Source organism: Nocardiopsis deserti (assembly GCF_008638355.1).
GTDB lineage: Bacteria > Actinomycetota > Actinomycetes > Streptosporangiales > Streptosporangiaceae > Nocardiopsis > Nocardiopsis alborubida.
Genome location: NZ_VWVS01000018.1, coordinates 1 through 57,671, shown reverse-complemented (window position 1 = coordinate 57,671; position 57,671 = coordinate 1). Strand labels below are relative to the sequence as shown.

At 72.1% G+C, this 57,671-nt stretch carries 44 protein-coding genes, 2 tRNA genes and 1 pseudogene (1 of these 47 running past the window's edge); 32 read left to right on the top strand and 15 right to left on the bottom strand.

Features of this window, described 5'->3' with window-relative positions; genetic code table 11:
* A protein-coding gene (locus FYW99_RS24165) for a serine/threonine-protein kinase (RefSeq protein WP_150254327.1) crosses the window boundary here: on the bottom strand, window positions 1–1,459 show its 5' portion. 842 nt of this gene lie to the left of the window's left edge; 1,459 of the gene's 2,301 nt are visible here — the first part of the coding sequence; it begins with the start codon at window positions 1,457–1,459; the stop codon falls past the left edge of the window.
* Between the two features lie 543 nt (window positions 1,460–2,002).
* Between FYW99_RS24165 and FYW99_RS24160 the strand changes: the two genes are divergently transcribed.
* Window positions 2,003–2,293 (top strand): DUF6504 family protein, encoded by a 291-nt coding sequence (locus FYW99_RS24160; RefSeq protein ID WP_150254326.1) that lies wholly within the window; start codon window positions 2,003–2,005, stop codon window positions 2,291–2,293.
* A gap of 268 nt (window positions 2,294–2,561) precedes the next feature.
* Here the strand turns inward: FYW99_RS24160 and FYW99_RS24155 are convergent, their stop codons facing one another.
* Window positions 2,562–3,137, bottom strand: a complete 576-nt coding sequence (locus tag FYW99_RS24155) for a GNAT family N-acetyltransferase (protein ID WP_150254325.1) — start codon at window positions 3,135–3,137, stop codon at window positions 2,562–2,564.
* Between the two features lie 178 nt (window positions 3,138–3,315).
* Window positions 3,316–4,419, bottom strand: a complete 1,104-nt coding sequence (locus FYW99_RS24150) for a peptidoglycan recognition protein family protein (protein ID WP_150254324.1) — start codon at window positions 4,417–4,419, stop codon at window positions 3,316–3,318.
* A gap of 168 nt (window positions 4,420–4,587) precedes the next feature.
* On the opposite strand from FYW99_RS24150, the gene cobC reads away from it, so the two are divergent.
* The 8 genes from cobC (at window position 4,588) to ettA (ending at window position 19,712) form a co-directional block, all read left to right on the top strand.
* Complete coding sequence (cobC, locus tag FYW99_RS24145; RefSeq protein WP_150254323.1) at window positions 4,588–5,646, top strand: Rv2231c family pyridoxal phosphate-dependent protein CobC; 1,059 nt, start codon at window positions 4,588–4,590, stop codon at window positions 5,644–5,646.
* A gap of 235 nt (window positions 5,647–5,881) precedes the next feature.
* Window positions 5,882–8,701, top strand: a complete 2,820-nt coding sequence (gene cobT, locus FYW99_RS24140) for a nicotinate-nucleotide--dimethylbenzimidazole phosphoribosyltransferase (protein WP_150254322.1) — start codon at window positions 5,882–5,884, stop codon at window positions 8,699–8,701.
* A gap of 211 nt (window positions 8,702–8,912) precedes the next feature.
* Window positions 8,913–10,193 carry a uroporphyrinogen-III C-methyltransferase gene (gene cobA / locus FYW99_RS24135; RefSeq protein WP_150254321.1) on the top strand — a complete coding sequence of 427 codons (1,281 nt, stop codon included), beginning with the start codon at window positions 8,913–8,915 and terminating at the stop codon, window positions 10,191–10,193.
* A gap of 70 nt (window positions 10,194–10,263) precedes the next feature.
* Complete coding sequence (locus FYW99_RS24130) at window positions 10,264–12,159, top strand: dynamin family protein (protein WP_150254320.1); 1,896 nt, start codon at window positions 10,264–10,266, stop codon at window positions 12,157–12,159.
* Entirely contained in the window at window positions 12,156–14,600 is a 2,445-nt protein-coding gene (locus FYW99_RS24125; protein WP_150254319.1) for a GTPase, read from the top strand. Before FYW99_RS24130 ends, FYW99_RS24125 begins: the two co-directional genes overlap by 4 nt.
* Before the next feature lie 562 nt (window positions 14,601–15,162).
* Entirely contained in the window at window positions 15,163–16,539 is a 1,377-nt protein-coding gene (locus FYW99_RS24120; RefSeq protein ID WP_150254318.1) for a GGDEF domain-containing protein, read from the top strand.
* 85 nt (window positions 16,540–16,624) lie between these two features.
* Window positions 16,625–17,845 (top strand): DUF4192 domain-containing protein, encoded by a 1,221-nt coding sequence (locus tag FYW99_RS24115; RefSeq protein WP_150254317.1) that lies wholly within the window; start codon window positions 16,625–16,627, stop codon window positions 17,843–17,845.
* A gap of 202 nt (window positions 17,846–18,047) precedes the next feature.
* Window positions 18,048–19,712, top strand: coding sequence for an energy-dependent translational throttle protein EttA (gene ettA / locus FYW99_RS24110; RefSeq protein WP_150254316.1), 1,665 nt, complete (start codon window positions 18,048–18,050; stop codon window positions 19,710–19,712).
* 837 nt (window positions 19,713–20,549) lie between these two features.
* Here the strand turns inward: ettA and FYW99_RS24105 are convergent.
* The gene (locus tag FYW99_RS24105) at window positions 20,550–21,917 is read right to left on the bottom strand and encodes an MFS transporter (protein ID WP_223839487.1); all 1,368 of its coding nucleotides are present in this window, start codon (window positions 21,915–21,917) and stop codon (window positions 20,550–20,552) included.
* Between the two features lie 236 nt (window positions 21,918–22,153).
* Here FYW99_RS24105 and FYW99_RS24100 point away from each other — a divergent pair, with 236 nt between their 5' ends.
* A complete protein-coding gene (locus FYW99_RS24100) occupies window positions 22,154–23,101 on the top strand; it encodes a LysR family transcriptional regulator (RefSeq protein WP_190394786.1) in 948 nt (315 codons plus the stop codon).
* 325 nt (window positions 23,102–23,426) lie between these two features.
* Here FYW99_RS24100 and FYW99_RS33110 read toward each other — a convergent pair whose 3' ends face one another.
* Complete coding sequence (locus FYW99_RS33110; RefSeq protein ID WP_150254314.1) at window positions 23,427–24,380, bottom strand: IS701 family transposase; 954 nt, start codon at window positions 24,378–24,380, stop codon at window positions 23,427–23,429.
* A gap of 126 nt (window positions 24,381–24,506) precedes the next feature.
* Entirely contained in the window at window positions 24,507–24,887 is a 381-nt protein-coding gene (locus FYW99_RS24090) for a hypothetical protein (RefSeq protein WP_150254313.1), read from the bottom strand.
* A gap of 113 nt (window positions 24,888–25,000) precedes the next feature.
* Between FYW99_RS24090 and FYW99_RS33105 the strand changes: the two are divergent.
* From FYW99_RS33105 to FYW99_RS24080, 3 genes and pseudogenes are all read left to right on the top strand, one after another.
* Window positions 25,001–25,297, top strand: a pseudogene (locus FYW99_RS33105) (hypothetical protein); the annotation flags it as partial.
* 16 nt (window positions 25,298–25,313) lie between these two features.
* On the top strand, window positions 25,314–25,514 hold the full coding sequence (locus FYW99_RS24085) for a hypothetical protein (RefSeq protein ID WP_150254312.1): 201 nt from the start codon (window positions 25,314–25,316) through the stop codon (window positions 25,512–25,514).
* A gap of 77 nt (window positions 25,515–25,591) precedes the next feature.
* Window positions 25,592–26,113 carry a globin gene (locus tag FYW99_RS24080; RefSeq protein ID WP_223839462.1) on the top strand — a complete coding sequence of 174 codons (522 nt, stop codon included), beginning with the start codon at window positions 25,592–25,594 and terminating at the stop codon, window positions 26,111–26,113.
* A 58-nt stretch (window positions 26,114–26,171) separates the two neighbouring features.
* Here FYW99_RS24080 and FYW99_RS24075 read toward each other — a convergent pair whose 3' ends face one another.
* Together FYW99_RS24075 and FYW99_RS24070 are read right to left on the bottom strand one after the other, a co-directional pair.
* Window positions 26,172–26,615 (bottom strand): acyl-CoA thioesterase, encoded by a 444-nt coding sequence (locus tag FYW99_RS24075; RefSeq protein WP_150254311.1) that lies wholly within the window; start codon window positions 26,613–26,615, stop codon window positions 26,172–26,174.
* Between the two features lie 135 nt (window positions 26,616–26,750).
* Window positions 26,751–28,844, bottom strand: a complete 2,094-nt coding sequence (locus tag FYW99_RS24070; protein ID WP_150254310.1) for a prolyl oligopeptidase family serine peptidase — start codon at window positions 28,842–28,844, stop codon at window positions 26,751–26,753.
* A gap of 378 nt (window positions 28,845–29,222) precedes the next feature.
* Between FYW99_RS24070 and FYW99_RS24065 the strand changes: the two genes are divergently transcribed.
* Complete coding sequence (locus tag FYW99_RS24065; protein WP_017566033.1) at window positions 29,223–29,723, top strand: HNH endonuclease; 501 nt, start codon at window positions 29,223–29,225, stop codon at window positions 29,721–29,723.
* Window positions 29,724–29,816: 93 nt separating this feature from the next.
* Entirely contained in the window at window positions 29,817–30,020 is a 204-nt protein-coding gene (locus FYW99_RS24060; protein WP_097635453.1) for an FmdB family zinc ribbon protein, read from the top strand.
* A 46-nt stretch (window positions 30,021–30,066) separates the two neighbouring features.
* Here the strand turns inward: FYW99_RS24060 and ilvD are convergent, their stop codons facing one another.
* Both ilvD and FYW99_RS24050 read right to left on the bottom strand, forming a co-directional pair.
* Window positions 30,067–31,929 carry a dihydroxy-acid dehydratase gene (gene ilvD / locus FYW99_RS24055; RefSeq protein ID WP_150254309.1) on the bottom strand — a complete coding sequence of 621 codons (1,863 nt, stop codon included), beginning with the start codon at window positions 31,927–31,929 and terminating at the stop codon, window positions 30,067–30,069.
* A 241-nt stretch (window positions 31,930–32,170) separates the two neighbouring features.
* Window positions 32,171–32,956, bottom strand: a complete 786-nt coding sequence (locus FYW99_RS24050; protein WP_150254405.1) for a nuclease-related domain-containing protein — start codon at window positions 32,954–32,956, stop codon at window positions 32,171–32,173.
* Between the two features lie 209 nt (window positions 32,957–33,165).
* Here FYW99_RS24050 and FYW99_RS24045 point away from each other — a divergent pair, with 209 nt between their 5' ends.
* On the top strand, window positions 33,166–34,605 hold the full coding sequence (locus FYW99_RS24045) for an amidase (RefSeq protein ID WP_150254308.1): 1,440 nt from the start codon (window positions 33,166–33,168) through the stop codon (window positions 34,603–34,605).
* 120 nt (window positions 34,606–34,725) lie between these two features.
* Here FYW99_RS24045 and FYW99_RS24040 read toward each other — a convergent pair whose 3' ends face one another.
* Window positions 34,726–36,048, bottom strand: a complete 1,323-nt coding sequence (locus FYW99_RS24040) for an MFS transporter (protein WP_150254307.1) — start codon at window positions 36,046–36,048, stop codon at window positions 34,726–34,728.
* Window positions 36,049–36,243: 195 nt separating this feature from the next.
* Here FYW99_RS24040 and malQ point away from each other — a divergent pair, with 195 nt between their 5' ends.
* Window positions 36,244–38,277 (top strand): 4-alpha-glucanotransferase, encoded by a 2,034-nt coding sequence (gene malQ, locus FYW99_RS24035; protein WP_150254306.1) that lies wholly within the window; start codon window positions 36,244–36,246, stop codon window positions 38,275–38,277.
* A 293-nt stretch (window positions 38,278–38,570) separates the two neighbouring features.
* On the opposite strand, the gene pepN is transcribed toward malQ, so the two are convergent.
* Window positions 38,571–41,117 carry an aminopeptidase N gene (pepN, locus tag FYW99_RS24030; protein ID WP_150254305.1) on the bottom strand — a complete coding sequence of 849 codons (2,547 nt, stop codon included), beginning with the start codon at window positions 41,115–41,117 and terminating at the stop codon, window positions 38,571–38,573.
* A gap of 213 nt (window positions 41,118–41,330) precedes the next feature.
* On the opposite strand from pepN, the gene FYW99_RS24025 reads away from it, so the two are divergent.
* From FYW99_RS24025 to FYW99_RS23990, 10 genes are all read left to right on the top strand, one after another.
* Window positions 41,331–41,966 carry a mycothiol-dependent nitroreductase Rv2466c family protein gene (locus tag FYW99_RS24025; RefSeq protein ID WP_150254304.1) on the top strand — a complete coding sequence of 212 codons (636 nt, stop codon included), beginning with the start codon at window positions 41,331–41,333 and terminating at the stop codon, window positions 41,964–41,966.
* A 141-nt stretch (window positions 41,967–42,107) separates the two neighbouring features.
* Window positions 42,108–42,263 carry a hypothetical protein gene (locus tag FYW99_RS31925; protein ID WP_168444187.1) on the top strand — a complete coding sequence of 52 codons (156 nt, stop codon included), beginning with the start codon at window positions 42,108–42,110 and terminating at the stop codon, window positions 42,261–42,263.
* A gap of 188 nt (window positions 42,264–42,451) precedes the next feature.
* Window positions 42,452–43,873 (top strand): aldehyde dehydrogenase family protein, encoded by a 1,422-nt coding sequence (locus tag FYW99_RS24020; protein WP_150254303.1) that lies wholly within the window; start codon window positions 42,452–42,454, stop codon window positions 43,871–43,873.
* Window positions 43,874–44,061: 188 nt separating this feature from the next.
* Window positions 44,062–44,211, top strand: a complete 150-nt coding sequence (locus FYW99_RS31920) for a hypothetical protein (RefSeq protein WP_168444188.1) — start codon at window positions 44,062–44,064, stop codon at window positions 44,209–44,211.
* Between the two features lie 85 nt (window positions 44,212–44,296).
* Complete coding sequence (locus FYW99_RS24015; protein ID WP_150254302.1) at window positions 44,297–44,764, top strand: ribose-5-phosphate isomerase; 468 nt, start codon at window positions 44,297–44,299, stop codon at window positions 44,762–44,764.
* Between the two features lie 778 nt (window positions 44,765–45,542).
* Window positions 45,543–46,646, top strand: a complete 1,104-nt coding sequence (locus FYW99_RS24010; protein WP_150254301.1) for a PP2C family protein-serine/threonine phosphatase — start codon at window positions 45,543–45,545, stop codon at window positions 46,644–46,646.
* Window positions 46,647–47,011: 365 nt separating this feature from the next.
* Window positions 47,012–48,355: a magnesium transporter gene (gene mgtE / locus FYW99_RS24005; protein ID WP_150254300.1), complete on the top strand. Its 1,344-nt coding sequence runs from the start codon at window positions 47,012–47,014 to the stop codon at window positions 48,353–48,355.
* A gap of 94 nt (window positions 48,356–48,449) precedes the next feature.
* On the top strand, window positions 48,450–48,692 hold the full coding sequence (locus tag FYW99_RS24000; RefSeq protein ID WP_150254299.1) for an Rv0909 family putative TA system antitoxin: 243 nt from the start codon (window positions 48,450–48,452) through the stop codon (window positions 48,690–48,692).
* 46 nt (window positions 48,693–48,738) lie between these two features.
* Window positions 48,739–49,662 (top strand): M23 family metallopeptidase, encoded by a 924-nt coding sequence (locus FYW99_RS23995; protein WP_150254298.1) that lies wholly within the window; start codon window positions 48,739–48,741, stop codon window positions 49,660–49,662.
* A gap of 143 nt (window positions 49,663–49,805) precedes the next feature.
* Window positions 49,806–50,372 (top strand): (2Fe-2S) ferredoxin domain-containing protein, encoded by a 567-nt coding sequence (locus tag FYW99_RS23990; RefSeq protein ID WP_223839485.1) that lies wholly within the window; start codon window positions 49,806–49,808, stop codon window positions 50,370–50,372.
* 107 nt (window positions 50,373–50,479) lie between these two features.
* Here the strand turns inward: FYW99_RS23990 and FYW99_RS23985 are convergent, their stop codons facing one another.
* The 3 genes from FYW99_RS23985 to FYW99_RS23975 form a co-directional block, all read right to left on the bottom strand.
* Entirely contained in the window at window positions 50,480–52,342 is a 1,863-nt protein-coding gene (locus FYW99_RS23985; RefSeq protein ID WP_150254404.1) for an ABC transporter ATP-binding protein, read from the bottom strand.
* Window positions 52,343–52,513: 171 nt separating this feature from the next.
* Window positions 52,514–53,017, bottom strand: coding sequence for an adenylyltransferase/cytidyltransferase family protein (locus tag FYW99_RS23980; protein ID WP_150254296.1), 504 nt, complete (start codon window positions 53,015–53,017; stop codon window positions 52,514–52,516).
* Between the two features lie 527 nt (window positions 53,018–53,544).
* Window positions 53,545–53,618: transfer RNA gene (locus FYW99_RS23975), tRNA-Gly, on the bottom strand.
* Between the two features lie 117 nt (window positions 53,619–53,735).
* On the opposite strand from FYW99_RS23975, the gene FYW99_RS23970 reads away from it, so the two are divergent.
* From FYW99_RS23970 to FYW99_RS23950, 5 genes are all read left to right on the top strand, one after another.
* Window positions 53,736–53,810, top strand: a tRNA-Pro gene (locus tag FYW99_RS23970).
* Window positions 53,811–54,040: 230 nt separating this feature from the next.
* Window positions 54,041–55,531: a trigger factor gene (gene tig / locus FYW99_RS23965; protein ID WP_150254295.1), complete on the top strand. Its 1,491-nt coding sequence runs from the start codon at window positions 54,041–54,043 to the stop codon at window positions 55,529–55,531.
* 216 nt (window positions 55,532–55,747) lie between these two features.
* Window positions 55,748–56,380, top strand: coding sequence for a ClpP family protease (locus FYW99_RS23960; protein WP_082768643.1), 633 nt, complete (start codon window positions 55,748–55,750; stop codon window positions 56,378–56,380).
* A gap of 48 nt (window positions 56,381–56,428) precedes the next feature.
* Window positions 56,429–57,088 carry an ATP-dependent Clp protease proteolytic subunit gene (locus tag FYW99_RS23955; protein WP_150254294.1) on the top strand — a complete coding sequence of 220 codons (660 nt, stop codon included), beginning with the start codon at window positions 56,429–56,431 and terminating at the stop codon, window positions 57,086–57,088.
* 286 nt (window positions 57,089–57,374) lie between these two features.
* A partial coding sequence (locus FYW99_RS23950; protein ID WP_312038756.1) for a ClpX C4-type zinc finger protein occupies window positions 57,375–57,671 on the top strand: 297 nt, incomplete at its 3' end.

The window sequence follows — 57,671 nt, the reverse complement described above, 5'->3', positions numbered from 1 at the left end:
GGGCACCGCCGGACCTTCCGGGAGGCTGGCCCGCTCCGCCGGGGCCGCCGGGGTTTCCCGGGCCGCCGGAACCGGAGTAGGCGGTGAAGGCGGGCTGGCCCTGCGGCGGAGACGCGTAGCCGCCGTGCGCCTGGTGCGGCGGGGGGAGTTGGCCGCCGGAGTTGGCGTAGTAGCCGGGAACCTGCTGTCCGCGGACCGGGGGCCGGCCCTGGGGCGGGTACCCGTCGTACCCCATGCCCGGCTGGGGACCCGAGGGCGGGACACCCGGGTTGCCGTGCTGCTCCACACGGGCCTGCTGGACCGCGGAAGGCGGCTGTACCGGGTGCTGGACCTGCGTGGGCTGCGCGTACGGGTTGTACTGCGCGGTCTGCCCGTGTGCGGGCGGAGCCTGGAAGGGCTGGCCGCTCTCCGGAGCCGCCGCGCCCCGCTGCGGTCCGCTGTCCGGGTGCTGTGCGCCCGCCTGCCGCGGTCCGCCCGGGGTCTGCTGCGGCTCGCTCGGCGCCTGGTGCGGCGTGGGCCCGCCTGCCCGCGCCCCGGTGTCCTGCGGCGGCTGCCCCTGGACGGGGGAACTGCTCGGCGGGGCCCACGAGGTACTGATCGTGCGCTCCACCTCGGCCTCCTGCGGTTCCTCCTGGCCGGTCAGCCGGGCCAGGAGCTGCTTGGAGGTGGGTCGGTTGGCCGGATTCTTGTCCAGCGCCGCGTTGACCAGGTCGTACAGGTCCGCGTCCAGGCCGTCCAGGCGCGGCGGAGCCGAGGAGATGTTGTGCAGGACGGCGGGCACCGTGGGGGCGTCGAATGGGGCGGTGCCGGTTCCGGCGAAGGCCACCAGGCAGCCCCACGCGAAGATGTCGGCGGCCGCGGTGGCCCGCTGACCCAGGAGCAGCTCCGGGGCCATGTACGAGGGGGTGCCCATGAGCTGGCTGGAGCGGGTGACCGCGTCCGCGGCGTCGTCCAGGGCGCGGGCGATGCCGAAGTCGATGACCTTCGGGCCGACCGGGGAGAGCAGCACGTTCGCGGGTTTGAGGTCGCGGTGGATGATCCCGGACCCGTGGATGGCGGTGAGCGCCGCGGCCACACCCATGGCCAGGCCCTCCAGGGTGCCGCCCGCCATCGAGCCGTCCGCGCGGACCGCCTCGTCCAGGTTCGGGCCCGGCACGTACTCCGAGACGATGAAGAGGGGCTCGCCCTCCAGACGGGCGTCGATCACCCCCGCGGTGGAGAAGCGGGCCACGCGGCGCGCGGCCTCGACCTCGCGGGTGAAGCGCAGCCGGAAGGACTCGTCGTCGGCCAGGTCGGGGTGGATGAGTTTGACTGCGACGGGCCGGTCGGAGGCGTCCCTGGCGAGGTAGACGGTGCCCATGCCGCCCCGGCCGAGACGGCTCACGATGCGGTAGCCGTCGAGTTCGCGCGGGTCCCCCACACGCAGGGGTCTGCCGCTCTGGTGCCCGTTCGACGTCACAGTTGGGGGTCCCTCACATGAATCGTGGAGTTCGCGCTGACAGCGTACCGATGCCGACACGCTGGCGCGTTCTGGATTGGCTGGTCCTTCGGGTCCCGCGGACGCGGGGACCGGGCCCGCGGCGGGGGTGTTCGGGGGCGGCGTGTCAGTCGGGGTGGACGCCTCCGGGCGCGACGCGGTTCCCCGAGGCGTCCCCGGCGAGGTGGGCGGTGCCCGTGCCGCCACGCCCCGGGCGGCCCGGGAGGCGGCGGCCGTCCGGGCCACGGGGGCCTCTGGGACGGAGGGGTCTGCCGCTGTTCGACATCACGGAAAGGGGACCTCACGGTTTCCGGGAGCGAGCCGCCCCGCGTACCGGTCGGCGGCGAACGCGCCGGGTACGGGTATGGCGGCCAGGTGGTCATCCAGGGGGATGCCTCCCGTGCCGAAACAGTTCCCCGAAGGCACCGGTTTTCGCTAGTGTTAGAACACACGTTCGAACACCTGGCCGCGTCTTCCCCACGGGTGGGTGTCCCGGTGGCGTGTGCTGGGACTGACAGGAGGCGGATGATGCTGAGGGGAAGTGTCGTGGGACGGTACTACGGGGCGGAGGTGACCGTCGTCGAGGACGACGGGCGCCCGGCCCGGTTCGTGTGGAACGGCAGGGTGTACGGAGTGCGCAGGATCCTCGAACACTGGGTCACGCTGCGCATGGACTGGACGCCGGCGCGTGAGTCCCAGACGCCCGAACGCAGGCACTGGCGGGTGGAGGCGGGCACGGCCCGGTCCCAGGGGGTGTACGAACTGCGCCACGACACGGCCACCGGCAGGTGGCTGCTCTCCCGCGTGTGGGGGTAGGGCGCGCTCGGGGGCGGTTTCCGGGCCGCTCGCCGCTCCCCCCACCGAACCCCGGCGGTCCTTGCGCACCCCGCGCCGGGTGTCCGCCCGTCTCCCCCTTCACCGACCCCCGGTGACACCGCGCACGCGGCGCATGCTCGGGCGGGGCCTGTCCGGGTGGGCGGCAGCCGCCGGACACGCGCGGGGTTGGTCCCCGGGCCGCTCCGCGACCGCGGCCCGGGGATCGTGCGGCACCGGCCGGGCGCCCGGTGGGGCAGGAGCGCGCCGGTCAGCCCAGGTCGGTGGGGAGCAGGCTGTACACCGCCAGGTCGGTGCGGCCCTCGTGCAGCGGCATCGCGCTGCGTTCGACGCCCTCCAGGCTGAACCCCGACCGCTCCGCGACCCGGCGCGAACCGGTGTTGCCGGTGGCGGCCTTGATCTCCACCCGCTGGAAGCCCTGGTCCAGCGCCCAGCGGGAGACGGCCACGGAGGCCTCCGTCGCGTACCCGAGGCCGCGGCCCCACGGCGAGACCCAGTACCCGACCTCGGTGGTCATCGCCGCCCATACGACACGCACCAGGCCCACCGAGCCCACGAGCCGCTTGGACTTCCTCTCCACCATGGCCCACTGCTGGCCCTCACCGCAGGTGCGCAGGGCGGGGGCGACCTCGCAGCACCACCGCTCGGCCTCCTCCCGGGTGTAGGGCACCCCGGGCAGGGGGAGGGGGAGCCATCGCTGGAGTTCGGCGTCGGTACAGGACGCGTGCACGTCGTCGATGTCGCCCTCGACGAACGGACGCAGCCGCAGGCGCTCGGTCTCCAGGATCACTGACGGCAGTATCGGTCTGTCTTGCGTGGTGGTCACGCCTCTCCCCTCGGGTCGGAGTGCGCTCACGATACGCGCAGTCCCGGAGTAGGGCATCCGGGTTCTCCTCGTGTGCCCGAGGGGAGGGCGGCACCGTCCCGACCTGGGAGTACCCGCCGGTGCGACCGAGGGCCGAGTTGAGGTCCACGGTTGCGGCGGGCGCTCCTGCCGTGGCCGTCTAGGCCAGGCCCGCGATGACGCGCTGGCGGACCGCGCTGTCGAACACCGCGGAGAAGGCGTTGCCCGGGCACTCGGTCTCCAGCCAGTCGCGGTGCCGGGAGATCGCGTCGCCCGGCGTGACCACGCCCGTGCCCGGGTTGACGTACTCGATCTGCCCGGCCGGGTCCACGCCGGTCACCGCGCACAGCACGCGCAGCACGTCGACCAGGGAGTCCTGCGCCGCCCGGGTGGGCAGCTCGTCGGTGAAGTCCCCGAGCAGGCACACGCCCACGTTGCCCTGGTTGAACCCGTAGGCGTGCCCTGCGGTCACCGACTCGGCCCGCCCCGGCCGCGGGATCCCGGAGAGGACCGGCACGCCGTCCTCACCCGAGTGGCGGCCCTCGTAGACCACCCCGTCGGGGTCGATGAGCACGTGGTAGCCGATGTCCCCCCACGCCTGCTGCACCGCGTGCAGGTAGTACACCGCCCGCACGTCCGCCGCGTGGTCCTCCCCGGTCGGCATCGCGGTGTGGTGCACGGTCAGCGCCTGCACGGGGTGGAACTCCGCCTCCCATAGGTTGTTGCCCTGGTCGTCGAAACGCCAGGACTCGTCGGCGCCCCAACCCGCGCGGGTGCGGAACGGGACGCTGGTCCGGCCGCGCAGGGTGCCGGAGGCCCCCGCGGACAGGGACGCCTGTGCGGGGCCGCCGAAACGCAGACCCTCTCCGTCGTGCAGGTTCACGGCGGCGGTCTCCCCCCTCGAACGCACCTCGTACCCGGTGGCGCCCTCGGGTGCGCGCACCAGCGCGGCCGCGACCGGGTCCCGGTCGTCGCGGCCCCCGGTGTGCAGGTGCACCGGATTCCAGGAGCCCAGGCCGTCGGTGGTCTCGAAGCGGACCGCCGCGTGGGCCTCTCCGGGGTCACCGGTGACGGCCACCATGTCGAAGCGCAGGTCGGGGCGGACGAGTCCGGGTGACGCGGAGGGCTCCGCCAGCACGCGGGGGACCGTGCGGTCACCACCGCCACCGTCGGCCAGGGCGGGGCGGGGGGAGGGGAGCGCGGTGCCCAGTGCGGTCAGGCCCGCGGCCGCGGTGGCACCGGCCAGGAGGGTACGCCTTCGCATCGTGTGTCCGTTCTCTCGGATCGGGTGGGGAAGGCCCCGAGGGTGGGAACGCGGACACCCTGGCACAGCACCGTGAGCCGCGCCACTGAAGGCACGTCCGAATATGTGGCCGAGGCACCCCCTGTTATCAGGCAAGGCTGGTGATGCCGTATGGTGCGATGTTTTCCTATGAAGAAAGGAACATACGGGGTGGGGGAGTACATGGACGCGGGCCACGACCTGCGCCACCACGGTGACGCCGAGGTCGGCGGCGGACTGCTCGACCTGGCCGTCAACGTGCGGGGTCGGACGCCGCCCGCCTGGCTGGGGCGTCTCCTCGCCGACTCGCTGGCCAACCTGGGCGCCTACCCCGACCCCTCCCGCGCGCGGGAGGCGGTCGCCCGGCGCCACGGACGGGATGCGGGCGAGGTCCTGCTCACCGCCGGGGCGGCCGAGGCCTTCGTTCTCCTGGCGCGGGTCCTGAGCCCCCGGCGGGCGGTCGTCGTACACCCCCAGTTCACCGAGCCCGAGGCCGCCCTGCGCGCCGCCGGGCACACCGTGGACCGGGTGCTGCTGGAACCGGACTTCACGCTCGACCCCGGACTGGTCCCCGAGGACGCCGACCTGGTCGTGGTGGGCAACCCGACCAACCCGACCTCCGTGCTCCACCCCGGCGCGGTCCTGGCCGGGCTGGCCCGCCCCGGGCGCGTGCTGGTCGTGGACGAGGCCTTCTCCGACTGCGTTCCCGGCGAACCGGAGTCGCTGGCCTCCCGAGGGGAGCTGCCGGGCCTGGTGGTGGTGCGCAGCCTCACCAAGACCTGGTCGCTGGCCGGGCTGCGCGCCGGGTACCTGCTCGCCGCACCCGACCTGGTGGCCCGGCTCTCCGGGGCCCAGCCCCTGTGGTCGGTGTCCACACCCGCCCTGGTCGCGATGGAGGCGTGCTGCACGCCGGAGGCCCTCGCCGAGGCCGACGCCTGGGCGGTGTCCCTGGCCGCCCACCGCGACGACCTCGCCGAGGGCCTGCGGAACCTGGGCCTGCGGGCGGTCCCGGGGGCGCGGGCCTCGTTCCTGCTGGTCACAGACCCTGAGGCGGACCGGTTGCGGACCCGCCTCAGGGAACGGGGGATCGCGGTCCGGCGCGGTGACACCTTTCCCGGCCTCGGACCGGAGTGGCTCCGGGTGGCGGTCCGTGAGCCCGCCGTCCACCGGATCCTGACGGATGCGCTGGGGGAGTTGCTCGCTCGGTGAGGCGCTGCTCCGCGGGCGGCCGTGCGGGCGGGCGGCCGAAGGAGTCAGCGCGCGCCCACGCGGTCTCTGGCACAGTTGGTGGTGACTTGGGAGCCCCGGCGGCCGAGTCGGTACCGGCCGCCCCGGGTTCTGAGGACCCGTGCGATCGGCGCGGAAGCGGCGGACTACGCTTACCGGTCTATGCCGGACAAGGCGGAAACGGGCCCGCCACAACACCCTCTTGCGTGGAGCGATCATGACCAGAGACGACCGCGAGGACGCCCGGCGCGGCGAGGAGGGCGGAGCCGAACCGTCCCGCGGGAAGGGCGGCAGATCCTCCCCCGGAGCCGGCCCCCGCCTCGGCGGCCTGTTCGACGGGCTGCCCGAGAGCGGACGCGGCGCCCGGGCCCAGCCCCAGCGCGGCTCCGCGGGCTCGGCCAATCCGTTCCGGCAGCGGCCGAGGCCCCCTGCACCGGCCGATCCCGGGCCTCGGGCCCCCTCCGCCCCGGCCTCGCCCTACGGCGCGCTTCCCCTGGACGTCCCTCCGGTCCCGCGACCCGGGGCCGAGCCGGCGGTCGAGCCCACGGCGGACGCGCCGCCGCCGAGCGGACCGCCGCACCGGCCCAACGTCATCCCCTTCCGCGGCGGCGAGCGCACCACCGGGGCCGGGGAGGCCAGCCCGGGAGCCGAGCCGCATCCGGTCCCCGAGAGCTTCGAACAGACCGTGCCCTCCGCCGAGTCCGGGCATCCGGCAGGGCCCGGCAGCTCCGCCGACCTGGAGCCTCCCGCCGACGCGGAGCCTTCGATGGCGCTCGCGAACGCGGCGGCGCTGGCGAGGGCTGCGGCGCTCGCGAAGGAGGCGGCGCCCGCACATGAGGCAACGCCCGCACATCCGGCCGCACCCGTGCGCACCACTACGCCCGCGCGCCCGGCGGCGCCCGTGAACACCGCGGTGCCCGCCCGCGCGGCCACACCCGCACATCCGGCCGCACCCGCACACCCTGCGGCGCCCGCGCGCCCCGCCGTACCCATGAACACCGCGGTGCCCGCCCGCCCGGCGGTACCCACACGCCCGGCGGTGCCCGCGCCCGCGCACCCCGCCCGGGCCGTCAGCCCGACCGGGCCCACCGCCGACCGGCAGGAGGCGGAGACCGGGGACACCGGGGCACCGACCACAGACCACGGACGCGCGGACCAGCACTCCGCGACCACCGAGCCGGAGCAGAGCATGCACGCACACGAACCAGCCGCGCCCCTGCCGAGGCCCACCGGGCCTCCGGTCCAGCCCGTCCCCGAGCCCGCGGCGGCGCCCGCCGCCCCGGCCCCCGAGCGGGCCGACAGCGGCTCCGTCCACGCCTACGGCGAGGCCGAACGCGCCGCCGTCTACCGGGCCATTCGCGAACGCCGCGACGTCCGGACGGGCTTCCGGCCGGACCCCGTGCCCCACGACGTACTCATCCGCGTCCTGGAAGCCGCCCACCAGGCCCCCAGCGTCGGCGACTCCCAGCCCTGGGACTTCCTGGTCATCGAGGACCCCGGTCTGCGCGCACGCGTGGGCGACCTCGCCGCGGCCGAGCGCGAGGACCACGCGCACGCACCGCCGGGCGTCCGCGCCCGCGCCTTCGCCGGACTCAAGGCCGAGGCCGTCCTCGACGCGCCCCTGAACATCGCCGTCACCGTGGACCCCACCCGGGGGGGACGGCACGCCCGGGGCCGCCACGCCCGCCCCCTGAGCGCAGACCACGCCGCCGCCCTCGCCGTGGAGAACCTCTGGATCGCCGCGCGCGCCGAGGGCCTGGGCGTGGGCTGGCTCACCTTCGTCGACGAGCACGACGTCGCCCGCGCCCTCGAACTCCCCGTCCACCTGGACGTGGCCGCCTACCTGTGCGTCGGCTACGTGGAGGAGTTCCCCGCGGAGTCCGAGCTCAGCCTCTCCGGCTGGGCCAGGGAGCGCCCCCTGTCCTGGGCGGTGCACCACGACCGCTACGGCCGCCGCGGTCTGCCCGGCCAGGAACCCACGAGCCTGCTGGAGGAGACCATCACCGCCGTCGGAGCGCTGGACACCCGCGCGATGGAGGAGGCCAGAGACCGCCAGGACCGGATGACCAAGCCGCCCGGCTCCCTCGGCTTCCTGGAGGAGGTCTCGGTCCAGCTGGCCGGAATCTCCGGGCAGTGCCCGCCGCCGATTCCCGAACCGGCCGCCGTCGCCGTGTTCGCTGGCGACCACGGCGTGCACGCCCAGGGGGTGACCCCCTGGCCCCAGGAGGTCACCGCCCAGATGGTGCACAACTTCCTGGAGGGCGGCGCCGTCGTCAACGCCTTCGCCGCCCAGGTCGGCGCCGAGGTCACCGTCGTGGACGTCGGTGTGGCCGCGGACCTGCCCAGCGCTCCCGGCCTGCTGGCCCGCAAGGTCGCGCGCGGCACCGCCGACCTCACCCAGGGGCCCGCGCTCACCCGCGAGCAGGCCCTCCAGGCCCTGGAGGGAGGCATCGAGGTCGCCCGCGACCTGGTCTCCGCGGGCAACCGCTGCCTGGTCACCGGTGACATGGGCATCGCCAACACCACCCCGTCCGCCGCCCTGGTGTGCGCCTTCACCGGAGCCGACCCGGCGCACGCCACCGGACGGGGCACCGGCGTGGACGACGCCGTCTACGCCCACAAGGTCGACGTGGTGCGCCGCGCCCTGGCCGCGAACCCCGTCGACCCGGCCGACCCCATCGGCACCCTGGCCGCCCTGGGCGGCCTGGAGCACGCCGCCCTCGCGGGGTTCGTGCTCGGCGGCGCGGCCCTGCGCGTCCCGGTCCTGCTGGACGGGGTCATCGCCGGATCGGCCGCCCTGGCCGCCGCCGCGATCTCCCCGGAGGCCCTCAGCGCCTGCTTCGCCGGTCACCGCTCCAGCGAGCCCGGGCACAGCCTGGCCCTGGAGCACCTGGGGCTGCGCCCCCTGGTCGACCTGGAGATGCGCCTGGGCGAGGGCTCCGGAGCGCTGCTGGCCCTGCCGCTGCTCCAGAGCGCGGCGCGTGTCCTGCGCGACGTCGCCACCTTCGACGACGCGGGCGTCTCCACCGCCCCCTGACCGCGGCCCACGGTCCCCCGCCCGCACCGACCCCCGGTGCGGGCGGGCTCACACCCCCGGCGCGGCACCCGTTTACACACGCGTAATACCTCTTTGACAAGGTAATTTTGGAGCAATCGCCGAACTATCGCCGGCGGCTGGCGGTCCTCCTCCGCCAGCACCCCGCCGTCGTCGCCGGGGACCGGCACGGACGACCGAAGGGGCGCGACACATGACCTATCTCCTTGGTTTGCGCATGCGGGGACGCGATGTCCTCGTCGTCGGAGGGGGCAGGGTCGCCCAGCGCCGCGTCCCCGTGCTCATCGAGGCCGGGGCCCGCGTCACCCTCGTCGCCCCCGAGGCCTCGGCGGCCCTGGAGGACCTCGCCTCGGCAGGACACCTTACCTGGCACCGGCGCCCCTACGCCGCGGGCGACGTCGCGGGACCGGGCGCCCCCGCCTACTGGCTCGTGCACGCCGCCACCGACGACCCCGGTGTCAACGCCGCCGTCGCCGAGGAGGCCGAGAACGCCCGCGTGTGGTGCGTGCGCGCCGACGACCGGCACGCCTCCTCCGCCTGGACCCCCGCCAGCGGCAGTGCGGCCGGGGTCACCGTGGGCGTCGTCGCCTCCGGCGACCCCCGCCGCTCGGCCGGACTGCGCGACGCCGTCGTCGACGGCCTCGCCGACGGCACCCTCGACGCCCGCCGCGGACGCGAGCGCCTGCGCGGCGTCGCACTCGTGGGAGGCGGCCCAGGCGACCCCGGTCTGATCACGGTCCGGGGACAGCAGCTCCTCTCCCAGGCCGACGTGGTGGTGGTCGACCGGCTCGCCCCCACCTCCCTCCTGGACCGCCTGCCCGCCGACGTCGAGATCGTCGACGCCGCCAAGATCCCCTACGGCCGGTCCATGACTCAGGAGGAGATCAACGCGACCCTGGTCGACCGCGCCGGGCGCGGGAAGTTCGTGGTGCGGCTCAAGGGCGGCGACTCCTTCCTCTTCGGCCGCGGCGGCGAGGAGGCCGCCGCCTGCGCCGCCGCGGGGATCCCCGTCATCGCCGTGCCCGGTGTGACTAGCGCGCTCGCCGCCCCGGCCAGCGCGGGCATCCCCGCCACCCACCGCGGCGTGTCCCAGGATCTGCACATCGTCTCCGCGCACGTGCCGCCGGGGGACGAGCGCTCCACGGTCGACTGGGCCGGACTCGCCCGCGCGGGCGGTACCGTCGTCGTCCTCATGGGGGTGGAGCGGATCGAGGCGATCGCCGAGGCCCTCGTCTCCCACGGCAGATCCGCCGACACCCCCGTGGCGGTGGTACAGGAGGCCACACTGCCGGGGCAGCGGACCGTCACCGGTACGCTGGCCACCATCGCCGCCGCGGCCCGATCGGCCGGAGTGCGGCCCCCCGCGGTGGTGATCATCGGAGAAGTGGTCAAAACTGCGCGGGATCTTGACATACTGCACACGGGAAACCAGTTCGAGACCCGTCGACTGGCGACCGGGCGCGATCTCCAGTGAGACCTCCGCCCGCGGCGTACGTCGCTCCGCGGCGGGAACCGTCAGCACCGATGAGGAGGGCACCCCGATCATGACCCGGCCGTCGGCCGCACCGGGGACCAACGGTCCCGGCGCTCCGGACCGGTTCGGAACCGGACCGGCCGCCACCTCCGAACAGCCCGCCCAGGGCTCCGCATCCGCGCGCGAGACGGACGCCGCGGCCGCCGGCGCCCGTCGGGGGCCCACCGTCCCGCTCGCCGCCGGACCGGCCAAGCACCGCGCCCCCCAACCCGACGAGAACCACTTCGAACAGGTCCTGGAAGCACTGCGCAAGCACATCCGGGACCTGGAGTTCGCCGAGGGCCTGCCCAGTGACGAGGAGGGCCGCGCACTCCAGGCGGACGTGCTCGCCCAGCTCTCCGACTACGTCCTGCCCCGGGTCCGCCGCCCCGACATCCCGCTGCTGATCGCGGTCGCCGGATCCACCGGAGCGGGCAAGTCCACCCTGGTCAACAGCCTGGTCGGCGAACAGGTCACCACCACGGGCGTACGCCGCCCCACCACCAACAGCCCCGTCCTGGCCTGCAACCCCGCCGACGTCGACTGGTTCAGCGAGGCCTCCTTCATCCCCTCCCTGCCGCGAGTGCGCCAGCAGGGCCTGGCGATGCCGGGCAAGGACGGCATGCTCGTGCTCGCCGCCACCGAGGCCATGCCCCCGGGCGTGGCCCTGCTCGACACCCCCGACGTCGACTCCGCCGTCGCCGCGCACCACGAGTTCGCGGCCAAGTTCCTCGACGCCGCCGACCTGTGGGTGTTCGTCACCACCAGCAGCCGCTACGCCGACGCGCGCGTGTGGGAGTTCCTCCAGGTCGCCCGCGACCGCGACACCTCCCTGGCCGTCGTGCTCTCCCGGGTGCCGCGCAGGGGCAGGCGACAGCTCCTGGACCACTTCGGCGCGATGCTGGAGGCCAACGGCCTGGGCGCGGCCGCCCGGTTCGCCATCCCCGAGACCGACCAGATCCGGGGCGAGCGCTTCACCTCCAACGTCGCCGACCACATCCGCGACTACCTGGCGGAGGTGGCGGGCGAGGCCGAGCAGCGCGACCGCGTCTCACGGCGCACCTTCATCGGCGTCATCGACAGCTTCCGGACGCGGATACCCGAACTGGCCCGCCAGGTGGAGGCGCAGATCGAGACCGGGCGCACCCTCACCTCCGCCGTCGACGACTCCTACACCGCCGCCCGCGACCGCGTCGACGCCAGCCTGGCCGACGGCTCCCTGCTGCGCGGGTCGCTGCTGGCCCGCTGGCAGGAGGTGGCGGCCGGGGGCGAGCTCACCAGGAGCCTGCGCCCGCGCGGCAGGCGCACGCGCAGGAGCGGCCGCGCCGAGCAGGCCGAGCGCGACCAGAGGGTGAGCGCCCTGGAGCGCGCCGTCCGCGACGGCCTGGAGGCCCTGGTGGTCTCCAGCTGCGAACGTGCCTCCGACGAGGTCGAGCGGAGGTGGCGCGAGGTCCCCGGCGGCGGCGACCTCGCCTCCAAGGCCCTCAACCAGCCCGGCACCGGCCTGCTCCCGCAGCAGATCCGCCAGGAGATCGCAGAGTGGCAGCGCGGCGTCGTTGAGATGACCACCGCCAGCGGCGCCACCAAGCGCTCCGTGGCGCGGTTCGTCACCTTCGACCACGACGTCGTCGCCCTGGTCCTGATCATCGACCTGCTCGGCTACGAGCGGTCCCGCTCCGGAGGCGGCGCCCACGCGGCCGACGCCTCCGGCCCTTCCCCGCAGCGCCTGCTCAAGGGGCTGTTCGGCGCCCAGTCACTGCGTAGCATTGGCGCAGCGGCCCGGGACGACCTGCGCCAGCGCGTCCAAGGGCTGCTCGACCGCGAGCGCGTGCCCTTCGACAGCGCCCTGGCGTCGGCCGCGATCCCGTCCGAGGACACCGCCGTCCAGCTCTACCAGGCCACGTACAACCTTGAGATTGCAAGATGACGACTCAATGGAACCCCGCGCAGGCGCACGGGGAGCCCGGTGCGCACGCCCGTACCGAGGACGAGGACCGCGAGAGCGGGCAGGGCGCGTCCGGCGCCGGTGACGACGGGCGCTCCCGCGGCGACGCGGCGTCCGGGCCCTGGCGCGGATACACCATGCCGGTCCCCGAGCACCCCGACCACGCCGTGTCCGAGGCGGGCACCGAGGATCCCGCCTACGACGGCATCGCGGCATACCCCGACCCCTCGGGAGCCGGGGCCCCGCACAGGGTCGCGCAGAGCGACCAGGGGGCTCCGCGCGGTGCGGACGCGGAGCCGGAGGACCCGGCCCCGTCCTCCACCGCGCAGCGGCGCTCTGGGCGCCACGCGCGGTCCCTCGCCGACAGGGAGCGCGAGGGGGACCGCCGTTCCGCCGAGGACAACCACGAGGACCCCGACGGGCTCGCCGGATGGGTGGGCAGCCTCGCCGAGGCGGCCGACGACACCCGTATCGCAGGGCGCGCCACCGGGGCCCTCCCGGCCGTCGGCCGGCAGCCGCAGGACGGGGACGACGAACGGGTCTCCCCGGCCCGGGACGACTCCCCGGACCCGCGTGCGCACGAGGAGCCCGAGGAGCACGAGGAGCCCGAGGAGCCGGAGGAGCCCGCACCGGCCGGAGCCGACGCCCCGGAGGGGCCCGAACCGCTGCCCCGCCGCGTCCCCGGACCCTCCGCGGTCTCCGGGGCCTTCCGTGCCGTGGGCGCCGACGACGCCGCTGCCGACGACGACGGCGCGGAGGAGGACGAGGAGTACCGTCCCACCACCCACGACACCTGGCACCCCACCCGCTCCACCACCCGGGCCGAGCTGATCGAGCGCCTGGACGCGCTGTCCGCCCTCACCGAACTGGGCCGTGACGACCTGCCCCAGGAACTCGTCGCCCGGTCCACCCAGCTGCTCGACCACGCGGGGGCCCGGCTGCGGTTGTCGGGCGACCACACCGTGGTCGCCCTGGCGGGCGGCACCGGCAGCGGCAAGTCCTCACTGTTCAACGCCCTGTGCGGACTCCAGCTGTCGCAGACCGGCGTCACCCGGCCCACCACCTCCAAGGCGCACGCCTGCGTGTGGGGCCATGAGGGGGCCGACGCCCTCCTGGGCTGGCTCGGCGTCCCGAACCGTTACCGCCACTCGCGGACCAGCGTCCTGGACACGGGCAACTCCGAGCTGACCGGTCTGGTCCTGCTCGACCTGCCCGACCACGACTCGGTCCGCAGCATGCACACCGCCGAGGCCGACCGCCTCATCGGTTCGGTCGACCTGCTGGTGTGGGTGCTCGACCCGCAGAAGTACGCCGACGCCGCGGTGCACCACCGCTACCTGGCCCAGATGGCCGGGCACGGTGCGGTCACCGTCGCCGTCCTCAACCAGGTCGACAAGGTCGAGCCCGACGAGTTGGAGGAACTGCTCACCGACCTGCGCCGCCTGCTGGAGACGGAGTCGGGGGTGCACCCGCGGGTGATCACCACGTCCACGCTCACCGGCCAGGGCATCCGCGACCTGCGCGAGTTCCTCGCCGAGACGGTGCGCGAGCGGCGCGCGCTGGTGGACCGCCTGGCCGCCGACCTGGACCAGGTGATCGAGCCCTTCGGGGAGTTCCACGGCGAGGGCACGGTGCCCGAGGCGGTCCCGGCCCAGGTACGCGCCCGCGTCCAGGAGGGCCTGGCCAACGCGGCCGGTGTGGCGGCGGTCGCCGACGTCACCGAGACCAACGACGTCCGGCGCGGCAGGCGCCAGGTCGGCTGGCCGGTGGCCCGCCGCTCGCTGCGGCTGGGCAAGGACCCGCTCGCCGCGGTCCAGCTGGACTTCCTGCGCCGTGACAGCGGGGGCGGTGTGGGCGGCCCGGTGGACGCGCACGAGGCCGAGTTGGAGACCGCGCTGGGCGAGGCCGCCGACAGCGTCTCGGAGGGGATGCCTCCGCTCTGGCGCCGCCGGATGCGCGCCGTGGCCCGCGGCGCCGTTCCCGAGCTTCCCGCCGAACTCGGGCAGGCGGTGGCCGGGGCGGTCGGCGATCCGGACCGGAGCCCGTCGTGGTGGAAGGCCGCCCGTGCGGCCCAGTACGCGCTGCTCGCGGTCGCGGGCCTGGGCCTGGCCTGGGCCGTCGTGACCCTGTTGAGCTGGATGGGCGGCGGCATCACCGGCCTGGGGATGTTCGACGACCCGGTGTTCGCCGCCTACTCCGGCGTCCTGGTGGTCGCGGCCCTGCTGGTGGGGTGGCTGACCGGGGTGGGCTGCGGGAACCTCGTCGAGGTGGCCGCGGTCCAGCGCCGCGAGGAAGTGGAGAGAACGGCCTCCGCCCGGGTCCGGGAGATCACCGGACTGCGCGTGGTGGAGCCCCTGGAGGCCGAACTGGCCAGGTACCGGGCGTTCCGGGCGGCCTACGAGGTGGCCAGGACGGCGGGCTGACCCCGGGGTCCGGACGGGCGCGGATCGCCCCGGCCGGAGTCCCACCGCGTTTCCGAGGCCGGGGACGGGCGGCACCGCGCCGCCCGTCCCCGGTGATCTTCACTCAGCCGTAACGGGTTCTAGACCCAGACAGTGCCGCTGGACATGTGTGCTCCTTGTAGTGAGTGCCGTGGGATCCCGGACGGCCGGGGTGTCAGGCGGTCGACACCCCGTGCCACACAGTGGCTACCGTGGTAGGCCCCTACGGCAGGATGCCCTAAATCGTCGCTGAGCCCAACCCCACGAAAACCGGGTCCCTCGGCCCCGGGCCGTTACCCACGACGATCACACAATCAGCAATTAAGTTATTACCCAACGTAATGTAAAGTGGGGAGTGTCGCGGGACGGGCGTGCCGCACCGTCGCCGGGCTCCGACACCTCGTTGTCGTAACCGAATGGCACCGTAAGGGAACGCGCGGCGAAACAACCCCGTCGAAGGGAGAACCGTGGGAGGCGGTGGACCCATCAGAGGCGGGTGTAGGAGGCGGACGGTGGAGAGCGATGTGAGGAGGGAGGCGCAACGGTGAGCATCTCTGAGAAGCCGATCGCGCCGGCCGGGCGTCCCGAGGACGAACGTCCGCGCTGGCCGATCCTCCAGCAGCCCCGCGGACTGGCCGTCTACATGGCGCTGCTCGTGTCCGCGACGCTGTTCCTGTTCGGAGGGGCGGTGGCGCTGACTGCCCCCGCGGTCATGGACCTGGTCACCCTGGTCGCGCTGCTGGCGGGCGCCGTGCTCTGCGTGGAGGCGAGCCGTCGCCTCGGCACGCCGGCCGGGATCAACCGGGACTTCCTGGGGGCCTGGTGGTTCCCGGCGGTCCTCCTCCTGCCGCCCCTGTACGCGCTGGTCCTCCCGGTACCCGTCTTCCTGATGCTCCAGTACCGCACGCGCCGGGCCCTGCTCCACCGGCGGGTGTTCAACGCCGCCTCCATCGCTCTCTCCGGGTTCCTGGCCTCGGTGACCTGGCACTCCATCTGGGGCGGCGGCCTCGTCGACGGGCTCGGCGGCACCCCCGGCGCGCACGAGCACCTGATCACGGGACCCGGTGTGCTCGTCGCGGTGCTGTGCTGTGCGGGGTTCACCGTCCTCAACAACCTGCTCGTCGCGGTGGCCGCGCGGATCAGCAGCGGCCCCGGGCACACCCTCCGGCCCATGTGGGACCGCGAGGCCCTCATCGTGGACGCCGTCGAGTTATGTGTCGGCGTCACCGTCGCCATCCTCGCCCACCTGTCGCTGTTCCTGCTGATCATCGCGGTTCCCCCGGTGTTGCTGCTCCAGCGCAGCCTGATGTACCAGCAACTCCAGATGGCCGCGCGGACCGACCCCAAGACCGGTCTGCTCAACGCCCCCACCTGGGAGCAGGAGGCGTCGGTGGAGATCGCCAGGGCCCGTTCCTCGCGGGGCAGGGCGGCGGTGCTGATCATCGACATCGACCACTTCAAGAGGGTCAACGACAACCACGGTCACCTGTTCGGCGACCAGGTGCTGCTCGGCGTGGCCACCACCATCGCCCAGCAGCTGCGCCAGTCCGACCTGCTCGGCAGGTTCGGCGGTGAGGAGTTCGTGGTGCTGCTGCCCGGCTCCGACACGGCCGAGGCCTGGCGGGCCGCCGAGCGCCTGCGCTCCCAGGTGGGCCGCATGGAGATCGCGGTGGACGACGTGCCGGTGTCCATCACCATCTCGATCGGCGCGGCCGTCATCGGCGACCACGGCAACGACCTGGTGGAACTGCTCACCGCGGCCGACCTCGCGCTCTACCGGGCCAAGGAGACCGGCCGCAACCGTGTGTGCCTGCCCGCCGGGGGGCCTGGGGACGGCGGCAAGATCCCGGGACCGCGGGGAGGGGAGATTTCGGGTCACACGGGCACCACAGACCCCACCGAGCACACCGAACTTCCCTGACCTGCGTCTTTGTGGTCTCGCGGAGTTGTCCACAGCGCGAAGAAGGACGTTGCGCCCGAACCGCCGGGTCACGCACCGTGAGGATATGCACTCTGAGCAGCCACACAACTCCCTCGGCCCCTCCGATCCCCGACGCCCCCTCGACTCCGCGCGAGCCCCCGACCGCCCCGTCCCGTCCGGCCCCGCCGCGTCCGGGCGCTCCCCGGACGACGGCGTCCCCGTCCCCTCACCCCGGAGCCCCGGGGGGTCGAGGCCGTCCGGCCCCGCCGCGGCGGGTGCCGCCCTCACCCTCACCAACCCGACCGACATCATCGCGACCCTGCCCTACCTGGTGGGGACGCCGCCCGATCCGGGGATCGTGGTCCTCGCCGTGCGGGACAAGGGCGTGCACTCGGCGTTCTGCGGCGATCTGGACCGTCTGGCCGCCGCCGGCGACCCGCTGGAGCGCGTGGCCGTCCCCGTCGACATGGCCGTCGCGGAGGGCTGCACCGCCCTGGTGGTCGTGGCCTACGGACCGCCCGAACGGGTCACGCCCCACGTTGACAGGATCCTGTCCGCGGCCCGGAGGCGGAACCTGACCGTCGTCGACGCCCTGCGGGTCACCGGCGGCCGGTACTGGTCCTACACCTGCGCCAAGGCCGACTGCTGTCCGGTCGAGGGAACCGTGGTCAACGTGGACAGCTCCACCGTCCCGGCCAGCGCGGTCCTGCACGGGATCGTCCCGGCCCAGCCGCTCTCCACGGTTACGGCCGAGGTCGAGCGGGTGCGGGAGTTCCTGCGACCCGTGCACGGCCCCGAACGAGCCGCGATGGACACCGTCGCCGAGGAGGTCCAGGCGCGCGCCCGGCGGCTCCTGGAACAGGGGATGCGGGGCGCCCTCACCGACCGCGGTCTGAGCGCCGTGCTCTCGGCGGTGCGGGCCGAACGGGCGGGCCGGGGCGTCACCGGCCGGGAGGAACTGGCCTGGCTGGGGGTCTACCTCGGTGAGATCCGGGTGCGCGACGAGGCGTGGGCGCGCATCACGGCCGAGGCGGCTCCCGCGCACCAGGAGCTGTGGGCCAGGGTCACCCGCCACCTGCCCCGGCACCAGCGCGCGGCGCCCGCCTCGCTGCTGGCGGTCGCGGCCTGGCAGCGCGGGGACGAACCCCTGGCCGCCGCGGCGCTGGACGTGGCCCTGGCCGCCGATCCCGGTTACTCCATGGCGGTGCTGATGAGCCGGGCCCTGGCCTGGGGGCTGCCCGTGGAGCGCTGGCGGGAGTTCACGCCCCGCTGGCTGCGCGCGAGGAGCCAGCGGCCGCAGGAATGAGGGGGCGGAGCCTTCGCGGAGCGCGGCCGGGTCCGCCGGGCGGTCGCCGCCCCGTTCCGGCGGGATCCCCGAGCGGAACCGGCGCCCGCGGGCCCGGGCCCTGGGGCGATGGCCTCCCGGCCGCGGCCGCCGCCCAGAACCGGTCTCCCGCAGGACCGGGCCATGGCGGGGGCACGGGTCGCGACACCCTAGGCTTGGACTCATGCCGGAGTACATCTACACCATGAACAACGTGCGCAAGGCGCACGGCGACAAGGTCGTCCTGGACAACGTTTCGGGGTCGTTCCTGCCCGGAGCCAAGATCGGCGTCGTGGGCCCCAACGGTGCGGGTAAGTCGACGCTTCTGAAGATCATGGCCGGCATCGAGCAGCCGTCCAACGGCGAGGCGAGGCTCATGCCCGGTTTCACCGTCGGCCTGCTCGCGCAGGAACCCCACCTCGACCCGGACAAGACCGTCCTGGAGAACGTCGAGGACGGCGTCGCCGAGACCAAGGCGATGCTGAACCGCTTCAACGAGATCGCCGAGCAGATGGCGACGGACTACTCCGACGACCTGCTCGAGGAGATGGGCAAGCTCCAGGAGCAGCTCGACCACCGGGGCGCCTGGGACCTGGACAGCCAGCTGGAGCAGGCGATGGACGCGCTGCGCTGCCCGCCCGGCGACGCCTCCGTCACCCAGCTCTCCGGTGGCGAGAAGCGCCGCGTGGCCCTGTGCAAGCTCCTCCTGGAGCAGCCCGACCTGCTGCTGCTCGACGAGCCCACCAACCACCTGGACGCCGAGAGCGTGAACTGGCTGGAGCAGCACCTGGCCAAGTACCCGGGCACCATCATCGCGATCACACACGACAGGTACTTCCTGGACCACGTCGCCACGTGGATCCTGGAGCTGGACCGGGGCCAGTTCTACCCCTACGAGGGCAACTACAGCATCTACCTGGAGACCAAGCAGGCCCGCCTGAAGGTCGAAGGACAGAAGGACGTCAAGAAGGCCAAGCGGCTCAAGGACGAACTGGAGTGGGTCCGCTCCAACGCCAAGGCCCGCCAGACCAAGAGCAAGGCCCGTCTCCAGCGCTACGAGGAGATGGCCGCCGAGGCCGACAAGACCCGCAAGCTGGACTTCGAGGAGATCCAGATCCCGCCGGGCCCGCGCCTGGGCAACACCGTGGTCGAGGTCAAGAACCTCACCAAGGGCTTCGACGACCGCGTGCTCATCGAGAACCTGAGCTTCTCGCTGCCGCCCAACGGCATCGTCGGCGTCATCGGCCCCAACGGTGTCGGCAAGACGACGCTGTTCAAGATGATCGTCGGTGAGGAGACCCCCGACCAGGGCAGGATCAACGTCGGCGACACCGTCGAGATCTCCTACGTCGACCAGTACCGGGGCCGCATCGACGACACCAAGAACGTCTGGGAGACCGTCTCCGACGGCGAGACCTTCATCCAGGTCGGCAAGGTCGAGATCCCCAGTCGCGCCTACGTCGCCGCGTTCGGCTTCAAGGGCTCCGACCAGCAGAAGCCGTCCGGTGTGCTCTCCGGCGGTGAGCGCAACCGCGTGAACCTGGCGCTCACCCTCAAGCAGGGCGGCAACCTGCTGCTCCTGGACGAGCCCACCAACGACCTGGACGTGGAGACCCTCGGCTCGCTGGAGAACGCGCTGCTGGACTTCCCCGGCTGCGCCGTGATCACCTCCCACGACCGCTGGTTCCTCGACCGTGTCGCCACGCACATCCTCGCGTGGGAGGGCGACGCCAACTGGTACTGGTTCGAGGGCAACTTCGAGTCCTACGAGAAGAACAAGGTCGAGCGACTGGGCCCCGACGCCGCGCGCCCGCACGCGGTCACCCACCGCAAGCTCACCCGCGACTGAGTATCCGGCGCCGAACGTGCGCACGCGGCTCGCCCGGCGGGACCGCGTGCGCACGTTCGGGTCGGCACGGAGCCTGCCCCGGTGAGCGCGCCGGTGGGTTGACCGTGCCAACGTGGCCGCCGGATCCGGCGGCCACGTTGGACCGTGGCGCGGGCGTGGTCTCCCCCGTGGCGCTCGGCCCGAGGAGGGGCCTTCCGCCTCCCCAGAAGCAGCAGGAACCGGTGTGGCCTGCGGGCAGGACGCAGCGGGCGTCAGGGTGGTACCGCTCCTCACCGCTCTCGGTGCGCCCGCAGCACCGCATGTGCTGGACCCGCCACCGGTAGGGGTGGGCTGCGGACCAGAGGAGACAGGTCTCCGTTCCTGGGCGCGGTGAGGCGCCGTCGATCCACGACAGGTGTTCCGCTGTGCCCCGCCTGGAGCTCGCAGCGGGCGAACACGCGCTCCGGTCAGTGCTCTGCGCCGTCGCGTTCGGTCCTCGTGGCGGGTTGCCTGCTCGCGGTCTCTCGCAGGTATTCGGTCGGCACCGCTGCGAGATCGGGGACGGAGGAGCACGCCCGGGTCGCGCATCTTCTGCCGGTCTGGAGGGTGTCTGATGCGTTGGAGCTCCTATCCCCGCATTCGTGTGATGGGGTCGCATCGATCATCCGTCAGCGCTCCGGGAGATGTTCTCACAACCAGGACAACTGACTCCCGTGCGTGGGGGAACGGACGCGATTGTGACTCTGGGCTCTCATTCATAACTTCAGGTAGTCATGTGGGGGTTGAGAACGCCCCGACGGTCCTTGTGACCGCCGGGGCGACGTAACGCCAACAGATCCAGGGGCCGCGGCGGGGGACTCAGGCCGGGGCGGTCCGCGCCCGCAGTACGAGCGGCATGAGCATCACCGCGGCCAGAGCCAGGACGAGGTTCACCACCAGGGCGAGGGTGAAGGCGGAGGTATGGATCGCCAGGCCCTCCGCCGTACCCAGGACGGTGAGGAAGACCAGTCCCACCAGTGCCACTCCCAGGGACATGCCGATCTGGGTGGTGGTCTCCACGACGCCGGAGGCCGCCCCCGCCTCGCGTTCGGGAACGTCCTTCAGGACCGCGCCGAAGAGCGGACTCACGCCAAGTCCTTCACCGAACCCGATGGTCGCCAGGGAGGGTACGAGAATCCAGGCGTTGACGTCGGTGCCGAACGCGATCACGCTCCCCAGGAGAGCGGCCGTGCCCAGGGCGTTGACGGCGTAGCCGAGGGTGAGCACCCTCAGTCCCCTGCGTTTTTGCATACGCGGCGCCGTGAGGGAGGCGACCACGAAGGTCGCCGCGAGGGGGGTGAACGTCAGGCCGGCGATCAGGGGCGAGTAGCCGAGACCGTTCTGGAGGTAGAGCGTGAGGATGAAGAACAGGCCGGCGTTGCCCGCGAAGAAGGCCAGCGCCAGGATGTTGCCGGTGGCGAACGTGGGCAGCCTCAGCAGGCCGGGCGGGATCAGCGGGTTCCCCCCGGACCGGCTCACACGTCGCTCCCAGAAGACGAACAGGGCGAACGCCGGTACCGAAGCCGCGAGCACGACCCACAGCCACAGAGGCCAGCCGCTCGTGTGGCCTTCGACCAGGGGGATCGTGAACAGGAGCAGCGCGGAGCTGAGCAGTACGACACCGCGCAGGTCGAGCTTGGGCCTCTCGGTACCGCGGACGGAGGGCAGGAAGGCGAGTGCGCCGATCAGGGTCAGCAGACCGATGGGCAGGTTGATCAGGAAGATCGGACGCCAGGACAGGCCGAAGATGTCGGCGCTGACCAGGATCCCGCCCACGAGCTGACCCGCGATGGAGGCGACGCCGATCGTCGCGCCGAAGATCGCGAACGCTTTGACCTTGGTCTCGTCCGCGAACGAGGTCTGCATGATCGACAGCACCTGCGGATAGAACATGGCGGCGCCCGCCGCTTGCAGCACACGGGCCATGATGAGCGTGGAGGGATCGGGAGCCAGGCCACAGGCGAGCGATGCGGCGGTGAAGACGACGACTCCGCTCACGAACAGTCGCTTGTAACCGAAGATGTCTCCCAGTCTTCCCCCTGTGACGAGAAGGAGACCGTACGCGAGTACGTAGCCGGCCACCGCTAGTTCAACCTGCGCGAAACTAGCGTTGAGGTCGGACCGGATCGAGGGGACGGCGACGTTGACGATGAAAGAGTCCATGATGGAGACGAAGGTCCCCGTCATCACGACCAGAAGGATCCACCGTTGGTGGTTGGCCTTCCGGGACGTCGCGCGTACCGCCTCCCCTGTGTTCGGTGTCAAATCCGATGCCCCGGGTGATGTGGATGTTTCAGACATGCATGCCTCTCTTCGCGTGGAACGCGTATGTCTGGTCGCCCTCCACACTGCTGCGCGCTGGCATGCGGAACAATGACGAGTTGCGTATGGAGCAATAAGCCGAGCCAATACATGGGAGTGTCATGGTCGACCTGCGGGAGATTGAGGCTTTTCTCGCGGTAGCTGATGAGTTGCATTTCGGCCGTGCCGCCGATCGTTTGCAGATCTCCCAGCCACGGACCAGTCAGGTCGTACGGACACTGGAGCGCAGGATCGGTGCGCCGCTGTTCGTCCGTTCGAGCCGCAGAGTGGAGCTCACACCCCTCGGGGAGCAGCTTCGGGGCGAGTTGGAGCCCGCCTATGAGCAGTTGCGCGCGGGGATCAGCCGGGCCAAGGCGTCGGTGCGCGGTGTCGAGGGGCTTCTCAAGGTGGGTTTTCTCGGGACCGCGGCCAACGAGCTGACCCAGAAGATCCTGACCACCTTCCGCGTCCGCCATCCCGCTTGCGAGGTGGCGATGACCGAGACCCACTTCGCCGACCACCTCGGACCGCTGCGCAGAGGAGAGGTCGACATCCTCATCACCAGGCTGCCTGTGGAGGAACCCGACCTGGTCGTGGGGCCCGTGCTCGTGCGCGAACCCCGGGTACTGGCAGTGGGCGCGGATCATCCTTTCGCCGGAAGGGAACAGGTCAGGATGGAGGACCTGGCCCGTGACAAGGTGTTCGCGGTGGCGACGTCGGCGCCCGACTACTGGTGGGACTTCCATGTCCCTCCGGCCACGCCCGGTGGAGCTGTGATCGAACGGGGAGCCCAGGTGGCCACGTTCCAGGAACTTCTGGCGCTGATCGCCAGCGGACAGGGGATCTCGCCGGTCGCGGAGTCGGTGGCCCGCTACTACGGCCGTCCCGACATCGTCTACATCCCGCTCCCCGACGCGCCTGACACGGAGGTGGCGCTGGTATGGCGGGCGGGCGGCCTCACCGCGCGAGCCGAGGCACTGACCCAGGCCGCAGTGGACGTGATCCGTGCCAACGGAGGGCCGGCGGGCGGCCCGGCGGAGGAGAGCAGCGGGGTGTCGGGGACCACCTGAACCGGTGCGGTCCCCGACACGGACTCCAACGCCCGGGGCCGTGGGTCTTGTCGGTCAGCTGATGGGGGGAGGAGGGACTGGTGGACCCCGTGGACGAGATCGTAGACGTAGGCGGCGGAGACCAGGGTCATGTGGTGGTGCCAGCCGGGATAGGAGCGTCCTTCGAACTCACGCAGCCCGTACTCCGCCCCGGCCTGGTTCGAGCTGGGGGATCGGTTGGCCGGTACGCCGCGGAGCGCGGTTTCCAGGGTCTCGGCGACCTCGTGGCGCGGCAGGCCGGTGACCCAGTAGCGCTCACTGCCGGTGCCCTCCACACACGTGCTCCTCAACAGACGGAGCGGTGGCGTCGGGTCGCAGGGACCGGCATCGGCGAACCGGACCGGATACACGAACCCCTCGTGCAGGAGGGCGGATCCGGAACGGATCGAACTTCCCGTCCGCCACAGCGTTCCGCTGCCCGCACGGGAGAGGTGCTCCACCTTGGCCGTACGGCGAGCGGTGGCGGTCCGAACCGGGTGGGTCGGGGAGGCGGTAGCTTCCCGGCCCGCCAGCACCTCCGGTTCATCGGTCGCCGCGATCTCGACCATGAACGTTCTCCGGCGGGCCAGGAGCCCCTGAACGAGGGGGCCGGCATCGGGTGTGCAGTCCTGGTCGACCACGACGGGGGCTCCCGGCAGCCGCCAGTCATGGGTGGCCGTGTCGACCAGGCCCAGGACGTGCGCCCACACGGGGCGCTTGCGGCGTGGCCCGGGATGCGGGCTCGTGCGCGTCTCTCAGGGTTTTGGAGCCACGACCCCGGCAGCAGCAGATGCCAGTCCACCGGTACCGGGTCGGCGTGCCGTTCCGTGGCCAGGTACAGGCCCATCCCCACCTGGCAGTTCACGGTGCGGCCCAGGGAGGGCACGAAACGCCTGGCCACCCCCACGGAATGGGATCCCCGTTTCGGGACAACAGTGTTGTCGGCGATCCATGCTCTGACCCGACAGTGTTGGTGAACGTATGTGGCGAGGGCATGGCGAACTCCGTTCCACTCCCAAGGGCTCTGGTTGATGAACTGTTGCATGGACTGGGTCGTGGTGGCAGAGTGCAGTTCGTCGGAGTCCTCCACTATCCTGCGTATCGTCTTTCTCCCCGGAACCTCCAACAAGCCTCGGAGGTAGACGGGCGCCCACCTTTTCCGGTCGGACCTGGGGAGTGTTCGGAAAGCTTTTGAAATGAACTCTCGGTAAGCTTGTCCTGCGCTGTCCCTGATGGGGTTAATATAATGAGTCGGATCCACGGTTTATAATTCACTCCTTTCCGGGGTGTGTGGAAAGTAATGGTTCCCCGAGTGGGTCGGCGCATGCCTGGCGAGGCAGATCGCCAAGAGGTCCCAGGTTTCCGGGGTTGTTTCGGTACCAGCGGTTCACGCCGCTTCGCGGGGTTCGGCCGCGGCGAGCAGAGCGCGCAACGGGATACCGCTCCATGCAGGGCTGTTACGCAGCTCGTAGACGAGTTCGTGGGCGGCTTTCTGGGTCAGGTCGGCGTTCAGGAGCGGACGATTTTCACGCGGGTCCCGACCGGAGGCGGAAGCGTATCCCCCGCAGAACGCGGAGGAGTGGTGTTCCGCCCACTCCGCGGCCCCGGCCCGGCCGTGGTCGTCGGTTCTCGTGCCCGGTCCGTACAGCGGGTGCGCGGCGGCGTAGTCGAAGGAGCGCAGCATGCTCGCGACATCACGCAGCGGCGAATGGGGCATGCGCCGCTCGTCCAGGGAGGCCGCGGGCTCACCCTCGAAGCCCGCCAGCACCCACTGCTCGGGCGTTCGGATGACCTGGCCCAGGTGCAGGTCGCCGTGGACACGCTGGGCGTACCCAGAACGGCAACACCAACGCCTGCAGCCGGGACAACGCGACCAGTTGGGTGGATTGGGGCCTGGCCGACAGGCGGACCGACCTGTTGCGCCTCACCCGGAGGTGCCTGCGGCCGCGCCGTGAGCATCCGGTGCTGCGGCGCACCCATCACCCCGACGGGCGCACTCCGTCCGGTTGGCCACTACCCGAGGTCAGCTGGCACGGCCGTCGGCCCCACGAACCCGACTGGTCGCCCGGGTCCACCCTGCTCGCCGCACTGCTCTACCAGCGGTCCACGGACGGGGAGCAGGGCGCGGTGTTCGTTGCCGCCAACACCGGTGACCACACCGAGACGGTCGAGCCTCCGGCGCCCCCTGACCCGCATGGTGCTCCAGGTGCGGGACCTGGAGTCCATCGTCCCGGGCGGCGTGCGCTGTCTCGCCTTCGCCCAGCAGCACACCGCTCCGGACCCGGAGACCCTCGTCGAGGGGGCGCGTGAGCAGGTGCGTGAGGCGTTCCGGAACGGGGCCTTCGACCAGGCGGTCCACTTCCTGGAGGAGCGGGTCCTGGCGGGACGGACCTGACCCGGGCGCGTGCGGACGGGAGCTCGCGCCCGTCCGCACCGCTTGTGCGAACGGGGACGTCGCATAATCTGGAGGCGATGACTTCCGCGCGCGATTCCCAGCAGAGCGCGGGCGACGAGCCCGTGCAGATGACGTTCTACGAGGCCGTGGGCGGTGAGGAGACCTTCACCCGCCTGGTCCGCCGCTTCTACGAGGGCGTGGCCGACGACCCCGTGCTGCGGCCCATGTACCCCGAGGAGGACCTCGGCCCCGCCGAGGAGCGCCTGCGCCTCTTCCTCATCCAGTACTGGGGCGGCCCCCGCACCTACAACGAGCAGCGGGGCCACCCCCGGCTGCGCATGCGGCACGTGCCGTTCCGCATCGGCGCCGCCGAGCGCGACCTGTGGCTCAGGCACATGCGCGCCGCCGTGGACTCCCTGGACCTGCACGAGGCCCTGGAGCGCCAGCTCTGGGAGTACATGGTCATGGCCGCGCACAGCATGGTGAACGTGCCCGAGGAGATCACCGCCCCCGAGGTGGCCGACCCGACCCGGGTCTCGGTGTCCGCCAAGGGCGACGACGGGGACGACGGCGAGGCCGTCACCATCTCCCTGAAGTGACGCCTGCTCCCTGAAGTGCCACAGCCGCCGGGACCGGGCCACCCGGTCCCCGCGGCGCTCAGGCGTAGTCGGCGAGGAAGGCGCGCTCGACCTCGTTGAGCCGCCGGGCGCGCTGTGTGGGCACGTCGAAACCGACCAGCACCGTCCTGGCACGCAGGTACACGGTGGCCTCGTCGCGGATCTCGTAGGCCAGCGTGAAGCTGGCGTTGCGCACCTCGGTCACCCACAGCTCCACGCGCACCGGCTCCGACCGGGGCAGCAGCGGGGCCACGTAGTCCGCCTCCTGGCGGGCCACCACCATGGCGCCGAAGACCTCGTCGCCCTCGACGGCGCCGCCGTAGCGCAGGAAGGACACCCGGGCGTCCTCCAGGTAGGTCAGCATCCGCACGTTGTTGACGTGGTGCTGCGGGTCGAGGTCGGCGTAGCGGACCTGCGCGAGGTGCACGTGCCTCCGGGACCCGGCCGACCCGGTGTCGGCGGCTCCGGTCTCGGTCTGTGTCACGTCCGGATCCTCTCGCGCTGTTCTCCTGGGGGCGGGTCCCCTCGATTGTCTCAACGCTTCCCGGGGGAACGGGCGCTCCCCGGTGTCCGACCCCTGTGTTGTTGCTCTCGCGGGGGCGGACACCGGGGTGGGACCTCAGTCCACGGAGAGCCCCAGGTGGTGGGCGAGGAAGGCCAGCTGCTCGGAGTTGAGCGCCACGCTGCGGCTCACCGACCGCGAGCTGTGGCCCACCTCCGACTCCCTGCGCAGCAGGATCGGCCGCTCCTCGGGCGCTGCCGACGTGGCGTGCTGCATCAGCGCGCACAGCTTGCGCGCGTGCAGCGGGTCCACGCGGGTGTCGTTGTCGAACACGGTGAACAGCGTCGCCGGGTAGCGGGTGCCCTCGCGCACGTTGTGGTAGGGCGAGTAGCCCAGCAGCCACCCCAGCTGCTCGGGGTCGTCGGCGGTGCCGTACTCGACGTTCCACAGCTGGCCCAGACCGAACCGCTCGTAGCGGACCATGTCCAGCAGCGGGGCCGAGCAGACCGCGGCGGTGAACAGGTCCGGCCGCTGGGTGACCATGGCCCCCACCAGCAGCCCGCCGTTGCTGCCGCCCATGACGGCCAGGTGTTCGGGGTCGGTCACCCCGGTGGCGACCAGGTGCTCGGCCGCTGCCGCGCAGTCGTCGAAGACGTTCTGCTTGTCGGCGAACATGCCCGCCCGGTGCCACTCCTCCCCCTCCTCCAGGCCGCCGCGCAGGTTGGCGACGGCGTACACTCCGCCCGCGCGCACCCAGGCCAGCGCCACCGCCGAGTAGGCGGGCGTGAGGGAGATGCGAAAGCCCCCGTAGCCGTACAGGACGGTCGGCCGCGGCCCCTCGGCGGGCGCCTGGGGCGCGACCACCAGCATGCGCACGGCCGTGCCGTCCCGGGAGGTGTAGGTGACCTGCTCCACCCGCACGTCGGGCAGGTCGATGTCACCGGGGGCGTCGGCCCACAGCGACACCTCGCCCGAGAGCGCGTTGTAGCGGTACACCGACGAGGGGTGGGTGTTGTCGGTGTAGCCGAACCACGCCTCGTGCCCGCCCTCGGGGCGTTCGACGAGTCCGGCCACGGTGCCCAGACCGGGCATGCCCAACCCGCCCAGGAGCTCGCCGGTGGCCAGGTCGTGCCGGGTGATCTCGCTGACGGCGTGGCGGCTGCGCAGGACCAGCAGCTCGGGTCGCTCCAGCCCGGGGCCGTCCAGGACCGCGTACCCCTCCAGCACCGCCTCGGGGTCCTCCGGGACCAGGGTGGTCCAGTTCCCGTAGCCGGGGTCGGCGGGATCGGCCACGCACAGGCGCCCGCGCGGGGCCTCCCGGTCGGTGAACAGGTACAGGCGCCCGTCCCGGCCCACGTGCGGGTACAGGGAGGCGTCCACGCCCTCCTGGAAGGGGACCAGGCGCGGCGCGTCCAGGTTTCCGTCGGACAGGTCGGCGATCCACGCGTCGGTGGCCGCCGAGGTGCCGCGGTTGGCGAGCAGCACCAGCCAGCGTCCGTCCCGGCTCACGATCGGGGTGAAGTACTCGGTCTTGTCGCGGCCCTCGCCGAAGACCAGGGTGTCCTGGTCGGCGGGGGCGCCCAGGCGGTGCAGGTAGACGCGGCGGTGGTAGCTCTCCTCGCCCTCGGGCACCTGCTCCCGGGGGAGCCGTCGTACGTAGTAGAAGGCGGAGGAGTCGGGCAGCCACGCGATCGGGCTGTACCGGGCCCGCTCGACGGGCCCGTCCACCAGGTCGCCGCTGGCCACGTCCACGACGCGCAGCACCGACTCCTCGTCGCCGCCCTCGGAGAGCTGGTAGGCCAGGAGTTCGCCGGAGTGGTCGGGCTTCCAGGCGTCCAGCGTGGTCAGGCCCTCGGGGTCGAGCGCCCCGGGGTCCACCAGCACACGCTCGGGGCCGTCGCCGTCCTGGACGTAGAGCACGCCGTGCTCCTGCTCGGCGGTGCGCCGGACGAAGAAGCGGCGGTCGCCCCGCCACACGGGCACCCCGACGCTTCCGGCGCCCAGCAGGGACCGCACCTGGTCGGCGAACCAGTTCCGTGCGGTGAACCGCGATGAGACCTCGGTGTACAGGGCGTCCTCCGCGGTAGCCCATTCCTTGGTCTGCGCCGAATCGCCGTCCTCCAGCCAACGGTAGGGGTCACCGACCGTGTGGCCGTGCAGGTTCTCGATGATGTCCAGCCGTGCGGCCGGGGGGTAGCGGAGTTCACGCATACTTCGCACCCTATCCACCGCCATCCACCCGGGTGTGCCCGGCGCGGCGCCAGTGTGAAACGGAGCGCCGTCAGCGCACAATGGAGCCGGGAAAAGGGAGAACACGCGGTTTCTGGGCGGCCCAGCGCAAATTGGGGTGGCGCCGGAGCGGTCCGACCACGCAAACTGAATGCGGGACGCAACTCGGCGGGACCACCGGGAGGTCCGTGTGGCAAGGCGTACGGAACCATCGATCCTCGGATCGGTGCACAGGGAGGTCTCCTGGCTGGCCGATCGGCTGGCCGGGGAGGAGACACGGCCGTCACAGACGACGGCTGGGGCGACGCGATGAGCGCCCGAAGCAGTCGGGAGGGTGGCACAGGGACCGCCCGCCGCCACGTGCTGCTGCTCAACGCCAGCTTCGAACCACTGACGACACTGCCCCTGCGCAGGGCGATCCTGCTCGTCCTGAGAGAGAAGGCGGAGGTCGTCCACCAGGACGACGCGGGCGCGATACTGCACTCGGCGACACGTGCCTACGACGTGCCGTCGGTCATCCGGCTCCGACGCTACATCAGCGTCCCCTACAGCCGCAGAGTGCCCCTCACCAGGGTGGCCCTCATGCGGCGCGACAGGCACACCTGCGGCTACTGCGGGAAGAAGGCCGAGACCATCGACCACGTCATCCCGCGCAGCCGCGGCGGCGCGCACGTGTGGGAGAACGTGGTCGCCGCGTGCAAGCCGTGCAACCACCGCAAGGCCGACAAGTTCCTGGACGAACTCGGCTGGGAGCTGCACGTGACCCCCAAGGTGCCCAAGGGTCCCCACTGGCGTCTGATCAACGGTGACCTCCACGGCGACCCCCAGTGGGAGCCGTACATGGCCCACCTGGCAGCCTGATCCGGCGGAGCCGGGACCTCGCGTCCCACCCGGCGCCGCCGACCCCGACCGACCCCCGGTACACGCGCCGGGGGTCGGTCGTATCCTGACCGCATGCCCAGATACGACTTCCGCTGCCGCGAGTGCGGCGACACCTTCGAGCTCTCCCGTCCGATGGCACAGGCCGGCGACCCGGCGACCTGCCCGCAGGGACACGGCGACACGGTCCGGCTCCTGTCCACCGTGGCGGTGGGCGGACGCGCGTCCGCCCCCGCGCCCTCCGGTGGAGGGTGCTGCGGGGGCGGCTGCTGCTCCTGAGGGGCGGGGGCGGTTCCGCCCCCACCTCCCGGCCTGCTACTTCCTGCTACTTCTCCACCTGGGACACGTCGCGCGCGGCGCCGGTCGAGGCCGAGGTCGCCATGGCCGCGTAGGCGCGCAGCGCCGCGGTCACCGGCCGCTGGCGGTCACGCGGCTTGAACCGGCCCAGTTCCTTGAGCAGGCGCTCGCGGCGCGTGTCGAGCTCCTCCGCGGAGACCTCCAGCACGATGCCCCGGTTGGGGATGTCGATGCTGATGACGTCGCCGTCCTCCACCAGTGCGATGTCACCGCCCGCGGCGGCCTCGGGGGAGGCGTGGCCGATGGACAGCCCCGACGTGCCGCCGGAGAAGCGGCCGTCGGTGATGAGCGCGCAGGCCTTGCCCAGGCCGCGGCCCTTGAGGAAGCTCGTCGGGTACAGCATCTCCTGCATGCCCGGGCCGCCCTTGGGGCCCTCGTAGCGGATGACCACCACGTCACCGGGCTCGATCTGCTTGTTGAGGATGCCGTCGACGGCGTCCTCCTGGGACTCGAACACCTTGGCGGGTCCGGAGAAGGTCCACAGCTCCTCCTCCACGCCCGCGGTCTTGACGATCGCGCCGTCCGGGGCGAGGTTGCCGAACAGCACCGCCAGCCCGCCGTCCTTGGTGTAGGCGTGCTCGACGGAGCGGATGCAGCCCTTCTCCCGGTCGGTGTCCAGGGTGTCCCAGCGGACGCTCTGCGAGTAGGCCTTCGTGGTGCGCCTTCCGCCGGGGGCGGCGTGGAACAGCTCCAGGGCCTCGGGCGAGACGGTGTCGGAGGCGATGTCCCACTCGGAGAGGAACTCACCGATCGTCTTGCCGTGCACCGTGGGCAGGGAGGTGTCCAGCAGGCCGCCGCGGGCCAGCTCGCCCAGGATGGAGGGGATGCCGCCCGCCCGGTGCACGTCCTCGATGTGGTACTTCTCAGTGTTCGGCGCGACCTTGCACAGGCACGGCACCCGGCGCGAGACCGCGTCGATCTCGGGCAGGCCGAAGCCGACACCCGCCTCGGTGGCGGCGGCCAGAAGGTGCAGGATCGTGTTGGTGGAGCCGCCCATGGCCACGTCCAGGGCCATGGCGTTGCCGAAGGCCTCGGGGGTGGCGATGGACAGCGGCAGCACGGAGGCGTCGTCGTCCTCGTAGTAGCGCTTGGCGGCCTCCACGACCAGGCGTCCGGCGTCCTCGTACAGGGCGCGGCGGGCGGTGTGGGTGGCCAGCACGGTGCCGTTGCCGGGCAGGGCCAGGCCGATCGCCTCGGTGAGGCAGTTCATCGAGTTGGCGGTGAACATGCCCGAGCAGGAGCCGCAGGTCGGGCAGGCGGCCTCCTCCATCTCGTCCAGTTCGGCCTGGGAGACGCTCTCGTCCGCCGCGGCGATCATGGGGTTGATCAGGTCCAGCTTGCGCACGGTGGTGGCGGTGCCCTCGACCACCGTGACCTTGCCCGCCTCCATGGGGCCGCCGGAGACGAACACCGTGGGGATGTTCAGGCGCAGCGCGGCCAGCAGCATGCCGGGCGTGATCTTGTCGCAGTTGGACACGCACACCAGGGCGTCGGCGCAGTGGGCGTTGACCATGTACTCGACCGAGTCGGCGATCAGCTCGCGGCTGGGCAGGGAGTAGAGCATGCCGCCGTGGCCCATGGCGATGCCGTCGTCCACGGCGATGGAGTTGAACTCGCGGGGGACGCCGCCCGCCTCGCGGATGGCGTTGGCGACGACCTCGGCCACCTCGCGCAGGTGGACGTGGCCCGGGACGAACTCGGTGAAGCTGTTGGCCACGGCCACGATGGGCTTGCCGAAGTCCTCGCGCTCCACACCGGTGGCGCGCATGAGGGCGCGCGCGCCGGCCATGTTCCTGCCGTGGGTGACGGTGCGTGAGCGTAGGGCTGGCATGGGGTGGGCTCCCATCGTTGCGGGTGTTTCCCCTCGATGGTAGTCCTTCGCCGTACCGGTCTGGTCTCGTACTGGAAGACGGGCTATCCGGATCGTGAGACGACCGTGGTGGGAGAGTCGGGTGCGGGCCGGTTCGCGGCCGGGGCGGGGGAGCGAGAAGGCCCTGGACACAGGAGGGCCCGGGTGCCACGGAGCTGTGGTCCGTCCCGGGCCGGAGCTGTGTCAGGGGGGTGGGAGCGTCTCAGTACCTGGGCGGCAGGGCCTTCAGCGCGGCCTGGTAGATCTCCTCGATCTCCTTCTCGGTCAGGCGGTCCCGGCCGCTGCGCAGCCACTTGCGGACCTTGGTGCCGGTGATGATGTCCACGCCCCGCAGCCGGTGGCTGTCCCAGGGCATGCCGGGGCCGTAGATGGCCAGCGACGCGCGCACCTTGATCTCGCGCCCCAGTTCGGAGCTGATCAGGTCCTGCGCCCGCTTGGCCTCCTCCAGGGCCTCGTCGATGCGCTCGTTCTTGCTGAACCGCCCGTGGTAGAGCTTCTCCAGCTTGTTGCGCAGCGGAAGCCGCTTGTCCCACGACTCGGAGTCGATGGCGAACGCGCCCCGTCGGCCCACGATGAAGTGGTCGATCTGGCCGTTGCCGCCAGGCACCGCGCGCGCGTGCAGGACGCGGTAGCCGAGCTGCTTCATCACCTTGAGCTGTGCCTCGGTCTTGCGCTGGGCCGCCGAGGGCTTGCGCCAGCGCGGGATCTCCGACTCGCGCCGGGAGGCGTACACCATGATCCCGGCCAGGGTGAGGACGCCGAAGGTGACGCCGGTCCTCCAGTCGGTGGTGAGCAGGCCGACCAGGACGGCCACCACGGTGGCGACGCCGCCGCGTACCACCCACCTGCGGGCGGTCTGGTTGGACCGCAGGGCGCCGTAGACCGCCTTGCCGCCCGAGGTGCCCTTCTTTTTTCTCTGGTTGGGGAAAAAGAGGGATTCGGGCCTTTCGCGGTCCGGTCCCTCGGACGATGGAGTGGAGCCGTTCACTCTGGTAGCCGATTTCACGTCGGACAGGTTAGTTCGATCCATATCCGAGTCCTAGTGCATTACTTCTCACACTTTTCTATCCCCTGTTCCTTGGCGCGTAAGCGTGTCGGCCGCCTCAGGACAGGGAATGCTTACCTTTTGGTCAGTCTCTCTGGAGAAGCGGGTCCTCCCCGCGGTGCCCTGCGGTGTGCCCGCTAACCTGGCCCGCCATGACCCAGATCCATGACCTTCCGGCCCACCGCCTCCTCGCGATGGTCCGCAGTCGTGAGTTGTCGCCTACTGAGATCACTGAGCACTTCCTGGACCGGATCGAGCGGTATGACCACCTCGTCGGTGCGTACATTACGGTCACCCCGGAAAAGGCGCTCGAACAAGCCCGTTACGCGCAGAACCGGGTGATGGCCGACACGCCAGACGCCTTGCCGCCCCTCCTCGGGCTCCCCGTGCCCGTCAAGGACCTCGACCCGGTCGCCGGGGTCCGCATGACCCAGGGCTCGCCGGTCTTCCGCGACGCCGTCGCCCCGACCGACTCCGGCATGGTCGCCCGGCTGCGCGCCGCGGGCGCGGTCCTGCCGGGAAAGACCAACACCCCCGAGTTCGGGTCGAGCTGCTACACCGAGAACACCGTCGCCCCGCCCTCCCGCAACCCCTGGAACACCGACCTGTCCCCGGGCGGCTCCAGCGGAGGCGCCGCGGCGGCCGTCGCCGCCGGACTCGCCCCCGCGGCCCAGGGCAGCGACGGCGGCGGCTCGATCCGCATCCCCGCCAGCGCGTGCGGGCTCTTCGGCCTCAAGCCCACCCGCGGCCGGATCTCCGGTGCGCCCCTCAAACCCGACCTCGCGGGCCTGTCCACCGCCGGACCCCTCACCCGCGGCGTCCGCGACGCCGCCCTCCTCCTGGACGCCATGGCCTTCTCCGGACCGGGCGACCACTTCACCGCACCGCCCCTGCCGCCGGGCGAGACGTTCGCCGACCACGTGGGCCGCGAACCCGGGCGCCTGCGCATCGGCTGCCACGCCACCACCGGCTCCGCCGGGATCCCCGTGCACCCCCACGTCCTGGCCGCACACGAGGAGGCCGTCCGCCTCCTGACCGACCTGGGACACCAGGTGGAGGAGGTCCCCGCCCCCGGGGACGCCCACTTCGGCGGCTCCTTCATGGCGGACTTCGGGGTGGTCTGGGCGGCGATGGCCTCGGCCACGCCGGTCGACCCCGCCCGCGAGGCCGAGCTGAGCCCCCTCAACCGGTGGCTGCGCGGGCGGGCCCGCGCCACGCCCGTCCCCGACTACATCGCCGCCTGCGCCCGCCTCCAGCGCGGCGTCCGCTCCCTCGTCGCCGCGACCGAGCCCCTCGACGCGGTGCTCTCGCCCGTGCTGGCCACGCCCCCGGTTCCGCTGGGGCACTTCACCGGCGACGGCCCCGAGGAGGAGTTCCGGCGGATGACCGCGTTCGCGCCCTTCACCTCGGTCTACAACGTCTCGGGCCAGCCCTCGGTCAGCGTCCCCCTGCACTGGTCGCCCGAGGGGCTGCCGATCGGCGTCATGCTCACCGGCCGCATGGGCGGCGAGGGCACACTGCTGTCGCTGTCCGCGCAGCTCGAACGCGCGCGCCCGTGGGCCCGTCGCGCCGCGCCGGTCCGCGTCGGCTGAGCGCCCCGGGCCCGCCCCTCCGCCGTGATCCCGTACTCATAGCGCGTCCTGACCGTCCAACCCCGCTGAGACGCAGTTCAGAGCTCTCGTGACACACCAGCAACGTTTCTGGCCGGTCCGCTAACGGGACTCGTCGGGCACGGCGGCCGCCTCGACGCCCGCCGCCGCGCCGTGCACCGGCGGGGCCTCCAGCACGCTCCCGACGTCCTCGACGGCGGGGCCGCCCGACCCCTCGTCGGTCTCGGGACGCGGCTCGGGCACGAACAGGCTCAGCAGCGCCGACACCAGCACCAGCAGCGCGGCCCCCAGCATGCCGCCCGCGATCCCCATGAGGTCGATCAGGCCGCCGGACAGCGGACCGGCCACCGCCCCGCCCACGCCCAGCGCCGTGGACATCCACCCGAAGGCCTCGGCCCGCCGACGCGCGGGGGCCAGGTCGCCCAGACGGCCCATGACCGCGGCCAGGGTCGGCGCCAGCGCCATACCGGACAGGAACAGCAGCGGTGTGACCAGCAGCGGCGTCGGCAGCTGCGCGATCGGCGGCACGAACGGCACCAGCACCGCCACGCCCAGCGCCGAGCCGAAGCAGCGGCGCACCAGGTGGGGACGGCCGCGCAGCGCGCCCGCGATGGCCCCGCCCACCAGCGATCCCAGCGCCCACACCGAGGCCAGCACCATCACGTACTGCGGGGCGCCGAGCTCGTTGGCCCACGCCACGATCACCAGGTCCACGCTCATGATCCCGCTGACCATCAGCAGACACATGAGGAACAGCGCCACCAGCGCCGGGCTGCGCAGCAGGCTCCGGCGGGGACCCCGCGGCTCCTCCCCGACTCCCTCCTCGGTCGGCGGGGGACCGGTCACCCCGGCCCGCCGCAGCCCGAGTGCGAACCCGACCGAGCCGAGCAGCGCCACCACCGACAGCAGCACCAGCGCCCAGCGCGCACCGGCGAAGGCCACCACGCCCGCGGTCATGATCGGGGAGAAGACGAAGAGCAGCTCCTGGGTGGTCGCCTCGGCCGCGTAGATCGCCTGCCGTTCGGGGCCGCGCGTCAGCCGCGGCCACAGCGCCCGCACGATCTGGTTCGCCGGGGAGCCGAAGGCTCCGGTGCCCAGCGCGAGCGGGAGCGAGAGCCACCACAGCTGCGCGGGGAGCAGGACCAGGCCCAGCAGACCCGCGCTGAACACCACGCCGCACACCAGCACCAGCCGGTCGGTGCCGCCCCGGTCGGCCATCCGCCCGCGCAGCGGCCCCACCAGCGCCATGCCCAGGGTGAAGGCGCCCGCGACCAGTCCGGCCAGGGTGTAGGAGTCGGTCCACCCCTCCACCAGAAAGGTGACCGCGATCATCAGCCCCGGCATGTAGAAGCGCGCGGCCAGGGACCAGGCCAGCAGGGGCAGGACGTGGGGGACGGCGAAGAGCCGCCGGTAGTTCGCGAGCACACCCCGATTATGCAGATGTCGAGGACGTACGGCGATCGCTTTGACGGCCCGTACAGGGCGCTCCTTTGTACGTGCTGGACAGTCCGGAGGCGCCGCACGGGGAACCGTTATCGGCCCGCACCCGGGACACGTTCTGGTCCCACGCCGGAACGGCCTCCGGTGTACGGAGGCCCTGGTAGGGCATGATCGGATTCTGTGAGGGACGTTCAGCTGGCACGGTTGGCAGAGCAGCACGGAGTCGCGACGACCTACGAGGACTGGCGGGGGCGCAGGGTCCCGGTCAGTCCCGACACCATTCGCCATGTCCTGGCCGCCCTGGGCGTGGACCCGTCGGTCCCGGGCCCCGGGGCCGCCCCGGGCCCGCTGCCGCCCGCGGTGGTCGTCCGCGAGGGCAAGGCGCCCGACCTGGTGCTCCCCGAGGGGGCGCGCAGCGTCGTCGAGACCTCCGGCGGCTCCCTGCTGCCCTTCGGCCCGGGACTACCGCTGGGCGTGCACACCCTGCGCGTCACCGACGGCTCCGCCGAGCGCACCGCGCCCCTGCTCGTGGCCCCCGACCGCATCGAACCCAGCGCGCTCAGGGACAACCCGCGCCTGTGGGGGATCATGGCCCAGGTCTACAGCGTGCGCTCCCGCGCCTCCTGGGGCACCGGTGACCTGCGCGACCTCGCAGAGCTCACCGACTGGAGCGCACGCGACCTGGGCGCCGACTTCACCCTGATCAACCCGGTGCACGCCACCGAGCCGCTGCCCCCGGTGGAGCCCTCGCCCTACCTGCCGGTGAGCCGCCGCTACGCCAGCCCCCTCTACATCCGCATCGAGGACGTGCCCGAGTACGCCCGGCTCGACCCCGCCCAGCGCGAGGGCATCCAGCGCCTGGCCCGGCCGCTGCGCGAACGCGGCCGCACCGCCGACCTCCTCGACCGCGACTCCGTGTGGAGGGCCAAGCGCGCCGCCCTGGAGGTGCTCTTCGAGTCGCCCCGCGCCCCCGGCCGCGAGGCCTCTCTGCGCGCCTACCTCGAACGCGAGGGCCGACCGCTGGTCGAGTTCGCCACCTGGTCGGCCCTGGCCGAGCAGCACGGCACCGACTACCGGGCCTGGCCGCACGGGCTGCGCGCGGTCCACAGCCGCGCCGTCGGCGAGGAGGCCCTGCGCCGGTGGCCCGCCGTGGAGTTCCACCGCTGGCTCCAGTGGATCCTCGACGAGCAGCTCTCCCAGGCGCAGACCACCGCCGAGACCGGCGGGATGGCCGTCGGCATCGTGCACGACCTGGCGATCGGCGTGCAGGCGGGCGGCGCGGACGCGTGGATGTACGGGAACGCGCTCGTGCCCGGACTGCACGTGGGTGCGCCCCCGGACGAGTTCAACCAGCAGGGGCAGGACTGGGGACAGCCGCCCTGGCACCCCCGGCACCTGGCCGAGCGCGGCTACGAACCGTTCCGCCAGATCCTCGCCCAGGCGTTCCGCTACGCGGGCGGGGTCCGCATCGACCACGTCATGGGCATGTTCCGGCTCTGGTGCGTGCCCGAGGGCGCCTCCGCGGCCGAGGGCGCCTACGTCAGGTTCGACCACGAGGGCATGGTGGGCACGCTCGCCCTGGCCGCCCACCGGGCGGACGCCGTCGTGGTCGGGGAGGACCTGGGCACCGTGGAGCCGTGGGTGCGCGGGCACCTCGCCGACCGCGGGGTCCTGGGCACCTCCGTGCTGTGGTTCGAGCAGGACGCCGACGGACGCCCGCGCCCGCCGGGGGAGTGGCGCACCGACTGCCTGGCCACGGTCGCCACCCACGACCTGCCGCCGGTGGCGTCGTTCCTGTCCACCGAGCACGTGGAGCTGCGCGACCGGCTGGGGCTGCTCGGCCGCCCCGTGGAGGAGGAGCGCGCCGACGCCGAGTCCCGGGTGGAGCGCTGGCGCGAGCTCCTGGTGGAGCTGGGCCTGCTCGACGACGACGTCGACCCGGTGGCCGACCCGGCCGCCGTGGTGGCGGCCATGCACGCCTACCTGGTGGCCACCCCCGCCCGCATGATCGGGGTCGCGCTCACCGACGTGGTGGGGGAGCGGCGCATGCAGAACCAGCCCGGCACCAGCGACGAGTACCCGAACTGGCGCATCCCGCTCACCAGCGGCGAGGGCGAGCCGGTCCTGGTGGACGAACTGCTCGCCGACCCGCGCATGGTGGCGCGCATCCGTCGCACCCTCGGAGCGGTCGGCGGCCGTGACCGCGCCTCCTAGCGGACCCGGAACCGTTGCCGGTGTGACGCGAGGGGTCCTGGCCTGAGTTGATCTTGTACTCGTGGCGAGTCTCGGCGGCCGAGATCGGCTGTAAGTACAAGATCACGGTGGCGGGTGTCTGGGCCGGTGCGCCCTTTCGGTCCCGGAACCGGACACCGGGGCAGGTGCCTCCGACGGACGCGCGCGGGGCGGTCCCTGGCCTTCGCCCGGAAGCGGCCCGCACGGCCGGGGCCGAACACGCGGGCGCGCCCGCCCCGCCTGCGACGGCGGAGCGGGCGCGCCGCTTCTCCGCCCTACTTCTGGCGCTCGCCCGCGGCGATGTCGGCGGCCCGGGCGCGCAGGGCCCGCTCCACTCCCGCGCGGCCCTCGACCAGCAGGCGGCGCAGCGCCGGGGCCGGGTCGGACCCGGCGATGTAGGCGTCCGTGCGCTCCAGCGTCGCCTCCTCCACCAGACCGCTCGGGTAGACCACCTCGGCGAAGGTCTGCGCGAACTCGCCCGTCCACTTCTCCCAGGCCGGGCCCAGCTGCGCGAAGTACCTCTCCGCGTACGGCCGGTACAGCTCGGCCTGGCCCGGCTCGGTGAAGCCCAGCAGGACCGCGCGGAACTCGGCGTTGGCCAGCTCCTCGCCCACGATCCGCTCCCACGCCGCGGCCTTGGCCTCGGCGGTGGGGATCGCGGCCCGGGCCCCGGCGGCGTTGCGCTGCCCGGCCGCCGTGGCGTCGCGCTCCAGCTCGGCGGCGATCTCCGCCTCCCCGGCCTTGCCCGTCGCGACCAGGCGGCGCAGCAGCGTCCACCGCAGGTCGGTGTCCACGACCAGCCCGTCCACGGTGATCGCGCCGTCCAGCAGGCCCTGGACCAGGGACAGGTGGGCGTCGCTCACCGCCGAGGCGGCCAGCGCGTTGGTGTAGGCCAGCTGGAGGTCGCCACCCGGCTCGGCCGCGGTCAGCAGCTCGCGCAGCCGCTCGGAGAGCTGCTCGAAGCCGAACGGGCGCCACGCCGGGTCGGCGTACATGTGCAGCGCCGTGTTGGCCTGGCGCAGCAGGGTCTGGGCGACCATGACGTCGTTCACGCCGCTGATCCCGGAGATGACCAGGGAGACGTAGTCGCGGGCGGCCATCTCGCCGTCGCGGGTCATGTCCCAGGCGGCGCCGAAGGCCAGCGCGCGGGGCAGGGACTCGCGGATCTCGCCGACGCACTCCACCACGGTGCGCAGGGAGCGCTCGTCCAGACGGACCTTGGTGAAGGTCAGGTCGTCGTCGTTGATCAGGACCAGGTCCGGCCGGACCCGGCCGACCAGCTCCGGCACCTCGGTGCGCTCGCCGCGCACGTCCAGCTCCACGCGCTCACGGCGCACGACGCCCTCGTCGGTGCGGTCGTACAGGCCGATCGCCAGACGGTGCGAGCGCAGCGTCGGGTGGTCGGCCGGAGCCTCCTGGAGCACGGTGAACGAGGTGAAGCGGCCCTCGGCGTCCACCTCGAACTCCGGGCGCATCGTGTTGACGCCCGTGGTCTCCAGCCAGTCGCGCGACCAGCCCGACAGGTCGCGCCCCGAGGCGGCCTCCAGGTGCTTGAGCAGGTCCCGCAGCTCGGTGTTGCCGAACGCGTTCTCCTTGCAGTAGGCGCGCACGCCCGCGAAGAACGCGTCCACGCCCACGTACGCCGCGAGCTGCTTGAGCACCGAGGCGCCCTTGGCGTAGGTGATGCCGTCGAAGTTGACCTCGACCGCCTGGATGTCGACCATGTCGGCGGCGACCGGGTGGGTGGAGGGCAGCTGGTCCTGGCGCAGCGCCCAGCTCTTCTCCACGTTCGCGAACGTCGTCCAGGCGTCGGTCCACTTGGTGGCGTTGGCCTGGCAGTACACGCTGGCGTAGGTCGCGAACGACTCGTTCAGCCACAGGTCGTCCCACCAGCGCATGGTGACCAGGTCGCCGAACCACATGTGCGCCATCTCGTGCAGGATCGTCTCGGCGCGGCGCTCGTAGCGGGCGTCGGTGACCCGCGAGCGGAAGACGTAGTCCTCCAGGAACGTGACCGCGCCCGCGTTCTCCATGGCGCCCGCGTTGAACTCGGGCACGAACAGCTGGTCGTACTTGCCGAACGGGTAGCGCAGGTCGAACAGCCCGTGGAAGAAGTCGAAGCCCTGCTTGGTGACCTCGAACAGGGCGTCGGAGTCCAGGTGCTCGGCCAGCGAGGCGCGGCAGTACAGGCCCAGCGGGATGCCGTCGTGCTCGTCGCGCACCACGTGGTAGGGGCCCGCGATCAGCGCGGTGATGTAGGTGGACATCACCGGCGTGGCCGGGAAGTGCCAGCGCACCCGCTCCTCGCCCGCGGCCTCGCGCTCCACGTCGGGCGCGCTGTTGGACACGACCTCCCACGAGGGGGGAGCGAACACCGTCAGCTCGAAGGTCGCCTTGAGGTCGGGCTGGTCGAAGCACGCGAACATGCGGTGCGCGTCGGCCGTCTCGAACTGGGTGTACAGGTACACCGAGTCGTCGACGGGGTCCACGAACCGGTGCAGGCCCTCGCCGGTGCGCATGTACGCGGCGTCGGCGACGACCGTCAGCTCGTTGTCCGCGGCCACTGCGGGGAGGACGAGGCGCTCGCCGTCGAACAGCTCGGCCGCGTCCAGTTCGGCGCCGTTCAGCGTCGCCGCGCGGATCGCGGGGGCTGCCAGCTCGACGAACGTCCGCGCCCCGGGCTCCGAACTGGAGAACCGGATCACGGTGGTGGACCTGAAGGTCTCGGCACCGGTGGTCAGGTCCAGCTCCACGGCGTAGGAGTCGACGCTGAGAATCCGCGCCCGCTCACGAGCCTCGTCCCGTGTCAGGTTCCCTGCCACGCCACGCTCCCTCCACGGCCGCCGTCGTCGCCGGCCGGATCGTTGCCGACCACGGCGAGTCCGCCGCCTGGGGTGGAGCGTCGTCGGGGCCGGAGGTCGTCTTCCACTCGCCTCGATCCTGCCACGCGCCGGGACGGAATGCGCAACCGATAACCGGGGTTGCACTCCTACGACCCGAAGTGTGCACACCTTTTCGCGATCCGAGGAGCAGCGATGACGCAGACCCCCGACTCCGGCGACGGACAGGAGACCGTCCACGCGGACATGTGGTTCGACCCCGCGTGCCCGTGGGCCTGGATCACCTCGCGCTGGCTCGTCGAGGTGGAGAAGGTCCGACCGGTTCGCGTGCGCTGGCACGTGATGAGCCTGGGCGTGCTCAACGAGGGACGCGACCTGCCCCAGGACTACCGCGAGAGCATCGACAGGTCCTGGGAGGCGGTGCGGGTGTGCGTCGCCGCCGAGCAGCGCTTCGGCCCCGAGGTCCTGGGCGGTCTGTACACGGCCCTGGGCACCCGCTTCCACAACGGCGGCGAGTCGCGCACCACGGACACGGTCCGCGCGGCGCTGGCCGAGGTCGGGCTGCCCGAGGACCTGGCCGAGGCGGGCGCGTCCACCGAGTACGACGAGGCCCTGCGCGCCTCGCACGCCGAGGCGATGAAGCTGGTCGGCGAGGACGTGGGCACCCCCGTCGTCCAGGTCGCCGACACCGCCTTCTTCGGGCCGGTCGTCACGCCGATCCCGCGCGGCGAGGCGGCCGGGAAGCTCTGGGACGGCGTGCTCCTGGTCGCCGGGACCGACGGGTTCTTCGAGCTCAAGCGGACCCGCACCCGGAATCCCGTCTTCGACTGACCCGCGCCCGCCGGGACGGGGCCCGCGGCCCCGGCCCGGCGGGGCGGACAGCCGCGGCGCGCCGGGACGGGTGCACACTGGAGACGAACACCGGCGGCGGGCAGGGGTCCGCCGCGACGAACGCGAAGGGGGCGGGGGACCGTGTCCGGACCCGACGACGAGCGCAGGGTCGACTTCCTCGACGACCTCGACATCCTGCCCGACACCACCGGCGACGAGAGGGGCCCCGGCTGGGGCGACTCCGACGACGACTCCACCGCGCGCCTCCTCTCCGAGCGCCCCCCGCACTGGGACTGACCGGGCGCGCCGCCGGCCCGACGGCCGGCCCCGCCGGGGCCCGCAGCTGAGCCGAGCCCCGGCGCCCTCGCACCGGAGCTGACCAGGCGCCCCTGCGGGCGGGGCGGGCGGCCGCCCCGCATCGGGGAAAGCACCGGCCCGGCGTTCCGGTCTGGTCAACCCGAATCCCGTTCTGCGACAGTGGGGCCATGCGATCCCTCTACATCGACGGCGCCTGGCGCGACTCCGCCTCCAGTGAGGCACTGGACGTGGTCAACCCGGCGACCGAGCAGGTCATCGACACCGTTCCGGCCGGGGCGGCCGAGGACGTCGACGCCGCGGTCGCGGCGGCAGCGGCGGCCCTCCCCGCCTGGTCCGCCCTCACACCCGGGCAGCGCGTCACCCACCTGGCCAAGGCCCTGGAGCTGTTCAACGCCCGCGTCGACGACATCGCCGCGGAACTCACCCGGGACATGGGCGCTCCCGCGGTGTTCGCCCGCAAGGTCCAGGCGGGCCTGCCCGCCCTCATGTTCCAGACCTACATCGACCTGGTCGAGGAGACCGGGGAGCGCTACTTCGGCGGCGAGAGGGTGGGCAACTCGCTCATCGTGCGCGAGCCCGTCGGCGTGGTCGGCGCCATCACCCCGTGGAACTACCCGCTCCACCAGATCGTGCTCAAGGTGGTCCCCGCCCTCCTGGCGGGCAACACCGTCGTCCTCAAGCCCAGCGAGGTCGCCCCGCTCAGCGCCTACGCCCTCACCGAGGTGTTCCACGAGGCGGGCCTGCCCGCGGGCGTGTTCAACCTGGTGTCGGGCACCGGCCCGGTCGTCGGCGAGGCCATCGCCGCGCACCCCCGCGTGGACATGGTGTCCTTCACCGGCTCCACGCGCGCCGGGACCCGGGTCAGCCAGGTCGCCGCGGAGACCGTCAAGAAGGTCGCCCTGGAGCTGGGCGGCAAGTCCCCCAACGTCATCCTGCCCGGAGCCGACCTGGTCAAGGCGGTCAAGCGCGGCGTCGCCGACGTCATGCGCAACACCGGCCAGAGCTGCAACGCGCTCACCCGCATGCTGGTGCACCGCGACTCCTACGAGGAGGCGGTCGCCCTGGCCGCCGAGTCCGCTGCCAAGTACGCGCCCGGCGACCCCGGGGACGAGGCCACCCGCATGGGCCCGCTGGTCTCCGCCGACCAGCTGGAGCGGGTCCGCTCCTACCTCGCGCTCGGGGTGGAGGAGGGCGCCCGCCTGGTCACCGGCGGCCCCGAACCGGTCGAGGGCCACGCGAACGGCTACTACGTCAGCCCGACGGTCTTCGCCGACGTGAGCAACGACATGCGCATCGCCCAGGAGGAGATCTTCGGCCCGGTGCTGGTCCTGATCCCCTACGACACGGAGGAGGAGGCGGTCGCCATCGCCAACGACACCGTGTACGGGCTCAACGCCGCGGTGTGGTCCGGCGACCCCGAGCAGGGACTGGCCGTCGCCCGGCGCCTGCGGGCCGGACAGGTGGAGGTCAACGGCGGCGCCCTCAACCCGCGCGCGCCCTTCGGCGGCTACAAGCGCTCCGGCAACGGCCGCGAGTGGGGCGCCCACGGCCTGGAGGAGTTCTGCGAGGTCAAGGCCCTCCAGCTGTGACGCCGAGCGTGCGCCGGGCCCCGCGGAACCCGGCGCACGCCCCGGTGCCGCGGGGCCGTCGACGGGTGTGCGCGGACTCACGGTCCCCGCGGCTCCCCGCATGGAATCGGCCCCGGTGAGAACCACGTTGTGTGGTGTGGAAAAATTTCCGACGGGATATCCCTGGTCGAACCCTAACGAGGTGGAAGTTGAGCAAGAAGCCCGCGGTCTCCAAGGCAGGTCCGATCGGTAAGGACCTCAAGGCGATCGTCCTCTACAACGTGATCGCCATCGGCTCGATGGCCCTCTTCGCCGTCCTCGGGCTGAGTGTCGCCGCTGCGGCCTCCGGCTCCCTCTGAGGGACACGAGTACCACCGCGCCCCGCCTCGCCCCAGCGAGCGGGGCGCTGCGCTTGTCACCGCCGTGACCTGCCAGACTGGACCCGTGCGTGTTTACCTTGGATCAGATCATGCGGGCTACGAGCTCAAAGAACACCTCGTCTCCTGGCTGAGGGAGCAGGGCCACGACGTCGTCGACGCCGGGCCCGCCGCCTACGACGCCGCGGACGACTACCCGCCCTTCGTGCTGCGCGCGGCCGAGGGGGCCGCCTCCGACAAGGGCGCCCTGGGCGTCGTCATCGGCGGCTCCGGCAACGGCGAGCAGATCGCCGCGAACAAGGTCAGGGGCGTGCGCGCGGCCCTGGCCTGGAGCGAGGACACCGCCCGCCTGGCGCGTGAGCACAACGACGCCAACGTGCTCAGCCTCGGCGCGAGGATGCACTCCGAGCAGGAGGCCACCCGTTTCGTGGAGATCTTCCTCGCCACCCCGTACAGCGACGAGGACCGGCACACCCGCCGCATCGCGATGCTGACGGCCTACGAGGAGACCGGCGAGCTCCCCCCGCTTCCCTGAGCAGTGTTTTTTGGGGGACCTCCGCTCCGCTTCGGCCCGCCACCGCCCGCCGGGTGCGCTCCGCGGCGGGGCGGGCCACCGCCCTCAACGGACGCTGCGCGCAGCACTTTCCTGTTCGGGCGCCCTTCGACGCGGGAACCGGGTTGAGGCGGGCACAGCGGTGCCTCCGGTGAGACGGCCCGTGCCCACACCGTCGCCCGCCGCCACCTCCAGAACCCCGTGGGCGCCCGAACCGCCTCCCGTGCGGCGCCGGAAGGCCCCACGCGGGGGTGTCCGTACGCGCGGAGCGACCTCCGGCGCGGGCCGGGGGCCGGGGGACCCTGGCCCGCGCCGCCGCCCCGTGGGAGCCTGGGACCGGACCGCGCCGACGGGGCGTGGACCCGACCGGGCGACCGGCGGTGGGCCCCGGCGGCGAGGGAGCGTCCGAGAGGGGTGGACATCCCGGCTTACGGAACGGGTTTCGGACGCCGGGACGATGCCCGAATCCACACGCTCGGTTATCGGCTGAACCCAAATCCTCGGTTTGGGTGGAGAACACTGCTGGTTGCACGTGCCACGGCGACACCCCCCGCGCTACAGTTCGTGCACAGTTGCGGGTCTCACTGCCCGCGGCGCGGCGGTGCCCTCCGGTCGGCACCTCCGGCAACCACGGCCAGGGCGTCCCCCACACCGCCCCGTACGCCGGCCCCCGGCGGCGACGCGGCCCCGCGCCCATCCCGACCGTGCCGTCCGAGAACCGAACCCCCGCTGGTGAGCGGGTGTGCAATGCAGGGGACACATGAAGCCCACACCGACCGCCAAGACCACCCGGCTACTGCGCTCCACCGCGCAGCGGCTCGTCGCGGTGCTCCGGCGCAAGGTGCTGTTCCGCTACCGGCTCGTCCTGATCACCCTCGTCGCCCTGGCCGTCGGCGTCGGCGTCGGCGCCGTGTGGGGGCCCACCGGCTGGTTCCCGCCCAGCTCCACCATCCTCACCGTCCTCGCGGGCGGCCTCCTCCTCAAACGCAAGAGCCTGGCCTTCCTGCTGGCCGTGGTCGCCGCCGTCCTGCTCTTCGTCGCCTTCATGCTCGACTTCGGCCAGGTGGGCCCCGGCCTGCTGGTCACCATCGGCGTCACCGCGGTGCTGTCCTACCTGCTGTCGGGGGTGCGCGAGCGCCTCGGCGTCCAGGGACTCAGCGGCGAGATGATGCTGCTGGACCTGCGCGACCGCCTGCGCCGCCAGGGCAGGCTGCCCGGACTGCCCGAGGGCTGGGGGCGCACCGCCGTCCTTCGCCAGGCGGGCGGCTCGTCCTTCGGCGGTGACTTCGTCGTCTCCATCCGCAGGGAGAACCGGCTGGACGTGGCCGTGGTGGACGTCTCCGGCAAGGGTGTGGACGCCGGAACCCGGGCCCTGCTGCTCTCCGGCGCCTTCAGCGGCCTGATCGGGGCCGTCCCCACCCGTGACTTCCTGGCCCACTGCAACGACTACCTCATGCGCAACAGCGGCGGTGAGGGCTTCGTCACCGCCGTGCACCTGAGCGTGGACCTGGACACCGGCGAGTACCAGATCGCCTCCGCCGGGCACCCGCCCGCGCTGCACTACGACAGCGGCGGCGGGCTGTGGAGCACCACCGAGGCCAAGGGCGTGGTCCTCGGGGTCATCCCCGAGATGACCTACACCTCCGTCGAGGGCAGGCTCCGGCCCGGTGACGCCATCATGCTCTGCACCGACGGCCTCATCGAGACCCCGGGCGAGGACCTCGACGCCGGGATCGACCGCCTCCTCGGCGCGGCCGAGCAGCTCGTCCCGCGCGGTTTCGCCACCGGAGCGGACGAGATCGTGGACACCCTCAGCAAGGACAAGAACGACGACTGCGCCCTGGTCGTCCTCTGGCGCGACTGACCCGCCGCCCGCCGGCCGCTTCTGGTGGGTGAGGGGTCGTCCGGTGCGTTCCCAGACTGCTTCGTCTCCCGCCCGTCGGCTGCTTCTGGTGGGGGAAGGATCGCCCGGTGTGCCCTCAGACCGCTCCGACGGGTAGGGTCGGAGTGCTCCCCGTCCCGCGTACGGCGGTCAGACCGTACACGTCCCCGGATCACCGTGCCCGCCTTTTCCGCCCCCGGAGACCCACCCGACGCACGGTTCACCACACCAGTGACGACGGGACCGGAGCGGGGCCGTGGAACCACCGGCCCACCGCTTTTCCCAGGATCCGGTGCCGCCCGTGGTGCTTCCCACCGGGCGCAGAAGAATGCGAGGGGGTGCTTCGCATGTCAGAAGGCGAGCGCGCTGAAGAACTGATCGATCTGGTCGAGAACAACGACCTGACCGGTATCCGGCTCTGGTTGGCCGAACACAGGCCCTACGAGATCGCCGACGAACTCTCCCGCATGGACGGCGGCGATGCGATCATCCCCTTCCGGCTCCTGGACAAGGACCGCGAGCTGGAGGTCTTCGAGGAACTCGACCCCGGCCAGCAGCAGTCCATCCTGCTGGGACTGCGCGACACGGCCTTCCACGAGATCCTGGAGGAGATGGACCCGGACGACCGGGCCCGTCTCATCGGAGAGGCGCCCGCCAAGATCGCCACCCGCGCCCTGGCCGGGCTCAGCCCCGCCGAACGCAGGATGACCGCCGCCCTGCTGGGCTACCCCGAGGACTCCGTCGGCCGGTACATGACCCCCGAGACGGTCATCCTGCACCGCGACCTCGCGGTGGGCCGCGCCCTGGAAGTCGTGCGCGCGAGGGGGGCGGACGCCGAAACCATCTACACCCTGCCGGTGGTCAGCGACGGCCGACGCATGGTCGGGACGGTGACGCTGGGCGACCTGGTGGTCAGCGACGACGAACGACTGATCAAGGACATCGTGGACGTGTTCGCGCCGCGCGTGCGCGCCACGGAGCCGGTCGAGGACGCCGCCCGCCTGATGCAGGAGGCCAACCTGGTCGCCCTGGCGGTGGTGGACTCCGAGGAGCGCTTCGTGGGTCTGCTGACCTTCGACGACGCCCTGGAGGTCATCGAGGCCGCCGACTCCGAGGACATGGCCCTCCAGTCAGGGGCGAGCCCGGTCGGCGAGCACTACGTGTCCGTCGGCGTGCTGCGCCTGGTCGGTGCGCGCTCGGTGTGGCTGATGCTGCTCATCGTGGCGGCCACGCTCACGGTCAACGTGATGCAGGCCTTCGAGTCGGCCCTGGAGGCGGTCACCGCCCTGGCCCTGTTCGTGCCGATGCTCATCGGCACGGGCGGCAACGTCGGCGCCCAGTCGGCCACCGCGATCGTGCGCGCCCTCGCCGTCGGCGAGGTCCGGGTGCGCGACCTGCCGTCGGTGATCTGGAAGGAGGCCCGGGTCGGCCTGCTGCTGGGACTCCTCCTCGCCGCGCTGGCCCTGGCCATCGGCTCCCTGCTGGTGGGCGTGGACGTCGCCGTGGTGGTGGCGTGCTCGGTGATCGCGGTGTGCACGTGGGCGGCGGTCATCGGCTCGTCCATGCCGCTGTTCGCCCGCAAGGTGGGTGTGGACCCGGCGGTGGTGTCCTCGCCGATGGTGACCACCATCGTGGACGCCACGGGCCTGCTCATCTACTTCTCCATCGCCACCGTGGTCCTGGGCGTCTGACCTGGTCCCCGCGCCGACACCGGACGCCCCACCGGCATGAACGGGGCGGGAACCGGGTATCGCGACAGGGCAGGACGGATCGAGGGAGGATTCCATGTCCGGTACCGGAGATGCGTTCAAACGGCTGAAGAAGGCCGTCGACGACAACGCCGAACAGGCCCAGGGTCTGGTGGGCAAGGCCGCCAGAGCCGCGAAGAAGGCCACCGGCGGCGCCCACGACGACAGGATCGACCGGGGCGCCGGAGCCGCGACTGAGTACCTGCGCAAGCGCGCTCGCGGGGACGGGGAGACCCGGCAGGACGGGGAGGTCCGGGGGGACGGGGAGAACCGAAGGTAACGCGCCCCGTCTTCGGTCGGGGCGGGCGGGGCGTCCACAATGAGGGATGCCCTCACCCGCCCCGCACCGCCCCCCGGCCCCCTCCGGCCGCCCCGTCCCCCGCTGGCCGCTGCTGCTCGCCAGGGTCCGCATGCCGCTGATGTGGGCGGCCACCCTCGCCCTCCTCGCCGGTTACCTCGGCCTCTCCTGGTGGGCGGGCGGCACGCTGTTCGCCGCCGCGCTGGCCGTGTACCTGCGCCTGGGCACCGTGCGGTGCGAGCCCCGGGTACTGGAGCCGCCGGTGCGGGGCAGGTGGATGGCGCTCACCAGCCCCGTGGACAACGTGCCGAGCCAGGGCAGCCACGCCTACGGGCAGACCCACGCGCTCGGCCTGGTCGCCGAACCCGGCGCGGGCGCCCGCCCCGACATCGGCTGGCGGCCGCTCAGCCGCCCGCCGGGCGACTTCCCGGCCTTCGGCCAGCCCGTGTACGCCCCCGCCGACGGAACGGTGGTGACCGCGCACGGGCGCCAGCGCGACCACCGCAGCCGCAACTCCTGGCCGTGGCTGTTCGGCTCGGTCGTGGAGAACACGCTGCGTGAGCTGCGCGGCCCGGCCGGACCGCTCGGCAACCACCTGGTGATCGACGTGGGCGGCGCCTACGTGCTCCTGGGCCACCTGGAACGCGGGTCGCTGGCGGTCCGCCGGGGCGACCGCGTCCGGGCCGGCCAGGCGGTGGCCCGCTGCGGGAACTCCGGCGCCTGCACCGAGCCCCAGGTGCGGGTGCAGCTCATGGACCGCCCGGGACCGATGTTCGCCGCCGGGCTGCCGTTCGTGTGGGCGCCGGGATGGAACGGCGGGGACGGCGGGGCGGGGCTGCCCGAGACCTGGCGCCCCGCGGTGGTCGCCGGACCCGGACACGGGGGCGTGCCGGTGGAGGAGGTCGGCCCCGATGGCGTACCCGCTGGTCAGGAGGTTCCGACGACGGATTAGGCTGATGAGGTAAGGCGAACCTAACGGTTCGTGTGGTCCGGCGGGAGTGCGGAGGGAGAGGTGTGGACACGGTCGAAGGACGTCCCTGCCAGCTCACGGTGTGCCGGGGCTGCTGCTGCGGTACCAGGAAGAAGGTCCCAGGGGTGGACCACAAGGCCCAGCTCGCCCGCCTCAGGGCCATCGACGACCACTCCGGCCGCAGCGTTCCCGTCCGCACCAGCAAGTGCCTGGGCATCTGCTTCCAGGCCAACGTGGTGGTCGTCCAGCCGTCCTCGGCGGGGCGGGCCGCCGGAGGCCGTCCGGTGTGGCTGGGGGAGGTCACCGAGGACAAGCTGGTCGAGGCCGTCGACGACTGGATCTTCGAGGGCGGGCCCGGCATCGCACCGCTGCCCGCGCTCCTGGCCGACCACGTGACCTCCAAGGACGCCAAGAAGCAGAAGAAGCGCAAGAAGCCCAAGCACTCCAAGGCGGCCAAGAAGGAGCGCAAGAAGGAGAAGCGCGGGAACGCCGCCCCTCCGGACGGGGACGGCGGGAAGGCGGGGAAGAAGAAGGACAAGAAGTCCAGGAAGGACGGCGGGAAGAAGAAGGACAAGAAGTCCAGGAAGGACGGCGGGAAGAAGAAGGACAAGAAGTCCAAGGAGGACGGCAAGAAGGCCAAGGCGGGGAAGCCCACGAAGGACGGGAAGGGCGGCAGGTCCGGCAAGGACTGACTCGGAGTCCCCGGCGGCCGCGTCGCGCCCGGCGCCGGAGGGGCCCCGGCGGACGGTCGACCGGCCGCGCCGGAAACCGTCCCACCGGTCGTTCCCCGGCACGGGTGCTAACGGCTCTGCGGCGCGAACTGGGTCCGGTACAGCGCCGTGTACAGCCCGCCCTGGTCCAGCAGATCGTCGTGCGTGCCGCGCTCCAGGATCCGGCCGTCCTCCAGCACCAGGATCTGGTCCGCCTCGCGCACCGTCGCCAGCCGGTGCGCGATCACCAGCGAGGTCCGCCCCTCCAGCGCCACGGACAGCGCCTCCTGCACGGCCGCCTCGGACCCGGAGTCCAGGTGGGCCGTCGCCTCGTCCAGCACCACCACCGACGGAGCCTTCAGTAGCAGTCGTGCGATCGCCAGCCGCTGCTTCTCACCGCCGGACAGCCGGTACCCGCGGTCACCGACCATCGTGTCCAGCCCGTTGGGCAATTGGTCCAGGAGGGTGCCCAGCCGTGCCATCCGCAGCACCTCCTCCAGTTCGGCGTCGGTCGCCTCCGGCCGGGCGTACCGCAGGTTCGCCCCCACCGTGTCGTGGAACAGCTGCGCGTCCTGGGTGACCACGCCGACCGCCTCGCGCAGTGAGTCGCCGGTCGCCTCGCGCAGGTCCAGCCCGCCCATGAGCACACGGCCCTCGGTCGGGTCGTACAGGCGCGACACCAGGTGCGTCAGCGTCGTCTTGCCCGCGCCGGACGGCCCCACCAGGGCCACCATGGCCCCCGGCTCCGCACGGAACGACACCCCGCTCAGCACCTGGGTGTCCTCGTCCACCGACGCCTGCGGCGTCAGCTCCAGCGACGCCACCGACGTCTCCTTCGCCCCCGGGTAGCGGAACGACACGTTGTCGAACTCCACGCCCAGCCGCCCCGCGGGCAGGTCCCGGGCGTCGGGGCTCTCCTTGATCCCCGGCTCCAGGTCCAGCACCTCGAAGACCCGGTCGAAGGAGACCAGCGCGGTCATGATCTCCACGTGCACGTTGGACAGCGTCGTCACCGGGCCGTACAGGCGGGCGAGCAGGGTGGTCAGCGCCACCAGCGTGCCCACCTCGAAGGCCCCGTCGATCGCCAGCACACCGCCGACCCCGTAGACCATCGCCATCGCCAGCGCGGTGATCAGGCCCAGCAGGCTGAACAGCAGCGAGCCGAACACCGCCTGGCGGATGCCCAGTTCCCGGACCCGCGCCGCGCGCCGGGAGAAGCCCGCCGACTCCTCCTCGGGGCGTCCGTACAGCTTGACCAGCATCGCCCCGCCGACGTTGAACCGCTCCGTCATCAGCGAGCTCATGTCCGCGTTGGTGTCCATCGCGTCGCGGGAGATGTGCGCCAACCGCCGCCCGATCACCTTGGCCGGGATCACGAACAGCGGGACCAGGGCCAGCGCGATCAGCGTCACCTGCCACGACAGGGCGAGCATCGTCACGATCACCGCGGTCGCGCTGACCAGGTTGGACACCACCGATTGCAGGACCGAGGTGATCGCCCGCTGCGCGCCCACCACGTCCGTGTTCAGGCGGCTGATCAGCGAGCCCGTCTGCGTACGGGTGAAGAAGGCCACCGGCATCCGCTGCACGTGGGTGAACACCTGCGTGCGCAGCTGGTAGATGACCCCCTCGCCGATCCGGGAGGACAGCCACCTGCCGAGCAGGGTCAGCCCGCTCTCCAGCACAGCCAGCCCCGCCGCGGCGAGCGCCAGCCACACCACCAGCGCGGTGTTCCCGGTCAGGATGCCACGGTCGATGATGGCCTTGAGCAGGAGCGGGTTGGCGACCACGATCCCGGAGCCGACCGTCGTCACCAGCAGGAAGCACAGGATCACCCGCCAGTGCGGGCGGGCGTAGGAGATGATGCGCCGGGTGATTCCGGGGGGCAGCGACTGCCCCTTCGCGCTCCCGTCGTTGACCAGGGCCCTGTAGGAGGGCCTGCCGGACATCATTGTCATGAACAGCCTCGTTCTGCTTGCCTATGCGCCACGCAAGCGTCAACACCGGTGCGTGTGCACCGCTTCCCCGGCCGCGTGGGCGCGCGGAGAGGGGCCCGGACGCGTCGGGGCGGGGGCGGGGCCGCCGGACGTCGCGACGGGCCGGGTGGGGGCGTTCTGGCGGTACTAGAGGGAGTGGGCGAGGCGGCCCAGAGCCGCGGTGGTGGACCGGCCCGGGGTGAAGGGCAGCTCCCAGGCCTGCGCGCCGAGCGCGTCGGCGCCGCGGATCTTGGCCTGGGTGTAGCGGTCCCCCGCGGTGTAGGCCAGGGCTGCGGGGGCCAGGGGGCGCAGGACCTCGGCGTAGGAGGACCAGTCGGCGACCTCGGGCGGCCCCTCGATGACGAACGAGCCGGTGACGCAGGCCAGGGCGGCCACGGTCTCGGCCCGCTCCTCCGCGGGGTTCACGGGCCGTCCCGGGCCCTTCCAGGCGTGTACGCGCGCGTCGGACTCCACACCCACCACGAGGGGCAGCCCCCGGTCGGCGATGGACCGGAGGAAGCGGACGTGTCCGACGTGCAGGACGTCGAAGGCCCCGGTGACGACCGCCGGTCGCACCAGGGAGTCGGGACGCTCGAACCAGTGGGCGCTCAGCGCGGTGCCGGGGTCCCGTGTCGCTTCCGTGTCCGTCATTCCACCACCCGTTCGGCAGGCCTGAGGGCGCCCGGATCCGTTCGCGCCCGCGGGCTCGCCCGAAAGGTCAACGTACCCGTTCGGGACGGGTATTCCTTCTCGGGGCGCACCGGCCGAACACGGTTCGTCCTCGGAGCGGGGGAGCGACTCGAAAATGTGAGCTACCTCACTGGAGGAGTCGCCCAATGGAATGCCGGAAACGTCCGAAATCCTGACAGAAGGCGGGGCTGTCCTCTGGAGGGAATGGCAGGGTGAGGCAGGAGATGCGGTGCGCGGCTCGGCCCGGGTGGTGTGCGGGGGTGCGGGGGTCGCCCCCCGGAGGAAATGGCGAAGCGAGCTGGCACGTGAGTGCACGGCTCGGCCCGGGTGGTGTGCGGGGGTGCGGGGGTCGTCCCCCGGAGGGAATGGCGAAGCGAGCTGGCACGTGAGTGCGCGGCTCGGCCCGGGTGGTGTGCGGGGGTGCGGGGGTCGTCCCCCGGAGGAAATGGCGAAGCGAGCTGGCACGTGAGTGCACAGCTCGCCCCGAGTGGAGCGGGCGACGAGAATCGAACTCGCATGGCCAGCTTGGAAGGCTGGTGTTCTACCATTGAACTACGCCCGCGTGGCACCGGAGACTTCGAGTGTCCTCTAGACTCGTGGAGCCGACGGGGACAAGACTACAGTCTCCGGAGCCGTGGTCGCACACCCCTTTCAGGAGTGCCATCCTTGGTTCGGCACACGGGGTGTAGCGCAGCTTGGTTAGCGCGCATGCTTTGGGAGCATGAGGCCGCGGGTTCGAATCCCGCCACCCCGACGAAAAAACCACCGCGGCAGCGGCTCCGGCCGTGCGCCGTGGCCCCCTGTCTATCTGCCCTAGACTTGGTGCGATCAGCAGGAAACTGTAAGTCCCAGCCCGTCGCAGGGCACCCCAGCTGGATGCGGTCGTCAAAGACCCCGGGGGTGCGCGCGTGCCTTTCGCCGTTGTGTGTGGTGCGCCTGCGGGCCGACGCGGACACCAGCCGGCAAACCTAGGAGTACCGCCCCGTGAAGACCGATGTCGAGGAGCTGAGCCCCACCCGGGTCAAGCTGACCGTCGAGGTGCCCTTCGAGGAACTCGATCACGCTTTCGACGTGACCTACAAGTCGCTCGCCAAGCAGGTCCGGATCAAGGGCTTCCGCCCTGGCAAGGCGCCGGCGCGGCTGATCGACCGTTACGTCGGCCGCGGCGCGGTGATCAGCGAAGCGGTCAACCACGCCGTTCCGGAGCTCTACAACGAAGCCATCCAGAAGGAGGAGCTCTTCGCGCTCGGCCAGCCCGACGTGGAGGTCACCAAGCTGGAGGACAACGACGAGCTCGCCTTCACGGCCGAGGTCGACGTCCGCCCCAAGTTCGAGGTCGAGGACTACAAGGGCATCGAGGTCACCGTTGACAGCGCCGAGGTGACCGACGAGCAGGTCGACGAGCAGATCGGCACCCTGCGCGAGCGCTTCTCCACCCTGGTGGGCGTGGAGCGCCCCGTCGAGGACGGCGACCACCTGTCCATCGACCTGTCCGCCGCCATCGACGGTGAGAAGCTCGAGGACGTCGCGGTCAGCGGCTACTCCTACGAGGTCGGCACCAACACCATGCTGGAGGGCCTCGACGAGACCCTGCGCGGCATGGAGGCCGGCGGCGAGACCACCTTCACCACCACCCTCGTCGGTGGTGAGCACGAGGGCCAGGAGGCGGACGTCACCGTCACCGTGCACAGCGTGAAGGTCAAGGAGCTGCCCGAGCTGGACGACGAGTTCGCCCAGCTGGCCTCGGAGTTCGACACCATCGACGAGCTGCGTGCGGACGTGCGCAACCGCATGGGCGAGGTCCGCCGCCTCCAGCAGCTCTCCGCCGCCCGTGACAAGGCCCTGGAGCAGCTGATCGACTCCGTCGACATCCCGCTGCCCGAGACGGTCGTGGAGGAGGAGATCACCCGCCGCCGCCAGAGCCTGGAGCAGCAGCTCGCGCAGAGCGGTCTCACCAAGGAGGCCTACCTCGAGTCGCAGGAGAAGACCGAGGAGGAGTTCGACGAGGAGCTGACCACCGGCGCCCGCTCCGCGGTCAAGGCCGGGTTCATCCTCGACCAGCTGGCCATCCAGGAGGACCTGAGCGCCGACCAGGGTGAGCTCAGCCAGTACGTCTTCGAGCAGGCCCAGCGCATGGGTGTGAGCCCGGACCAGCTGGCCCAGCACCTGGTCGAGTCCAACCAGATCCGCGTCGCCTTCACCGAGGTCGTCCGCGGCAAGGCCATGGACCTGGTCCTGGCCGGTGCCCGGATCACCGACGAGGACGGCAACGTCGTCGAGCAGGAGACCGCCGAGGAGGAGGCCGCCAAGGCCGCCGCCGTCGCCGCCGGTGAGGCCCTGGAGACCGTCGAGGACGACGCCGGGAGCGACACCGAGGACGAGGCCGCCGAGGCCAAGGCCGACGACGCCAAGGCCGCCGAGGCCAAGGCCGCCGAGGCCAAGGCCGACGACGCCAAGGCCGACGAGGCCAAGTAGGCCCCGGGCAGTCCCGGGCTTCGCGCCTACGGGCCCCGTCCGACCTCCGGGTCGGGCGGGGCCCGCGTCGTGTTCGCCTGTGGAAGAACGTGCTGTACGGGGACCGTGCCACCCTGCGCTCAAAGCGAACAGGGGCGCGAACCGGACGAGCGCGGTGCCGCGCGGCGTTAGTGTCGCTGTATCGCAACCGTTTCGATTCCGGAGCAGGTGACGAGAGTGCCGTCGACCTTTGAAGAGTCCCCGCGTTTCGACGCCCGTACGTCGGAGACGCAGATTTCCCCTTTGCTTGAGCAGACGCCTCAGCGCCTGTTGCGCCAGCGAATCGTCTTCCTCGGCCAGCAGGTCGATGACGAGATCGCCAACCGCCTGGTGGGTGAGCTGCTGCTGCTGTCCGCGGAGGACCGCCAGCGGGACATCACCATGTACATCAACTCGCCCGGTGGTTCCGTGACCGCGGGCATGGCGATCTACGACGTCATGCAGTACATCCCCAACGACGTGCGCACCGTGGGTATCGGTATGGCCGCGTCCATGGGCCAGATGCTCCTGTGCGCCGGGGCGCCGGGCAAGCGCTACGCGCTGCCGCACACCCGCGTCATGATGCACCAGCCGTCCGGCGGCATCGGTGGTACCGCCTCCGACATCCGCATCCTGGCCGACCAGCTGCTCTACGTGAAGAAGATGTTCATCGAGAAGATCTCCGAGCACACGGGCCAGACGGTCGAGCAGATCGAGAAGGACGCCGACCGCGACCGCTGGTTCACGGCCCAGGAGTCCAAGGAGTACGGATTCATCGACGAGGTCCTCGAAGGGACCCTCGACGTGACCCAGGGCCGAACCCAGAGTTGATCCGTCGGACCTCATCCCAGGAACGGCGCAGTGCGTGGAAGGCGTGAAATGACCGAGTTCAACCCCAGTCTCATCGGCGGCGCGGCCTCGATGGCCCCCCAGGGCCGCTACGTCCTGCCGTCCTACGTGGAGCGGACGTCCTACGGCGTCAAGGAGATGAATCCGTACAACAAGCTCTTCGAGGAGCGGATCATCTTCGTCGGCGTCCAGATCGACGACACGTCGGCCAACGACCTGATGGCCCAGCTCATCACCCTGGAGCAGCTCGACTCCGAGCGGGACATCCAGATGTACATCAACTCGCCGGGCGGCTCGTTCACCTCCCTCATGGCGATCTACGACACGATGCAGTTCGTCCGCCCCGACATCCAGACGGTGTGCATCGGCCAGGCTGCCTCGGCCGCCGCGATCCTGCTCGCTGGCGGGACGGCGGGCAAGCGCGGTGCGCTGCCCAACGCCCGCATCCTGATCCACCAGCCCGCGACCGAGGGCATGCACGGCCAGGCCAGCGACATCGAGATCCAGGCGAACGAGATCACCCGTATCCGTACGCAGCTGGAGACCACCCTGGCCCGCCACACCGGGCACTCCGTCGAGCAGGTCTCCAAGGACATCGAGCGGGACAAGATCCTCACCGCCGAGGAGGCCAAGGACTACGGCATCATCGACTTCGTGCTGCCCTACCGCAAGGCTTCCCTGAAGTCCTGAAGCAGGGTCGAGGCACAGCCGGACGGTCTGACCGGGCGCGCACACGCGGCGCCGGGGCAGGTCGTTCCGGCGGAGGTGAAGCGCAGGCCGGACCGGCCCATGACCCGCCTGGGGGAGCCCGGTGGTGAAGCCGGTCCGGTTTTTCGCTTAGTCTGACGGAGAGCGACACACAGATCGCCTCGTCCGTGACCACCGCTGTGGACGGTCACGGAAGATTTTCGACTTCCGGGCGGTTGCCCGCGCGAGCGGCACCGACGGGGCGGCCTTAGTTTTGAGGAGTGGCTGGGTGGCACGCATCGGCGACGGCGGGGACCTGTTGAAGTGCTCGTTCTGCGGCAAGAGCCAGAAGCAGGTGAAGAAGCTCATCGCCGGCCCCGGCGTGTACATCTGCGATGAGTGCATTGATCTGTGCAACGAGATCATCGAAGAGGAACTCGCCGACGCCACCGAGCTCACCTGGGACTCTCTGCCCAAGCCTCGGGAGATCTACGAGTTCCTGGACTCGTATGTGATCGGTCAGGAGCAGGCCAAGAAGGCGTTGTCGGTGGCGGTGTACAACCACTACAAGCGGGTGCGTTCGGAG

Bases quoted from the DNA above. Each gene is read 5' to 3' on its own strand.
- FYW99_RS24160 (WP_150254326.1), top strand. From the start codon at position 2,003: ATGATGCTGAGGGGAAGTGTCGTGGGACGGTACTACGGGGCGGAGGTG.
- FYW99_RS24150 (WP_150254324.1), bottom strand. From the start codon at position 4,419: ATGCGAAGGCGTACCCTCCTGGCCGGTGCCACCGCGGCCGCGGGCCTG.
- cobC (WP_150254323.1), top strand. From the start codon at position 4,588: ATGAAGAAAGGAACATACGGGGTGGGGGAGTACATGGACGCGGGCCAC.
- cobT (WP_150254322.1), top strand. From the start codon at position 5,882: ATGACCAGAGACGACCGCGAGGACGCCCGGCGCGGCGAGGAGGGCGGA.
- cobA (WP_150254321.1), top strand. From the start codon at position 8,913: ATGACCTATCTCCTTGGTTTGCGCATGCGGGGACGCGATGTCCTCGTC.
- FYW99_RS24130 (WP_150254320.1), top strand. From the start codon at position 10,264: ATGACCCGGCCGTCGGCCGCACCGGGGACCAACGGTCCCGGCGCTCCG.
- FYW99_RS24125 (WP_150254319.1), top strand. From the start codon at position 12,156: ATGACGACTCAATGGAACCCCGCGCAGGCGCACGGGGAGCCCGGTGCG.
- FYW99_RS24115 (WP_150254317.1), top strand. From the start codon at position 16,625: ATGCACTCTGAGCAGCCACACAACTCCCTCGGCCCCTCCGATCCCCGA.
- ettA (WP_150254316.1), top strand. From the start codon at position 18,048: ATGCCGGAGTACATCTACACCATGAACAACGTGCGCAAGGCGCACGGC.
- FYW99_RS24105 (WP_223839487.1), bottom strand. From the start codon at position 21,917: ATGACGGGGACCTTCGTCTCCATCATGGACTCTTTCATCGTCAACGTC.
- FYW99_RS24100 (WP_190394786.1), top strand. From the start codon at position 22,154: ATGGTCGACCTGCGGGAGATTGAGGCTTTTCTCGCGGTAGCTGATGAG.
- FYW99_RS24085 (WP_150254312.1), top strand. From the start codon at position 25,314: ATGGTGCTCCAGGTGCGGGACCTGGAGTCCATCGTCCCGGGCGGCGTG.
- FYW99_RS24080 (WP_223839462.1), top strand. From the start codon at position 25,592: ATGACTTCCGCGCGCGATTCCCAGCAGAGCGCGGGCGACGAGCCCGTG.
- FYW99_RS24070 (WP_150254310.1), bottom strand. From the start codon at position 28,844: ATGCGTGAACTCCGCTACCCCCCGGCCGCACGGCTGGACATCATCGAG.
- FYW99_RS24060 (WP_097635453.1), top strand. From the start codon at position 29,817: ATGCCCAGATACGACTTCCGCTGCCGCGAGTGCGGCGACACCTTCGAG.
- ilvD (WP_150254309.1), bottom strand. From the start codon at position 31,929: ATGCCAGCCCTACGCTCACGCACCGTCACCCACGGCAGGAACATGGCC.
- FYW99_RS24045 (WP_150254308.1), top strand. From the start codon at position 33,166: ATGACCCAGATCCATGACCTTCCGGCCCACCGCCTCCTCGCGATGGTC.
- FYW99_RS24025 (WP_150254304.1), top strand. From the start codon at position 41,331: ATGACGCAGACCCCCGACTCCGGCGACGGACAGGAGACCGTCCACGCG.
- FYW99_RS24020 (WP_150254303.1), top strand. From the start codon at position 42,452: ATGCGATCCCTCTACATCGACGGCGCCTGGCGCGACTCCGCCTCCAGT.
- FYW99_RS24010 (WP_150254301.1), top strand. From the start codon at position 45,543: ATGAAGCCCACACCGACCGCCAAGACCACCCGGCTACTGCGCTCCACC.
- mgtE (WP_150254300.1), top strand. From the start codon at position 47,012: ATGTCAGAAGGCGAGCGCGCTGAAGAACTGATCGATCTGGTCGAGAAC.
- FYW99_RS24000 (WP_150254299.1), top strand. From the start codon at position 48,450: ATGTCCGGTACCGGAGATGCGTTCAAACGGCTGAAGAAGGCCGTCGAC.
- FYW99_RS23995 (WP_150254298.1), top strand. From the start codon at position 48,739: ATGCCCTCACCCGCCCCGCACCGCCCCCCGGCCCCCTCCGGCCGCCCC.
- FYW99_RS23985 (WP_150254404.1), bottom strand. From the start codon at position 52,342: ATGATGTCCGGCAGGCCCTCCTACAGGGCCCTGGTCAACGACGGGAGC.
- FYW99_RS23980 (WP_150254296.1), bottom strand. From the start codon at position 53,017: ATGACGGACACGGAAGCGACACGGGACCCCGGCACCGCGCTGAGCGCC.
- FYW99_RS23955 (WP_150254294.1), top strand. From the start codon at position 56,429: ATGACCGAGTTCAACCCCAGTCTCATCGGCGGCGCGGCCTCGATGGCC.